The organism is Nocardia bhagyanarayanae, from assembly GCF_006716565.1.
In the GTDB taxonomy this organism is placed as follows: Bacteria; Actinomycetota; Actinomycetes; order Mycobacteriales; family Mycobacteriaceae; genus Nocardia; species Nocardia bhagyanarayanae.
In genome coordinates this window covers 1,265,265-1,322,935 of the sequence record NZ_VFPG01000001.1, presented here as the reverse complement: position 1 = coordinate 1,322,935, position 57,671 = coordinate 1,265,265, and the positions used below count along the sequence as shown (strand labels likewise).

The 57,671-nt window shown below is 68.4% G+C and carries 48 protein-coding genes, 1 tRNA gene and 2 pseudogenes (1 of these 51 only partly in view); 28 read left to right on the top strand and 23 right to left on the bottom strand.

Annotated elements, in window-relative coordinates; genetic code table 11:
• Positions 1-114: 114 nt before the first annotated feature.
• Positions 115-450, top strand: coding sequence for a BP74-related protein (locus FB390_RS05370; RefSeq protein WP_141807952.1), 336 nt, complete (start codon positions 115-117; stop codon positions 448-450).
• A 65-nt stretch (positions 451-515) separates the two neighbouring features.
• On the opposite strand, the gene FB390_RS05365 is transcribed toward FB390_RS05370, so the two are convergent.
• Positions 516-2,051, bottom strand: coding sequence for a Rieske 2Fe-2S domain-containing protein (locus FB390_RS05365; protein WP_141807951.1), 1,536 nt, complete (start codon positions 2,049-2,051; stop codon positions 516-518).
• 82 nt (positions 2,052-2,133) lie between these two features.
• On the bottom strand, positions 2,134-2,937 hold the full coding sequence (locus FB390_RS05360) for a hypothetical protein (RefSeq protein WP_246123868.1): 804 nt from the start codon (positions 2,935-2,937) through the stop codon (positions 2,134-2,136).
• Between the two features lie 247 nt (positions 2,938-3,184).
• On the opposite strand from FB390_RS05360, the gene FB390_RS05355 reads away from it, so the two are divergent.
• Complete coding sequence (locus FB390_RS05355) at positions 3,185-3,934, top strand: lysophospholipid acyltransferase family protein (protein ID WP_141807950.1); 750 nt, start codon at positions 3,185-3,187, stop codon at positions 3,932-3,934.
• A gap of 3 nt (positions 3,935-3,937) precedes the next feature.
• On the opposite strand, the gene FB390_RS05350 is transcribed toward FB390_RS05355, so the two are convergent.
• Entirely contained in the window at positions 3,938-4,756 is an 819-nt protein-coding gene (locus tag FB390_RS05350; protein ID WP_221639214.1) for an AraC family transcriptional regulator, read from the bottom strand.
• A gap of 85 nt (positions 4,757-4,841) precedes the next feature.
• Between FB390_RS05350 and FB390_RS05345 the strand changes: the two genes are divergently transcribed.
• The 5 genes from FB390_RS05345 to FB390_RS05325 all read left to right on the top strand — a co-directional run bounded on the left by FB390_RS05345 (position 4,842) and on the right by FB390_RS05325 (position 9,367).
• Positions 4,842-5,711, top strand: coding sequence for an NAD(P)H-binding protein (locus tag FB390_RS05345; protein WP_141807948.1), 870 nt, complete (start codon positions 4,842-4,844; stop codon positions 5,709-5,711).
• Between the two features lie 134 nt (positions 5,712-5,845).
• Positions 5,846-5,918 (top strand) — tRNA-Gly (locus FB390_RS05340).
• Positions 5,919-6,165: 247 nt separating this feature from the next.
• Complete coding sequence (locus tag FB390_RS05335; protein ID WP_141807947.1) at positions 6,166-7,326, top strand: PP2C family protein-serine/threonine phosphatase; 1,161 nt, start codon at positions 6,166-6,168, stop codon at positions 7,324-7,326.
• Positions 7,323-8,927 carry a sensor histidine kinase gene (locus FB390_RS05330; protein WP_141807946.1) on the top strand — a complete coding sequence of 535 codons (1,605 nt, stop codon included), beginning with the start codon at positions 7,323-7,325 and terminating at the stop codon, positions 8,925-8,927. Before FB390_RS05335 ends, FB390_RS05330 begins: the two co-directional genes overlap by 4 nt.
• On the top strand, positions 8,924-9,367 hold the full coding sequence (locus FB390_RS05325) for a response regulator (RefSeq protein WP_141807945.1): 444 nt from the start codon (positions 8,924-8,926) through the stop codon (positions 9,365-9,367). Before FB390_RS05330 ends, FB390_RS05325 begins: the two co-directional genes overlap by 4 nt.
• A 63-nt stretch (positions 9,368-9,430) precedes the next feature.
• Here FB390_RS05325 and FB390_RS05320 read toward each other — a convergent pair whose 3' ends face one another.
• Positions 9,431-9,793 (bottom strand): STAS domain-containing protein, encoded by a 363-nt coding sequence (locus FB390_RS05320; protein ID WP_141807944.1) that lies wholly within the window; start codon positions 9,791-9,793, stop codon positions 9,431-9,433.
• A gap of 258 nt (positions 9,794-10,051) precedes the next feature.
• On the opposite strand from FB390_RS05320, the gene FB390_RS05315 reads away from it, so the two are divergent.
• Positions 10,052-10,471 carry an ATP-binding protein gene (locus FB390_RS05315; protein WP_185756947.1) on the top strand — a complete coding sequence of 140 codons (420 nt, stop codon included), beginning with the start codon at positions 10,052-10,054 and terminating at the stop codon, positions 10,469-10,471.
• A 50-nt stretch (positions 10,472-10,521) separates the two neighbouring features.
• Positions 10,522-11,205: a PAS and ANTAR domain-containing protein gene (locus FB390_RS05310; RefSeq protein ID WP_141807942.1), complete on the top strand. Its 684-nt coding sequence runs from the start codon at positions 10,522-10,524 to the stop codon at positions 11,203-11,205.
• A gap of 1 nt (position 11,206) precedes the next feature.
• Here the strand turns inward: FB390_RS05310 and FB390_RS05305 are convergent, their stop codons facing one another.
• The gene (locus FB390_RS05305; protein ID WP_141807941.1) at positions 11,207-12,640 is read right to left on the bottom strand and encodes a lipase maturation factor family protein; all 1,434 of its coding nucleotides are present in this window, start codon (positions 12,638-12,640) and stop codon (positions 11,207-11,209) included.
• A 221-nt stretch (positions 12,641-12,861) separates the two neighbouring features.
• Here FB390_RS05305 and FB390_RS05300 point away from each other — a divergent pair, with 221 nt between their 5' ends.
• On the top strand, positions 12,862-13,422 hold the full coding sequence (locus FB390_RS05300; protein ID WP_141807940.1) for a dihydrofolate reductase family protein: 561 nt from the start codon (positions 12,862-12,864) through the stop codon (positions 13,420-13,422).
• 240 nt (positions 13,423-13,662) lie between these two features.
• On the opposite strand, the gene FB390_RS05295 is transcribed toward FB390_RS05300, so the two are convergent.
• The 14 genes and pseudogenes from FB390_RS05295 to FB390_RS05230 form a co-directional block, all read right to left on the bottom strand.
• Positions 13,663-15,987, bottom strand: a complete 2,325-nt coding sequence (locus tag FB390_RS05295; protein WP_141807939.1) for a heavy metal translocating P-type ATPase — start codon at positions 15,985-15,987, stop codon at positions 13,663-13,665.
• 30 nt (positions 15,988-16,017) lie between these two features.
• Positions 16,018-16,947, bottom strand: coding sequence for a hypothetical protein (locus tag FB390_RS05290; protein WP_141807938.1), 930 nt, complete (start codon positions 16,945-16,947; stop codon positions 16,018-16,020).
• 32 nt (positions 16,948-16,979) lie between these two features.
• A complete protein-coding gene (locus tag FB390_RS05285) occupies positions 16,980-17,201 on the bottom strand; it encodes a heavy-metal-associated domain-containing protein (RefSeq protein ID WP_141807937.1) in 222 nt (73 codons plus the stop codon).
• A 58-nt stretch (positions 17,202-17,259) separates the two neighbouring features.
• On the bottom strand, positions 17,260-18,678 hold the full coding sequence (locus FB390_RS05280; RefSeq protein WP_141807936.1) for an MFS transporter: 1,419 nt from the start codon (positions 18,676-18,678) through the stop codon (positions 17,260-17,262).
• Between the two features lie 660 nt (positions 18,679-19,338).
• Positions 19,339-20,001: a sterol desaturase family protein gene (locus FB390_RS05275; protein WP_141807935.1), complete on the bottom strand. Its 663-nt coding sequence runs from the start codon at positions 19,999-20,001 to the stop codon at positions 19,339-19,341.
• Between the two features lie 24 nt (positions 20,002-20,025).
• Positions 20,026-20,346 (bottom strand): annotated as a pseudogene (locus FB390_RS05270) (FCD domain-containing protein); the annotation flags it as partial.
• Between the two features lie 447 nt (positions 20,347-20,793).
• A pseudogene (locus FB390_RS05265) lies at positions 20,794-21,165 on the bottom strand (FadR/GntR family transcriptional regulator); the annotation flags it as partial.
• 190 nt (positions 21,166-21,355) lie between these two features.
• Positions 21,356-22,012 (bottom strand): hypothetical protein, encoded by a 657-nt coding sequence (locus FB390_RS05260; RefSeq protein ID WP_246123867.1) that lies wholly within the window; start codon positions 22,010-22,012, stop codon positions 21,356-21,358.
• Complete coding sequence (locus tag FB390_RS05255) at positions 22,009-23,679, bottom strand: ABC transporter family substrate-binding protein (RefSeq protein ID WP_141807934.1); 1,671 nt, start codon at positions 23,677-23,679, stop codon at positions 22,009-22,011. The genes FB390_RS05260 and FB390_RS05255 overlap by 4 nt, the downstream gene beginning before the upstream one ends.
• Before the next feature lie 35 nt (positions 23,680-23,714).
• On the bottom strand, positions 23,715-25,394 hold the full coding sequence (locus FB390_RS05250) for an ABC transporter family substrate-binding protein (protein ID WP_141807933.1): 1,680 nt from the start codon (positions 25,392-25,394) through the stop codon (positions 23,715-23,717).
• Positions 25,391-27,067: an ABC transporter family substrate-binding protein gene (locus FB390_RS05245; protein WP_141807932.1), complete on the bottom strand. Its 1,677-nt coding sequence runs from the start codon at positions 27,065-27,067 to the stop codon at positions 25,391-25,393. Before FB390_RS05245 ends, FB390_RS05250 begins: the two co-directional genes overlap by 4 nt.
• A 13-nt stretch (positions 27,068-27,080) precedes the next feature.
• Entirely contained in the window at positions 27,081-28,970 is a 1,890-nt protein-coding gene (locus FB390_RS05240) for an ABC transporter ATP-binding protein (RefSeq protein ID WP_141807931.1), read from the bottom strand.
• A complete protein-coding gene (locus FB390_RS05235) occupies positions 28,967-29,893 on the bottom strand; it encodes an ABC transporter permease (protein ID WP_141807930.1) in 927 nt (308 codons plus the stop codon). Before FB390_RS05235 ends, FB390_RS05240 begins: the two co-directional genes overlap by 4 nt.
• A gap of 40 nt (positions 29,894-29,933) precedes the next feature.
• On the bottom strand, positions 29,934-30,911 hold the full coding sequence (locus tag FB390_RS05230; protein WP_141807929.1) for an ABC transporter permease: 978 nt from the start codon (positions 30,909-30,911) through the stop codon (positions 29,934-29,936).
• Positions 30,912-31,063: 152 nt separating this feature from the next.
• On the opposite strand from FB390_RS05230, the gene FB390_RS05225 reads away from it, so the two are divergent.
• Positions 31,064-31,903 carry an HAD family hydrolase gene (locus FB390_RS05225; protein ID WP_141807928.1) on the top strand — a complete coding sequence of 280 codons (840 nt, stop codon included), beginning with the start codon at positions 31,064-31,066 and terminating at the stop codon, positions 31,901-31,903.
• A gap of 222 nt (positions 31,904-32,125) precedes the next feature.
• Here FB390_RS05225 and FB390_RS05220 read toward each other — a convergent pair whose 3' ends face one another.
• Complete coding sequence (locus FB390_RS05220) at positions 32,126-34,612, bottom strand: N-acetylmuramoyl-L-alanine amidase (RefSeq protein WP_246123866.1); 2,487 nt, start codon at positions 34,610-34,612, stop codon at positions 32,126-32,128.
• A gap of 417 nt (positions 34,613-35,029) precedes the next feature.
• Here FB390_RS05220 and FB390_RS05215 point away from each other — a divergent pair, with 417 nt between their 5' ends.
• The gene (locus tag FB390_RS05215; protein WP_246123865.1) at positions 35,030-36,313 is read left to right on the top strand and encodes a SpoIID/LytB domain-containing protein; all 1,284 of its coding nucleotides are present in this window, start codon (positions 35,030-35,032) and stop codon (positions 36,311-36,313) included.
• Between the two features lie 137 nt (positions 36,314-36,450).
• Here the strand turns inward: FB390_RS05215 and FB390_RS05210 are convergent, their stop codons facing one another.
• Entirely contained in the window at positions 36,451-36,951 is a 501-nt protein-coding gene (locus FB390_RS05210; RefSeq protein ID WP_141807925.1) for a MarR family winged helix-turn-helix transcriptional regulator, read from the bottom strand.
• 107 nt (positions 36,952-37,058) lie between these two features.
• Between FB390_RS05210 and FB390_RS05205 the strand changes: the two genes are divergently transcribed.
• From FB390_RS05205 to FB390_RS05185, 5 genes are all read left to right on the top strand, one after another.
• On the top strand, positions 37,059-38,141 hold the full coding sequence (locus FB390_RS05205; protein WP_141807924.1) for a DMT family transporter: 1,083 nt from the start codon (positions 37,059-37,061) through the stop codon (positions 38,139-38,141).
• A 77-nt stretch (positions 38,142-38,218) separates the two neighbouring features.
• Positions 38,219-38,992: a MerR family transcriptional regulator gene (locus tag FB390_RS05200; RefSeq protein WP_141807923.1), complete on the top strand. Its 774-nt coding sequence runs from the start codon at positions 38,219-38,221 to the stop codon at positions 38,990-38,992.
• 282 nt (positions 38,993-39,274) lie between these two features.
• A complete protein-coding gene (locus FB390_RS05195) occupies positions 39,275-39,940 on the top strand; it encodes a hypothetical protein (RefSeq protein ID WP_141807922.1) in 666 nt (221 codons plus the stop codon).
• A 33-nt stretch (positions 39,941-39,973) separates the two neighbouring features.
• Positions 39,974-40,561, top strand: coding sequence for a hypothetical protein (locus FB390_RS05190; protein WP_141807921.1), 588 nt, complete (start codon positions 39,974-39,976; stop codon positions 40,559-40,561).
• Between the two features lie 77 nt (positions 40,562-40,638).
• Positions 40,639-41,130: a hypothetical protein gene (locus FB390_RS05185; protein ID WP_141807920.1), complete on the top strand. Its 492-nt coding sequence runs from the start codon at positions 40,639-40,641 to the stop codon at positions 41,128-41,130.
• 69 nt (positions 41,131-41,199) lie between these two features.
• On the opposite strand, the gene FB390_RS05180 is transcribed toward FB390_RS05185, so the two are convergent.
• Positions 41,200-41,826 (bottom strand): TetR/AcrR family transcriptional regulator, encoded by a 627-nt coding sequence (locus FB390_RS05180; RefSeq protein WP_141807919.1) that lies wholly within the window; start codon positions 41,824-41,826, stop codon positions 41,200-41,202.
• Positions 41,827-41,932: 106 nt separating this feature from the next.
• On the opposite strand from FB390_RS05180, the gene FB390_RS05175 reads away from it, so the two are divergent.
• Entirely contained in the window at positions 41,933-42,655 is a 723-nt protein-coding gene (locus FB390_RS05175; RefSeq protein ID WP_185756946.1) for an SDR family NAD(P)-dependent oxidoreductase, read from the top strand.
• Positions 42,656-42,719: 64 nt separating this feature from the next.
• Here FB390_RS05175 and FB390_RS05170 read toward each other — a convergent pair whose 3' ends face one another.
• On the bottom strand, positions 42,720-43,472 hold the full coding sequence (locus tag FB390_RS05170; protein WP_141807917.1) for a hypothetical protein: 753 nt from the start codon (positions 43,470-43,472) through the stop codon (positions 42,720-42,722).
• A gap of 186 nt (positions 43,473-43,658) precedes the next feature.
• On the opposite strand from FB390_RS05170, the gene glf reads away from it, so the two are divergent.
• From glf to FB390_RS05120, 10 genes are all read left to right on the top strand, one after another.
• Complete coding sequence (gene glf, locus FB390_RS05165) at positions 43,659-44,885, top strand: UDP-galactopyranose mutase (protein WP_141807916.1); 1,227 nt, start codon at positions 43,659-43,661, stop codon at positions 44,883-44,885.
• Between the two features lie 77 nt (positions 44,886-44,962).
• Positions 44,963-46,894 carry a glycosyltransferase gene (locus FB390_RS05160; RefSeq protein ID WP_141807915.1) on the top strand — a complete coding sequence of 644 codons (1,932 nt, stop codon included), beginning with the start codon at positions 44,963-44,965 and terminating at the stop codon, positions 46,892-46,894.
• A 57-nt stretch (positions 46,895-46,951) separates the two neighbouring features.
• The gene (locus FB390_RS05155) at positions 46,952-47,464 is read left to right on the top strand and encodes a phosphatase PAP2 family protein (protein ID WP_425465895.1); all 513 of its coding nucleotides are present in this window, start codon (positions 46,952-46,954) and stop codon (positions 47,462-47,464) included.
• A 1-nt stretch (position 47,465) separates the two neighbouring features.
• Complete coding sequence (locus tag FB390_RS05150; RefSeq protein WP_141807913.1) at positions 47,466-48,392, top strand: decaprenyl-phosphate phosphoribosyltransferase; 927 nt, start codon at positions 47,466-47,468, stop codon at positions 48,390-48,392.
• A gap of 4 nt (positions 48,393-48,396) precedes the next feature.
• Entirely contained in the window at positions 48,397-50,325 is a 1,929-nt protein-coding gene (locus FB390_RS05145; protein WP_246123864.1) for an arabinofuranosyltransferase AftB family protein, read from the top strand.
• A 326-nt stretch (positions 50,326-50,651) separates the two neighbouring features.
• The gene (locus tag FB390_RS05140) at positions 50,652-51,647 is read left to right on the top strand and encodes an alpha/beta hydrolase (RefSeq protein ID WP_246123863.1); all 996 of its coding nucleotides are present in this window, start codon (positions 50,652-50,654) and stop codon (positions 51,645-51,647) included.
• 457 nt (positions 51,648-52,104) lie between these two features.
• Positions 52,105-53,109: an alpha/beta hydrolase gene (locus tag FB390_RS05135; protein ID WP_141807911.1), complete on the top strand. Its 1,005-nt coding sequence runs from the start codon at positions 52,105-52,107 to the stop codon at positions 53,107-53,109.
• Positions 53,110-53,534: 425 nt separating this feature from the next.
• Positions 53,535-54,533 (top strand): alpha/beta hydrolase, encoded by a 999-nt coding sequence (locus FB390_RS05130; RefSeq protein WP_141807910.1) that lies wholly within the window; start codon positions 53,535-53,537, stop codon positions 54,531-54,533.
• 298 nt (positions 54,534-54,831) lie between these two features.
• The gene (locus tag FB390_RS05125) at positions 54,832-55,869 is read left to right on the top strand and encodes an alpha/beta hydrolase (protein ID WP_246123862.1); all 1,038 of its coding nucleotides are present in this window, start codon (positions 54,832-54,834) and stop codon (positions 55,867-55,869) included.
• A 132-nt stretch (positions 55,870-56,001) separates the two neighbouring features.
• A protein-coding gene (locus tag FB390_RS05120) for an alpha/beta hydrolase-fold protein (RefSeq protein ID WP_141807909.1) crosses the window boundary here: on the top strand, positions 56,002-57,671 show its 5' portion. Its footprint extends 208 nt past the window's final position; the window shows 1,670 of its 1,878 coding nt (coding positions 1-1,670); the start codon lies at positions 56,002-56,004; its stop codon lies beyond the right edge, outside the window.

Here is a 57,671-nt window from a genome sequence, read left to right as displayed (position 1 = left end):
TGTCCCGCAGCAAATTTCGCGAACAACTGCCCTTTCCCACGGATAGGATCGGAGAGCATCGATGCAGAACCGCGCGCGACCCCCATCCATCCATTCGATCGGCAGGGAGATGTCATGGCGGACTTCGCATTCACCGATTACTCCGGCAAGGAATTCATCATCCGGCTGACCAACGAGCAGCGCATCGAGGAAGCACGCCGGATCCTCTCCGGCGAGGAACAGATGTCGGTCCACGTCATGGGTCGCATCAGGAAGCAGACGGTCGACTACAACCCGGGCTGGAGCTTCTACCTGGACCCCGACACGATCACCTTCTTCACCATGGCGATCGAGGTCTGCGACGCGGCTATCAACTACGTCGAAGACCACTTGGACGAGGCGTGCGGCGCCTTTCTACCGGGGTGCTTCTGGTGTCCGTGGTCGTCCAAGCTGACCCGAGAGATCCGCTGATCAGCGCAGCTGTTCGCAGCGGGCCCCGGTCGACGACCACCGGCCGGGGCCCCTGAAAACCCGGCTCAGAGCTTGCGCGACCGCAGCTCGTGCCCCTTGGACGTCTTGCACCGGCCCGACTCCAGATCCCACTGCCAGCCGTGCAGGTTGCAGGTGAGGGTGTTCCCCTCGACCACACCGAACTTGGACAGATCGGCCTTCAGGTGCGGGCAGCGCCGCTGCACTTCCCAGCCCGCGAGCTCGGTCGAGGCCGAATCGTCGTGCGCCTCGGCGAACCAGCCGTCGGCGTAGGCGATGCGCTCGTCGGTGAGGCACTTGAAGAAGGTGTAGAGGAATTCGTTGTAGCCGCCGATGCGCCACGCCTGGAACCGGGTGGACAGGAAGATGGTGTTCACCCAGTCGGGCTCGTTGTCGCGCAGCACCGTGCGCACCAGCTCCGGCGCGATGCGGAAACCGTAGCGGTACTTGCCTTCACCCTCGATGGGCGCGCGCACCGCCCGCTTCGGGAAGTCGAGCACCACGGTCTCGTCGCCGATCACCAGGCCGACGGGGTAGCCGATGCCGTCGCAGATCAGGTCGCTCTGCGCCATGATCGGCTCGAACAGCTTCTGCAGCGGCTCCAGCAGCGAACCGTCGCCGGTCGCCCACGATGCCTTCTCGGCCGCCAGCACCGGAGCCATACGCTCGGCCATCCGCTCGATGTAGCCCGCCTTGTCGGCGTAGATCTCGGCGGGGTCGAACGGGTGGGTCAGCGACAGTTCCTTGCCGCGCACGTCGGCGACCGAGCCGGGGATCATCAGGATCCCGCCCTCGTTCCCGTGGATCTCCATCTGCTCCAGGAACACCATCTGGTCCGGGAAGATGTTGCCCTCGTCGCCTCGGTCGTCGTTGAGGTAGCGCAGTTCCGGGTCGAGGAACACCGGCGGACCGGCCGACGGCACCACCCAGGTCGCCCCGACCTGTTCGATGTAGCTGCGCGCCCGGTCCATGCCGCGCTGGCGCTTCTGCTTGCCGAAGTTGGACTTGGTGCGGGACGGGATGTCGTAGACCATCGGGTACCAGATGGCGCCCGAGTACTGGAGCAGGTGGATGTCGACGTGGCCGAACGCGTCGTGCAGCACGTCCATGTCCACCGGGCGGGCGTCGTTCATGTTGAAGCAGACCGTCTCACCGTCGGAGACGACCAGGCCCGAGTCGCCGATCGGTCCGTCGGCGGGCGCGCGCAGCGCGATGATCATGATGTCCAGCTCGCCGCCGGGCCCGGTCACGGTGTGCTTGACCGAGTCCTCGGTCTCGACGAACTTGTGGAAGCCCAGCTTCTCCAGCTCGCGGCGCAGATCCGGCACGGGGTAGTCCGGCAGCAGGACGGTCGCGTCCTTGTTCACGTGGTCGGCCAGGTGCTTCGCGTCGAAGTGGTCGCGGTGCAGATGCGAGACGTAGAGGAAATCGCAATTGCCCAGCTCGTCCCAGTCCAGCTGGGTGTTGTCGGGAAACGGGACCCACGAAGCGAAGTACGCGGGGTTGACCCAGGGATCGCAAAGGATCGATCCCGCCGCGGTTCGAATGTGGAATCCGGCGTGTCCGACGCTGGTGATCTGCACTAGCTGTTCCTCCTACGCCTGAGGGGCGTTGCCAGCCACCCAGGTTAATAGCTGCATTCCCATGACGACGCTCACGGTCCCGCTACGGCGAGACGTCGCCGATGCAGTAGCCCTCGTCGCCCTCGGCCAGCGTGAACGTGCGGATCTTGGTGACGCCGGAGGAGTTGGTGACCGGCACCTCCACGGTGAGGTAGCCGGAGCCGAGCCGATCCGAGAAGATCTGCTGACCGGCGAAGTCGGTCGCGCCGGTCAGCTTGCCCGGGTTGTTCGCCAGTGGCGGCTGGGTCGGGCTTCCGGTGCCGTTCGGGTCCCATTCGGCGGGGGTGGCCTTGCAGACCAGCGGGTAGTCGCCTTCCTTGTCGGCAGGGTCGAGCGGTTCGCCGACGAAGCGGGCCAGGTAGCGGCGCACCATGTGGCGGGCGTCGGCGTCGTTGGGGCCGATCTCGGCGCCCGCCGGGAACACCCGCGGACAGGCGTAGCCGGTGGCGATCGCGCCGCGCTCCACGGTGACGGTGGCCGCCCTGCCCTTCCAGGTGATGGTCTTCGCCGTGGCGGTGCCGGGCTGGGCGATGGTGGCGAGGATCGTCTGCTTGTCCTCGTACATGTCGGCCACGTTGCCCGGCGCCATGGTCCAGCACTTCTCCTGGAGTTCGGTGATGGTGTCGGACTCCAGGTCGGCGGCCCAGCGCCGCAGCGCGGTCGCCGCCTCCGGCACGCCGGGCACCGCGCCGACCTCGGGGGCGTCGGCGGGCGGCGGGGGGAGGATGCTCGTTTGCGCGGTGGTGGGTGCCGCGGCCGCGGCGGTGGCGGCGGGCGGGGTGGTCAGTGCTTTCGCGGGTGCGGGGTCGTCACCGGGAATGCCGGAGACGGAATCGCACGCGCTCAACAGGAGCGCGCCGCCGACCGCCAGTGCGCCGACGAGCGTCCGCGTTCGGTGGGGGTGTCTCGGGTCGGATGGTGTCGCGGAACTCTCGCTCGATGCTGCGTTCCTGATGGTCCGGTCGCCGCACGGCAGCGGTCGGGCGCGTTCCACTTCGACGATCCTCTTTCTAGGCGCGAATCGGTGCGGATCCCGGATCCGGCGGGCGTCGCAGCTGCCGGATGGGAAAGTCTGCGACTACGCTAGCGGAATTGTGGAACCCGTCTACCGGACGATCATCGGGCTGGCCCGGACCGTCTTCTTCGTGCAAGGCCTGAAGTTCACCGTCAAGGGCGCTGAACACATTCCGCCGACCGGTGGTGCCGTCATCGCGGTCAACCACACCGGCTACATGGACTTCACCTACGCCGGTCTGCCGGTGCGCAAACCCAAGCGCTACGTCCGGTTCATGGCGAAGAAGGAAGTCTTCGACAACAAAATCTCCGGCCCGATCATGCGTGCGCTCAAGCACATTCCGGTCGACCGGGCGGCGGGCGCCGACTCCTACAAGGCCGCGGTGGACTATTTGCGGCGCGGGGAGCTTGTCGGCGTCTACCCCGAGGCCACCATCAGCCGCAGCTTCGAGATCAAGGAGTTCAAGTCGGGCGCGGCTCGGATGGCCATCGAGGCGGGCGTGCCGATCATCCCGATCGTCATCTGGGGCGCGCAGCGCGTCTGGACCAAGGGGTTCCCGAAGCGGTTGGGCCGCACCAACACTCCCATCTCCATCATGGTCGGCGAGCCCATCCAGCCCTACGAACCCGCCGCCGACCTCACCGCCGAGCTCCGCACCACCATGCAGCGGATGCTGCTCGAGGTGCAGAACGGCTACGACCACGAGCCCGGCGCCTACTGGGTGCCCGCGCGCCTCGGCGGCAGCGCACCGACCTTGGAGCAGGCCGACGCCATGGACGCCGCCGAAGCGGCGGAGAAGGCGGCCCGCCGCGCGGCCAGCACCGACTGACGTCTACGCAGGCGCCTGGCACGGCGTCGGGGCGGGCAGGTGCCCGCGAAAGAACTTGGCGGGCGGCACGCCCATGAGGGTCCGGAAGTCGGCCGTCAGGTGGGACTGGTCGTAGTAACCGTTGTCGGCCGCGATTCGTGACCACGGGGTATCGCCCGCGTACGCGAGAATCTGGCGAACCCGGCCGATGCGCGCGAAGTGTTTGGGCGACAGGCCGATTCCGGCGCTGAACAGGTTGCGCAGTTGGCGTTCGCTGACGGCGAGGTCGGCGGCCACGGCCGGGATCGACCGCCCGCTCGGCTCGGCGAGCGCGGCCGCGGCTTCGGTGAGCAGGCCGCGGTGCGCGCGTTGCGTGGGGTTCTCGGAAAGGCGCTGCGGTAGTTCGTCTTCCAGAAAGGCGAGGATCTCCTCGTGTGGTAGTTCGCCGAGCGCGTCGGCGAGTTCGCCCGCCGGGCCCGGCAGGTCGGCGAGCCGCACGACCCGATCGGTGAGTTCACTCGCGGCGACGCCCAGCATCGGGTTGGCGGCGCCGGGAGCCAACCGCAGCCGCACGCAACTCGCGGGCGCTTTCGCCACGGAGTACGTCGCCCTGGTCCGCGGTCCGAGCACCAGCGCCTCCCGCCGTCCACCCGCCTCCGCGCGCAGCACGATCGTGGTCGCGGTGTGCGGGATGTGCGCGAACGGCTCAGATAGCTCACGTACCAAGGGAATTCGCCCGAGTTCGGTCAGCCACGGGCGCAGCGATGCCGGCGTGCGTTCGGTGGATTCGGCGAGTTCGACGGTTCGAACGGCGGCTCGTGCTGGGGCGGGCGCGGTCTGCACGACATCGACTCTAGGCATCGTCGCGCCGGACGGTTGTGCCGAAAGTTCCTATGAATCGGGGTTCGGGCGCGGCACCGTCGTATCCATGATTCTGGTTACCGGTGCCACGGGCACCATCGGCAGTGAGATCGTCCGTCAGCTGGTCGCGCGTGCGGTGCCGGTCCGCGCCGTGACGCGCGATCCGGCACGGGCGCGGACGCCCGAGGGCGTCGAGGTGGTGCGCGGCGACTACAACGACGCCGCTTCGATGGCGGCGGCGATGACGGGCGTCGATGCGGCGTTCCTGGTCGGCGTTCTCGGTCCGGAGGACGCCGACACCGACCGCGCGCTCATCGCCACGGCCCGCGCGGCGGGCGTGCGGCGCATCGTGAAGCTCTCGGCGATCGGCACCGGCGAGCCGGAACTCGGCCGCGTCGGCACCTGGCATCTGCCCGGCGAGCAGGCGGCCAGGGAAAGCGGACTCGAATGGACCGTCCTGCGGCCGAGCACCTTCGCCTCCAACACCCTCAGCTGGTCCGAGCCCATCCGTGCCGGGCAGCCGGTGCCCAACCTCACGGGAGCGGGAGCGCAAGGCGTCATCGACCCGCGCGACGTCGCCGCGGTCGCCGTCGAAGCCCTCCTCTCCGCCGCGTACGCGGGCAACACCTACACCCTCACCGGCCCCGAGCTGCTCACCGCCGCCGACCAAGCGGCCGCGCTCGCCGCGATCCTGGGACACCCGATCGAGGTCGTCGACGTCCCCGAAGAACAGGCACGTCAGCACATGCTGGCCGCGGGCATGTCGGCCGAGTACATCGACGGCGCACTCGCCGGCCAGGCCTACGTCCGCGCGGGCCGCAACGCCGTCCGCACCGACGACGTGCGAACCGTCCTCGGCCGCCGACCCCGCACCTACGCCGACTGGGCCGCCGCCAACATCACCGCGTTCCGCCGCGCGCCGGAACCGGTCGGCTGAGGCAGGGCGACCTCGATCACCCTCACGCTCGCGGCCCAACCCGTGTGAGAACGGCCGATTTTGAATCATCCGCACCCGCCGACTAAAGTTGCCCCTCGCACGGCAACGCGCCCTCGGGGCGCCACGCGGTGCGTGCGGATGTAGCGCAGCTGGTAGCGCATCACCTTGCCAAGGTGAGGGTCGCGGGTTCGAATCCCGTCATCCGCTCTTCCCTCTCTTTCCAGTCGTGCGTGTACGACATCAATCCATCGCCGGGCGTCCGGTGTGTGCCGCGGCACGTACACGAGATCGGCTACGATCACTCCTGCCTCTCGGTCCAGCAAACGGCCGCTGAGTATGTCGGCGTCGCCCGTGGGGTAGCGCCAGTTCGTCGTGATCGGAGGCCGTGGTGTCGTTGCGCACCCACGATCCTGTTATCGCTGTCGATTCCGCCCGGTTGGACCGGGAACCGACGATGCTGCTGGTCGAGGACGACCCCGGCGATGCCCTGTTGGTCGAGGAACTCGTCGCCGATGTCGCGCAAGGTCTGCGCCTGGAGTGGGTGCGGACGCTGGCCGAGGCGGGTGAGCGGCTGCGCGTCTCGGTCCCCGATTGCGTGCTGCTCGATCTGCACCTCCCGGACGCCCAGGGCTTGGAGGCGCTGGCCAGGATCCGCGCGTACAACGATCAGGTTGCCGTCGTGGTGATGACGGGCCTCGACCAGGAGCGCACCGGCTTGGACGCGGTCGCCTCCGGCGCGCAGGACTACCTGGTGAAGGGCCGGGTCGAACCCGAATTGTTCGTGCGCGCGGTGCGTTACGCGATCCAGCGCAAACACGCCGAACGCACCAGCGCCGCACTTCAGGCCAGCCAGATGCGGGCGCAGGAGAACGCCCGGTTGGAGCGCGGCCTGCTGCCGACGCCGCTGCTCGGGCCGGACCGGACCGTCGACGTGGTGTCGCGGTACCGTCCCGGCCGCGCGCATTCGCTGCTCGGCGGCGATTTCTACGACGTGGTCCAGGGCGAGGACGGCACGGTGCACGCCATCATCGGCGACGTCTCCGGGCACGGGCCCGACGCCGCGGCCGCCGGCGTCGCGTTGCGATTGGCTTGGCGCACACTGGTTCTCAGCGGCGTCACCGGCCTGCGGCAGTTGCGTCTGCTGGAGCAGGTGCTGCTCGCCGAGCGCACCGATCGGCAGACCTTCGCGACCGCGACCAGCCTGGTCCTCGATCCGCGGACCCGCCGAGTACACGTCTGGCGCGCCGGGCACCCCGGCATGCTGCGCCAGCGCGGCGACGAGCTGCACTGGCTCGAGGTGCCGGGCGGACCCGCGCTCGGCTTCCTGCCCGGGCGCGCCCAATGGTCGAGTCACGAGGTCGATCTGCCGGACGACGCGGGCTTGATGCTGTTCACCGACGGCCTCTTCGAGGGCCGCGTCGGCGCGGGTGCGGAGCGACTCGGCGAGCAGGGCCTGCTGGAACTAGCGGGCACGGTGTCCGCGGAACGGACCGAACCGTTCGTCGACGAGTTGATCCGCCGGGTCGAGGAATTGGCGGGCCCCGCGGGCGGTTTGGACGACGACGTGGCGATCTTGTATCTGCGCTGGGCGAGGGACGGGAGGCGCGACCGATGACGAGAACGACTGTCGGCAGGCTGACCGCGCAGGGCTGGTTCCAGCTCGTGCTCGCCGTGATGGTCCTGGTGGTGATCGTCGGCGCGATCGCGGGCTGGCGGGTCATCGCGCACGCCAACCAGGTCAGCGACCGTCTGCTGAACCAGACCATGCCTGCGGCGGCCGAGGCGTACCGCCTGGAGAGCGCGCTGGTGAACCAGGAAACCGGTCTGCGCGGTTACGCCATCGCCGCCGACCCGCGCTTCCTCGAGCCGTACGACGAAGGCAAACGGGAACAGGAGCGCGCCGCGGCTCGGCTGCGCGAGCTGCTCGCCGACCGGCCTGCCCGGATCGCCGATCTCGAAACGGTGGAGCGGGCGGCCACGCATTGGCGCGACGAGTACGCCGACCCGCTGGCCGCGACCGTGACCTCCGGCACCACCCGTCCGGTCGAGACCACCGCGGTCCTGCGTGGCAAGACCATCTTCGACGAGGTGCGCGCCGCCTCCGCCGCGCAGCAGGACAACATCGCGGCCGAGGTCGCGAAGGGCAACGAGGAACTCGCGCACGCCCGCACGGTGCGCAACGCGGTGCTCTTCGGCATGATCGCGGCCTTCCTGCTGACCGGAGTCGTCTTGACCGAGCTGCTGCGGCGGCTGGTCGCGCGCCCGCTCGGCCACCTCACCGAGTCGTCGAAACGGGTCGCCGACGGTGAATTCGACCATCGCATCGACGCGCACGGTCCTGCCGACCTCGCGCTGGTGGCCGAGGCCGTCGAGGACATGCGCCGCCGGATCGTCGCCGAGCTGGGCGCCTCCCGCGCGCAGCAGGCCCTGTTGGAGGAGCAGACGGCGGAACTCGACCTCCAGGCCGAGGAGCTGCGCCGCTCGAACGCCGAGCTGGAGCAGTTCGCCTACGTCGCCTCGCACGACCTGCAGGAGCCGCTGCGCAAGGTCGCCTCGTTCTGCCAGCTGCTGGAGAAGCGGTACGGCTCGGAGCTGGACGAGCGCGGTAAGCAGTACATCGACTTCGCGGTGGACGGCGCCAAGCGCATGCAGGTGCTCATCAACGACCTGCTGACCTTCTCCCGCGTCGGACGGATCAGCGAGGGCATCGAGCCCATCCGGCTCGACCAGCCGTTGCAGAAGGCGCTCACCAACTTGTCGTCGGCGATCGAGGACTCCGGCGCGACCATCGAACTGCCGGACGAGCTACCCGAAATCCTCGGTGAGCCGACCCCGCTGACGATGCTGTGGCAGAACCTCGTCGGCAACGCCATCAAATTCCGCAAGCCCGACGTTCCGCCGGTCGTGCGCATCCACTGCGAGCGCGCCGCGGAGGAGACCGACGGCTGGCAGTTCTCGGTGACAGACAACGGTATCGGCATCGCACCGGAATTCGCCGAGAAGGTGTTCATCATCTTCCAGCGCCTGCACGGCCGTGACGAATACAGCGGAACCGGAATCGGTTTGGCCGTCTGCAAGAAGATCATCGAATATCACGGCGGCAGAATCTGGATCGATACCGACTATCGCGACGGCACCCGCCTCTGCTTCACCCTCCAGGCCGTCGAACCCGCGAGCACGGAGTCCAGCCCCATCACCGAAGGAGCCAGCGCATGACCACTCCCGGCCAGCCGATCGACATCCTGCTCGTCGAGGACGATCCCGGTGACGAGTTGATGACGCGGGAGGCGTTCGAGGACAACAAGATCGGCAACACGCTGCACGTCGCGCACGACGGGCAGGAGGCGCTGGACTTCCTGTACCGGCAGGGCGAGTTCGCGGACGCGCCGCGCCCCGATCTGATCCTGCTCGATCTGAATCTGCCGAAGTACGACGGCAGGCAGGTACTGGAGAAGATCAAGGCCGATCCGGAGCTGACGCACATCCCGGTTGTCGTGCTGACCACTTCGGCCGCCGAGGAAGACATACTGCGCAGCTACAAACTGCACGCCAACGCGTACGTGACCAAGCCGGTGGATCTCGACCAGTTCGTGGCCGCGATCAAGCAGATCGACGAGTTCTTCGTGCAGGTCGTCCGGTTGCCACGGCAGCACTGAGGGCGTATCTGCGACTTCGCTCAGCCTGTGCGCCGGCAGCGGTGACCAGGCGGACGCCTGCGTTCAGCTCGGGGTGTTGCTCTCGTCCGCGGCCAGCGCGGCGTTCAGCGAGGGGAACACCGAGAGCAGCTCGTCGAGGGCGGTGAGTTCGATCGGGCGGCGCACCGCGTCGGAGGCGACGACGCGCAGTCGGGCCGGCTGCGCTTCGGAGGCGACGAGCAGCACGCTCAGTCCCGCCGAGCCGAGGAAGCCGACGTCCAACATGTCGACCACCAGCGACTTCCCGCCGCTCTGAGCCTCTTCCAAGGCGGCTTGCAGCTGCGGCGCGGAAGCCATGTCGACCTCGCCGTGCACGGTGACGACGGCCACGTCGCCGAATTCGCGCACCTGCACGTCGAGAACTTTGGACGCGCCCTCGCCGCTCACCGCCGACCTCCCAGCTCGCAATTCGCCACTTTCCCACCTCTGCAGCATCGAGCCTCGCCACGCCGGGCGTGACAAGGCTGTGAGCGTCTTCCAAGTCAACTTACCCGATCTCGACTGTCGTAATCGCCGCGCCGAAATACGGAGACGGACGCCACTATCGGCCACCTCATACGGTGTGATCGGGCTTGCCGGGCGCGCGAATGGGTATTGCTCTGGGCGAGAAGGCAATCGACATGGACGTTGCAGGGAGGCAGCGAGGTGACCACGTCCCGCTCACTTCGGCTTCGAACGCCGCCGAGACCGTTGGAGCTGGACTTTCCGGCAACCGCCGATCGTTTGGCCCAGGTCCGGCACACTTTTCAGGACTGGCTGGAGCGTTGTGGCATCGGCGCCGAGCGCGCTTACGACGTGCTGCTCGCGGTCGGTGAGGCCTGCACCAACGCGGTCGAGCACGGACATCGCGGCGACGGCGGCACCGTGTGCGTACGGGCCGCGTGCACCGGCGCCGAGTTGAATGTCACAGTCGCCGACCACGGGCGCTGGAAGCCGCCCGATCCGCAGGCGAGGTCCGTGCGCGGTCGCGGGCTCGCGATCATCCGCGCGGTGATTCCCGACGTCGCTGTGACCACCGGGGAAGGTGGGACCACTGTGGCGATGCGGCTGCCGCTGACCGCCTGATTCCCGGGCATAGGCCCGCGCTTCCCGGTTACCACCTGGATACTGGTCAGGTGATAGAGGGCAGCGAACTGAGCCCGCGTGCGATCGGCGCGCTCGGCAGTGTGATCGGCACCGAGTCGTGCGCGAACGCGGGAGAGTTCCGTTTCTCCTTCGCCGACCAGCGCTGGGAGTGGTCGGACGAGGTCGCCCGCATGCACGGCTACGAGCCGGGCGCCGTGGAACCGACGACGGAGTTGCTGCTCTCGCACAAACATCCCGACGACCGCGAGCTGGTCGAATCGGTGATCGCCAAGGTGGTGGACACCGGCGAACCGTTCTGTAGCAGGCATCGCATCATCGATGCCGAAGGCCGGGAGCATCCGGTCATCGTCATCGGCGACTATCAGACCGACGAGAACGGCGTCGTCATCGGCACGGCCGGGTATTACATCGATCTCACCGATGCGCTCGAGGGCGAGCGCAGGGACGTCGTCGAGGACCTGCTGCCCGAGCTGATCGAGTCGAGGGCGGCGATCGAACAGGCCAAAGGCGTGCTCTCCCTGGTCTACGCCGTATCCGCCGACCAGGCCTTCTCGATCCTGCGCTGGCGCTCGCAGCACACCAACACCAAGCTTCGCGATCTCGCGCAGCGGTTGGTGCTCGACGCGCAAACCATCGACGCCGACCGGTCGGGTCTGCGCACCAGATTCGATCATGTGCTGCTGACCGCGCACGAGCGGGTCGTGCCCGAATGAATCAGGCGAAGCCGCGGGCCTGGTGCAGGGTCAGCGGCGGGAGGTATTCGTCGACGAGTTCGCGGCGCCAGCAGGTGTGGTCGCGTCGGAGTTCGCGCAGGCTGGTGTAGCGGTATTCGTAGAGTCGGGCGCGGATGTAGCGGGGCGGTGCGTCGGGGAAGGGGCAGTGGCGCAGCAGGCGCAATGTCGCGGGGTCGTTCTGGAGCAGCCGCACGACGAAGGGGAGCAGCCAGGATGCCGCGTAGCGCGGTGAGATGGCGGCGAACCACATCAGCCAGTCCAGTCGCAGGTGGTAGGGCGCGTACTGGCGTGGCCAGCGGCGCGGGTCGCCGGGTTTGCCCTTGAATTCGTATTCGCGCCAGACCGTTTCATCGGAGATCGAGGCGTCGGCGGTGCCTTCGATCACCACCTCGTTGCGCACCCGGTCGATGCTTCCGAAGGCGCCGTAGGTGTTGACCAGGTGATACGGGTTGAACGAGGTGTTCATCCGCTGGTTCTTGGAGCACAAGTTGCGCACCGGCCAGTAGCTGAGGCCCACGGTGAGCACCGTCAGGGCTATCACCGCGCCCACGAACCAGAGCGGCGGCTCCGACAAAGCGGGCGCGCCGGGCAGCGGGCCGAAGGCGCGCGCGTCCAGTGCCGTGACGGCGAGCAGGATCGTCAACCAGTTCAGCCAGGCGAAGTTGCCGGAGAGCACCAGCCACAGCTGCGTCACGATGACGAGCCCCGCGGCGATGCTCGCGATCGGCTGCGGCGTGAACAGCCCGAATGGCACCACGAGCTGGGCGAAGTGATTGGCCGCCACCTCCACCCGGTGCAGCGGCCGAGGCAGATGGTGGAAGAACCAGCTCAGCGGGCCGGGCATCGGCTGGGTCTCGTGGTGGTAGTAGAGGCAGGTCAGATCGCGCCAGCACGGGTCGCCGCGCAGCTTGATCAGTCCCGCGCCGAACTCCACCCGGAACAGCAGCCAGCGGGCGAGCAGCAGAACCAGCAGCGGCGGCGCGACGGTGTCGTTGCCGAGGAAGATCGCCAGAAAACCGGTCTCCAGCAGCAGCGACTCCCAACCGAAGGAGTACCACGCCTGGCCGATGTTGACGATCGACAGATACAGCGCCCACAGCACCGTCCACATCGCCATGGCCGCCCACAGCGGCACCAGATCCCCGAGCCCCACGACCATCGCCGCCGACAGCGCCACCCCCGCCCACGCCACACCCGCGAAGAACCGGTCCGAATAGTGCAGGTGGAACAGACTCGGCGAGCGCCGCGGCGAAACCCGCCGAAGGAACCGCGGTGCCGGCAGCATCCCGCGCTCTCCGATCAGCGCACGGAACTGCAGCGCCGCCCCGAGGAAGGCGAGCAGATACACGACCGCCAGGCCACGCTGAAAGAACAGCCTGGCCTGCCAGTATTCGGGCGCCGTGAACCACTCCATGCCCGCAGCTCCTCGGACGGTGGAAGTCCATGGTGCTTCCGTACTACCCAACCGCCCAGCACGGAAACGCCCGCGCCCCACCCTCGCCGCCCCCGCACCCGCCGCGGGCGGTACGGCGAGCGATTTTCTCGTGCGATGAGTTTTGCGGGCGTGCGCCGTCTCTATGTGTGAGATGCTCCGGACGCACCGGGCGCACAGCAACGTACAAGTGAGGTCACACAATGGGCAAGGTCGTTGTCTCCGAATTCGTTTCGGCCGATGGCATCATCGAGAATCCGGCGTGGACGTTCCCGTTCTGGAACGACAGCATCGCGAACTTCAAGAGCGGCGAGGTGTTCGACGCCGACGCGCTGCTGCTCGGCCGCGCGACCTACGAGGGCTTCGCCGCGTCCTGGCCCGAGCACCCGGAGGAGGGCGACTACAAGGTCCGGATGAACAGCATGCCCAAGCACGTCGCGACCACCTCGCTCACCGAGCTGGAGTGGAACGCGACCCGCATCGAGGGCGATGTCGCCGAGGGCGTCGCCAAGCTGCGCGCCGAGCAGAATCTGCTGGTCTTCGGCAGCGGCGCGCTGATCAACACGCTGCGCGCCAACCACTTGGTCGACGAGTACCGGCTGGTGATCTACCCGGTGCTGCTCGGCAAGGGCCAGCGGCTGTTCGACGACGTCGACGCCGAGGAGACCATGGAGCTGAGCAGCTCGGAGGTCCTGGACAACGGCGTGATCCTGGCGACCTACAAGGTCACCGCCCACAGCGTCGTACGCCCCTCCTTCGACTGACCCCGGCGCCGCCGGTGGGCATCCGGCCAAAGGCCACCGTCAGTGGCCGGGCCGCGGTCGGGATCACCTTCAGTGGTCTGGCCCCGGCCATGTTCGGTGGGCAGACGGCCGACCGGAGGTCACCTTCAGTAGCCAGGGCGCGGTGTGGGTCGCCTTCAGTCCAGACCCGCTCGTGTACGCGAAAGGGCGGGACGGCCTTGTGGGGTGCCGTCCCGCCCTCTTCCTGCGCTCGTGTTCGCGCTACTGCGCGGTGGAGCGGAATCCGCGTAGCCGCAGGCTGTTGCTGACGACGAACACCGAGGAGAACGCCATCGCCGCACCGGCGAGCATCGGGTTCAGCAGCCCCGCCATGGCCAGCGGAATCGCGGCCACGTTGTAGGCGAAGGCCCAGAACAGGTTGCCCTTGATGGTGCCGAGTGTCCTGCGGGACAACCGGATCGCGTCCGCCGCGGCACGCAGATCGCCGCGCACCAGGGTCAGATCGCTGGCCTCGATGGCGACGTCGGTGCCGGTGCCCATGGCCAGGCCGAGATCGGCCTTGGCGAGCGCGGCGGCGTCGTTGACGCCGTCGCCGACCATCGCGACCACCTTGCCCTCGGACTGCAACCGCTCGACGGTGGCCACCTTGTCCTGCGGCAGCACCTCGGCGACGACCTCCTCGATGCCGACCTGATCGGCGATCGCCCGTGCCGCGGCCTTGTTGTCGCCGGTCAGCATGATCGGCGTCAAGCCGAGCGCCTTCAGCTGCGAGATCGCCTCGGCCGAGGTGGCTTTCACCGCGTCGGCGACCACGAGCACGCCGCGCGCCTTGCCGTCCCAGCCGACCGCGACGGGGGTCTTGCCCTCCGACTCGGCCGCGTGCATGGCCCGCTCGAGCTCGGCGTCCAGGTGCTGCGACCAGTCGGCGAGCAACCGGGCTCGCCCGACGATCACCGCGTGCCCGTCCACCACGCCCTGCACGCCGAGGCCCTCGATGTTGGCGAAACCTTCGACCGCCGCCAGCTCGCCGACCTTCTCGCGGGCGCCCTTGGCGATCGCCTGCGCGATCGGGTGCTCCGAGGAATCCTCCAGCGCGCCGGCCAGAGCCAGCACCTCGCTCACGTCCTCGCCGTCGGCGGCGATCACGTCGAGCAGGGTCATCTTGCCGGTGGTGACGGTGCCGGTCTTGTCCAGCACAACGGTGTCCACCCGGCGGGTCGATTCCAGCACCTCGGGACCCTTGATCAGGATGCCGAGCTGCGCGCCGCGTCCGGTGCCGACCATCAGCGCGGTCGGGGTGGCAAGGCCGAGGGCGCACGGGCAGGCGATGATCAGCACCGCGACCGCCGCGGTGAACGCCGCCGCCACGGAACCACCGGTGCCCAGCCAGAATCCGAGCGTCGCGACCGCGAGCGCGATCACCACCGGCACGAAGATCCCGGAGATCTTGTCGGCCAGCCGCTGCGCCTGCGCCTTGCCGTTCTGCGCGTCCTCGACCAGCTTCGCCATCTGGGCGAGCTGGGTGTCGGAGCCGATCCTGGTGGCGCGCACCACGATCCGGCCGCCGACGTTGACCGTCGCGCCGACGACGCCGTCGTCCTCGCCGACCTCGACCGGCACCGATTCACCGGTCAGCATCGAGGCGTCGACCGCCGAGGAACCCTCCACGATGACACCGTCGGTGGCGATCTTCTCGCCGGGCCGGACCACGAATTCGTCGCCGACACCGAGCTGTTCGATCGGAATCCGCCGCTCGACGAGGTCTCCATGGCGGCGCTCCCGGGGCCCTCCGTGGTTACGCTCGCTGCCTCCTCCGGGCCCGTCGCTCGCGCCGCGACGCAGCAGCGAGACTTCCTTGGCCCCGAGCTCGAGCAGTGCGCGCAGCGCCGCGCCCGCCCGTCGCTTGGACCTTGCCTCGAAGAAGCGCCCGGCCAGGATGAACGTGGTGACGCCCGCCGCGGCCTCCAGGTAGATGTTGCCGGTGCCGTCCATCCGGGAGATGGTGAACTCGAACGGGTGGGTCATACCCGGCGTGCCCGCGGTACCCCAGAACAGCGCGTAGAGCGACCAGCCCAGCGCGGCCAGGGTGCCCATCGAGACCAGGGTGTCCATGGTCGCGGTGCCGTGGCGCAGGTTGGTCCACGCCGCGCGGTGGAACGGCAGCGCGCCCCAGACCACCACCGGCGCGGCCAGCGTCAGCGAGAGCCACTGCCAGTTGGTGAACTGCAACGCGGGGACCATCGCCATGGCGATCACCGGAACGGTCAGCACCAGCGAGACCAGCAGCCGGGTCCGCAGGGCGGCCGTCGGATCCGCTTCGGCGGACTCGTCGGTCTGCTCCTCGGTCGGCGGCGCGGGCAGCGCGGCGGTGTAGCCCGCCTGCTCGACGGTGGCGATCAGGTCCTCGGGGGAGATGTCACCGGTGAAGTCGACCCGCGCCTTCTCGGTCGCGTAGTTGACGGTGGCGGTGACGCCGTCCAGCTTGTTCAGCTTCTTCTCGATGCGGTTGGCGCAAGACGCGCAGGTCATGCCGCCGATCACCAATTCGACCTGGCCGTTGGCCGGTGATTGCGTCGCGGTCGTCATCGGAATTCCTTTCTCTGCGGCACGTGGTGATCAGTGGCCGTGGCCCGGCTCGGCGGGTGCGCCGTGCCCGGTCTGCGCGTTGCCCGACGGTACCGAGAGCGTGAACTCGACCGTGCGGACCACCCCTTCGTGCTGGAAGTCGAGGAACAGGCGGTAGTCGCCCGCACTCGGCGCCGTCACGAAGAAGGTGATGCCCGGACCCGCCGCGGTGACGCCGTCACCGGGATGGCCTTCGGGGTGAACGTGCAGGTAGGCCAGGTCGGCGGCGCGCAGCGCGACCAGGTGGCCGTAGGCGCCGAGGTAGGGCTGGAGGTCGGTGACGGGCTTGCCGCCCTTGCTCACCGAGAGCGTGACCTTCGAGGCCTGGCCGGGAGTGACCGCACCATCCAGGGTAACTGTGTAGTCGCCCACCGCCGCGGTGCTCGCGGGTGCGGGCAGCGGCCGCGGGTCGTAGGCGCCCGCGACCCGGAGATCGGCGCCGAGTGTCAGGCTCGGGCCGCCCTCGGGGGTGAAGTCGGCGAACACGCGGTAATCGCCCGCGCGGGTGAGGTCGAGCGGGACGCTCCAGGTCCCGTTGCCGTCCAGCACCGGGTGCACGTGCTGGAAGGCGGACATGTCGCGGCGGACCACGATCAGGTGCAGGTCTTTGTCGTGGCTGCGGACGTACCGGGTGACCGGCGCGCCCTGCTGATCGAGGATGCGGAACCGCAGCGTCGAGTTCGGCGCCGCGGCGGTCTGCGCGGTGTCCAGGCTCAGGGTGTAGCCGTCGGCGGTGACCAGCAGGCCGCCGGGCAGCTCCTCGGCGCCGGACCCGCCGTCGGTGGCGGGCCCGGTCGCGTGAGCGTCGTGCGCGGCGGCCTCGGTGGGTTCCGGGCCGATCGCCGCTCCGGTCGCGAGAGCGATCCCGAAGACCGCCGCGAGTCCGAGGGTGAAGCCGGCGAACTTGGTCGTGGCGTTCATCGGGTGCTCCGTTCCGGGTTGTCGTTGTCGGGTCAGTCGGCGAGCTGGAAGCCCGCACGGTCGATCGCGTCGGCGATGGCGGCGCGATCCGCCTGGGCCGGTCCCGAGACGGTCACCGTCGCGCCGTCCAGGTCGACGCTCACCTCGGTGACGCCGGGCAGCGCGCCGACCTTGTCGCGGACCTTGTTCACGCAGCAGCCGCAGGTCATGCCGGTGACGGCGTAGGTGGCTGTGGCGGGTGCGGTGGGGCTCATGGTCTGTCTCCTCGTCTGCTGCGTTGTCGGTTCTACCATACCCCCCTAGGGTATTTTGTCAAACGGTTTCCGATACGGGTTCCGCGGCGGGGGTCCGCATGGTCACCGCCGCGATGCCGGCTCCCGCGAGCGCGATGACCGCCGCGCCCAGGAAAGCGGCCGAGAAACCGCTGGTCAGCTCGGAGACGTCGGCGATCTGGTCGGCACCGAACGCCGCGGCGACGGCCGTCATCGCGGCCAGGCCCACGGCCGAGCCCACCTGGTAGGAGACGTTGACGATGCCCGAGGCGAGGCCGCCCTCCTCCGGACGGGCCGCCGAGATGGCGGTACCGAGGGAGGGTATGAAGGCCAGCGACATGCCGCCCGCGGCCACCAGCGAGGCGGGCAGCACGTCGACCCAGAAGTTCCCGGTGGGCCGTACCAGCGACATGATGCCGAGTCCGAGCGCTAGTACGAGCAGGCCGGTGACGATCATCGGCTTGGCGCCGAAGCGCTGCATGGCGCGCGGGGCGAGCACGATCATGCCGAGCATGATCAGCGTGGTCATCGGGAGCAGCGCCGCGCCCGACGGGAACGCGCTGTAGCCGAGCACCTGCTGCAGATACAGATTCAGGAAGAACCACATCGGCACCCAAGCCGCGCCGAGCAGTAGTTGGGCGATGTTGGCGGCGGCCAGGTTCGGCGCGCGGAAGATGCCGAGGCGCATCAGCGGTTCCCGGCGGCGGGACTGGACGACCACGAAACCGGCGAGCAATGCGCCCGCGATCGCGAGCACGCCCCAGGTCTGCCCGGAGGCCCAGCCGACCTCGGGCGCGCGGACGATGCCGTAGACGGCGGCGGCGAGACCGGCGGTCACCGTTGCCGCGCCGAGCAGATCGACCGAACCCGAGCGGGCTGGTGCGCTCGGCATCAGCGCGGGCACCGCGACGAGAGCGAGCAAAGCGATCGGGACATTGATGTAGAAAACCCAAGGCCAGCTGATGTATTCGGTGATGACGCCGCCGAGGAACACGCCCGCCGTTCCGCCCGCTGGCGCGGCCGCGCCGTAGACGGCGAGCGCCTTGGTCAGCTCCTGCGGTGAGGAACCGAAGAGCATCATCAGCAGGGTCAGTGCCGAGGGCGCGATGAGGGCCGCGCCGCCGCCCTGGACCGCTCGGCCGATCAGCTCGGTCGCGACATTGCCCGCGGCGCCCGCGATCACGGAGCCGACGAGCAGCGTGAGCCAGCCCGCGGCGAACACCCGGCGCGCGCCGAGCAGGTCCGAAAGGCGGCCGCCGAGCAGCAGCAGGCCGCCGAAGGCGATCACGTACGCGTTGAACACCCATGTCAGATTCTCCTGGGAGAAGCCGAGTTCGGCCTGCATCTTCGGCAGTGCGATGCCGATGATCGAGGTGTCCATGATGACCATGAATTGCGCGGCGGCGATCACCGCCAGCGCCCACCATCTGCGGGTGGTGGGCGCGGTTTGCGTAGTCATGACATTTCCATCCTTTCCGTGCGGAAGATCCGTTGCAGGGCGGTACCATACCCCCCTAAGGTATACGGATGTCAAGGAGGAAGTGTCGTGGATCGGTTGGTGCTGGCCTACCTGAGGTCTTTGGGGGCTCGGGTAGTTGTGGGGGTTGCGTTGGGGTGACGGTTTCCGGTGTTGGGGGTGCCCAAGAGGGTGCGCCTACCAGTGCTTTCGCCCAATGTTGCGGGTGCTTGGAAGGGTTCGCCTACCGGTGTTTTCGCCCAGTGTTGCGGGTGTTCAGAAGGGTTCGCCTACCCAGGTTTTCCTCGGAGCGGTGCTGGGCGCGTCGTGTGCCGTACCCGGCTTCCCTCCCGCAGTCGGGTGCGCGGGGTTCGGCTTCCGGCTTGGTCATCTGGCTGTGGTTGCGTCTAGGGAGGGCAAGCGAAAAGAGCTCTCGGCCTGTCAACCTGAGAAGAGCTCTCGGCCTGTCAACCTGAGGAGGGCTGTTGGCCTGTCAAGGGCGCAACCACCATTTGACTACCGTCGATAGAGAAATGGATTCGACGGTAGTCATATGGTGGCTTTTCAAGATCGAATAGCAACCATTTGACTACCGTCGATTTTCGGCGCATCGCACCTGGTGCCGCGGGCTGCGGAATCCGGCCCAGAAGCGGCACGGCTAGCTCAACTCACCTGGGCTCCATGCAAGTTGCGAGCGGTGGGTGAGGTGTCCACCGCGCTGGGGTCCGGATACGTTCCGAAAACGCGGTCCGCGGTTCCGGAGCTCGTGACCGTGAACCAGAAGTGCTCGTTCTTGTAGTGGTGGTGCCGGTGGTTGCGCCAAACAGCGCGGTACAGAGCCCTTTTCGGCTTGTAGTCGGTGTGGATGAGGTAGTGCGTCCACTCGTAGCCGAGTCCGAGCACCGTGATGGTCAGCAGGAAGGTCAGGCCGAGGCCGAGTCGGGGGAACGCGAAGGCGGTGATCGCCAGCAATGCCACGATGACGAAGGCGAGCGAGCGGGTCGGGATGAAGATCAGCGGGATGTTGCGCGGATCGACGTGGTGCTGGCGGTGTTTGCGGGCCAGCTCGCTGTCCAAGGCGATCGGGCCGAGGCGCTTCGGCCGCCAGTGCAGCACCATGACGTGCACGACCCACTCGAACGCGGGGAACACCGCGAGCATCACCAGCGGCAGGAGGGTGTCGCCGAGTTGCCAGTCGCCGACCAGGATTCGGGCGATCAGGGCGAGCACCAGGGCGGTGCCGATCATCCACGGCGAGGGGTGGCGGAGGAACTCGCGGAAGGCGTCGCCGAGGGTGAGGCCTCGGCGCAGCTGGGTTTTGGACATGGTGTCACCTCGGGTGTTGCGTGATCAGCGGCCGCCGAGGGCCTCGATCAGGGCGGTGGTCGCCGGTTCGAGCAGGGCCCGAGCCTTGTCGGCGGCCTTCTTCGGCCGGCCCGCCACGATGGCGGCGGCCAGTTCGCGGTAGCCCTCGGCATTGCCCACTTCGGCGGACATGACGGGGGCCAGCGCCGCGAGCGCGGGTTCGTACGCGGCGCGCAGCATGTTGAACATCAGGCGGAACACGATCGAGTCGGCCGCGTCGACGACGTGATCCCAGAACTCCAGGGCGAGTCGTTGCAGCGCGACCGGATCGGTCTCGACCGTGAGCGCCGCGACGACGCGCTCGAGATCGTCTCGGACCTGTTCGAACTCGGTGATCGTCTCGGTGCCGGACTGCGCCTTGCCGGGCGCGCGATCGGTGCGGCCTGCCGCGCCCGCCCCTGCCGCTTTCGGTGCGATCTGCGCGCGGTCCGTGTCCCGATCGAGCCCGCCTGGCTGGCTGGTGGCTTGCGCGTGGTGCGAGTTTCGATCGGACGGATCCGGCTGGCGGGTGGTCGCGTTGTCCGAATCCCCGGGCGTATCCGAGTGGCGGGTGGTCGCGCAGCCCGAGTCCCGAGCGGACGTGCCCGATGGGCTGGTGGCTTGCGCGTGGTGCGAGTTTCGATTGGGCGCGCCCGACGGGCTGGTGGTCGCGCGATCCGAGTCACCATTGGGCGCATCTGGCTCGCGGGTGGTCGCGTCGCCCGAGTCTCCATCCGGTGCACCCGACTGGCTCGCGCCGCTGTGGTCCAACGACCCCATCCGCGCGGCCGCCAACTCGGCGACCTTCGGCCCGTTGTGCATGCGGACCTCCAGAATGCTGCGCGCGACAGCGGGTTCGAGCATGCCCTCCCGGATCAACAACCGGGGCAGGATCTCCAGCCCGGCGCCGCGGCGATAGTCGAGCACGGTGGTCGCGTCGCCCTGCCGCACGGCGACGAGTCCCGCCGCGGCAAGCCGTTGCAGCGCCTCGCGCACCGCGGGCCGCGAGACGCCGAGCGCCTCCGCCAACTGCCGTTCGCTCGGCAAGGTCGACCCCGGCGCCAGTTCGCCGCTGAGCACATTCGCGGCGATCTGCTCGAACACATCCGCCGACACCGACCGCTTGACCACAGGTTGCAACGCCATGCGTCTACTGTGCGCCTGGAGTGGTCAGCTGGTCAAGTGGTCAGACCAATACTGCGTCCAGAATGCCGGGTGACCTTCATTCAGCCGACCTGCGTGGCCGATGAACCGACCGAGGGTGACCTTCCTCGCGGTGGGCAGACTGACGGTGACCTTCGGTCGGATCGTGCGTCCAACCTTTCTGGACGGGGGACTAGCTCGGGTCGGACCCGCGAACGGCCGCGAGCCAAGTCGCGGTAGCAGCCGCGACGCAGAGCGCGCCGACAAAGGCGACGAGACCCCCACCATCGACGTAAATCCACAGCAACGCGGCAAAGGGCGCGGCGACGGCGGGCTGAACGTCGAACAGCAGCCGCCGCGTCACCCGGCTCGCGGCGAGCACGGGTGCGTCCGGATCGGGCCGGCTCGGATTGTCGACGAGCCGCCCCGGCGGTTCCGTATCCCGCGCGCGTCCCGAGGGATACAGCCGCAGATCCCCCGCCCGAACGACGCGCCCATCGAACTCGGCCGAACTCTCCGTGAAAGTCACCAGCGCCGGATCGAAGTACACCGGCAACCACCGTCGCGCACCGGCCGGACCGGTGACCTCCAACCACGATCGGCTCACCAACCGGTGCTGCTGCCGAACCCGCGCGACCCGGAGAACTCCCGCCTCGGGCAACCCGCAGGACAACAGCCCGAAGGCCATCAGAAGCCGAATCCCGGTGTAGCCCAGTATCCCCAGCGCCACCGTCGCCAACCCGGCCAACTGGTCCACCGTGGCGAACGGCGCCCACGCGGCACAGACCGCGAGGGCGCCGAGCGTCACACCGATCGGATAGGCCAGCGGATGGGCCGACCTCGAACTCACTTCAGGAAGCCGACTTTCGTGTAATCCGGCGTGGCCAACCCGAACGCGCCGTAGTTGGCGAGGTTGTCGCGCACCGCGTAGGTGCCCGAAGCCTGGTGCAGCGGAACCGAATAGCCCTCGGCGAAGATCATCTGATCGCACTGGTTGGCCAGCTCGATCGCCTTGTCCGGGTCCAGCTCCGCGATGGTCTTGTCGATGAGCGCGTTGAGCTCCGGCGAACCGATGCGCGCCTTGTTGCCCATCAGGTTGTTCGGGTCGTAGTAGTAGACCTGCTGCAACGCGCCGAGCGGCAGCGCGCTACCGCCCCAGCTGAACTGGGCGATGTCGAAGTTGCCCGGATCGATCACGTCCTTGAACAGGCCCGTGCCCGGAACGGTCTGGATGTTCAGCTTCACGCCGACCGCGGCCAGGTTCTGCTGCACGATCTGGGCGGTCTGCACCCAGGCGTCCTGCTGGTACATCACATCGCGGAGTTCGAGCCTGCGGCCGTCCTTCTCGCGCACGTCGCCGTTGAGTTTCCAGCCGAGCTCGTCGAGCATCCGGGCCGCCTCGGCCGGGTCGTAGGCGATCGGAGCGGCGTTGTCCTGGTAACCCTTCTGGCCCGCCATGAAGATGTGGTTGTTCAGCGGCTTCGGATTCTCGACCACGCCGTTCTGCGAAGCGGTCACGATGCCCTGCCGGTCGATGGCCTTGGAGATGGCGATCCGCAGCTGCGGATCCTCCAGCAGCGAGCCGGGCGCGCCGTTGAAGGTCAGGTGCGACCAGCTCGGCTCCGGCGCGCGCCGGATGACCACGTTCGCCGCGTAGCGCGCCGCCGTCACGTTCTCGATGCCGGACATGTAGGCGATGTCGAGCTCGTTGTTCTGGATGGCGGGCAGCCAGGCGGTGTGGTCGAGCACGCTGAAGGTGATGTTGTCCAGCTTCGGGGTGTCGCCCCACCATTGCGGGTTGCGGCTCAGCGTGATTCGCTGCTGCGCGCGATCGATGTTGCTGATCACGAACGGGCCAGAGCTGAGCGTCAGCCCGTCCCGGTTGGCGGTGTTGAACGCCTCGGGCGACCCGGTGACCGACTTCGGGTAGAGCGGGCTGAACTGGCCGCGCCATTCACCGTAGGGCTGGCTGAAGGTGACGATCGCCTGCCGGTCGTCGACGCCGCGCTCGACCTTCTCCACCCGGTCGAAGCCGCTCAGCGCCGAGACCAGGTACGCGTTGTCCTTGCCGCTCTGCGCGTTCGCCTGGGAGCGCAGGTCCTCCCAGGTGATCGGGCTGCCGTCGGACCACACGGCCTTCGGATTGATGGTGTAGGTGACCTGCTGCGGACTGGTGTTGGTGAGCTGCACGTCGGTGAAGAAGTTGTGATCCACCGAGAGCTCGCCCGCCGCGTTGCTGACGAACGGGGCGGGCATGGTCGGGCCCGCGACAAGCGCGCCGCTCTCGGTGCCGCCGTCCACTTGGAGCACGTTGAAGTTCTCCGGGAACGAGCTCAGCACCAACCGCAGGTTCCCGCCCTCGCGCAACTGGCTCGGGTCCACCGGGTTGATGTCGTTGGTGCTGCCGATCGTGCTGGTGCCGGGAGCGATGGCGCCGTTGTCGGAACAACCGGTGAGGATCAGGCCGAACGCGGCGAGTGGCACCGCCAATCTGGTGGTCAAGGAACGTATCCGCATCGAGCTGGTCCTTCCGCGTCGGCCTGATCGTCACATCACTGCGTGAACCCGACCTTAGTTGCGTCGGCGGAGGCCAGGCCGAACGCGCCGTAGTTGGCGAGGTTCGCGCGCACGGCGACGGTGCCGGGCGACTGCACGATCGGCACCGAGTGGCCCAGCTCGAAGATCATCTTGTCGGCCCGGTTGGCCAGCTCGATGGCCTTGTTCGGGTCGAGCTCGGAAATCGTCTCCTCGATCAGCGCGTTCAGTTCCGGGCTGCCGACGCGGCCCTTGTTGCTGAGCCGGTTGTTCGGATCGTAGGCGTAGATCTGCGGCAGCGCGCCGAGCGGCAGGATGCCGCCGGACCAGGTGAACTGGCAGATCTCGAAGTTGCCTGGATCGATCACGTCGGTGAAAAGACCGTTGCCGGGGAAGGTTTGGATGGTCATCTTCACGCCGACGGCGGCGAGGTTCTGCTGCGCGATCTGCGCCATCTGCACCCACGTGTCCTGCTGGTACATCACATTGCGCAGTTCCAGCCTGCGGCCGTCCTTTTCGCGCACGTCGCCGTTGAGCTTCCAGCCCAGTTCGTCGAGGATCCGCGCGGCGCCCTCGGGGTCGTAGGCCACCGACTGAGCGTTGTCCTGGTAGCCCTTCTGGCCGTTGAGGTAGATGTGGTTGTTCAGCGGCTTCGGGTCGTCGACGATGCCGTTCTGCGTCGCGGTGGCGATGCCCTGCCGGTCGATGGCCTTGGCGATCGCGACCCGCAACCGCGCGTCCTCGAGCAGCGAGCCCGGCGCGCCGTTGAAGGTGAAGTGCGAGAACCGTGGCGCGGCGGCCCGGCGCACCTGGATGCCCGGCGAGTTGGTCGCGGTCTTCACCTCGTCGATGCCGGACACGGTCGCGTAGTCGAGCTCGTTGTTCTGCAGCGCCGAGATGCGCGCGGAGTAGTCGAGCACGCTGAAGGTGACGGTGTCGAGCTTCGGGGTGTCACCCCACCACTTCGGGTTGCGCTTCAGCACGATGCGCTGCTGGGCGCGGTCGATCGAGTAGATGAGGAACGGCCCCGACGAGATCGGCAGGCTGTTGCGCGCCCAGTTCTCGAAGGACTCCGGCGATTCGGTGGACGCCTTCGGGTACAGCGGGTTGAACAGCCCCTGCCATTCGGCGTAGTGCTGGGCGAAGGTGACGATCGCCTGCCGGTCGTCGACGCCGCGCTCGACCTTCTCCACCCGGCTGTAGCCCTGCGTCGCGCGCACCTGGTAGGCCGTGTCGCGGCCGTTCAGCGCGTTGACCTGCGAGCGCAGATCCTCCCATGTGATCGGGGCGCCGTCGGACCAAACCGCTTTCGGGTTGATCGTGTAGGTGATCTGCTGCGGGGAGGTGTTGGTCAGCTTTATCTCGGTGAAGTAGTTCGAGTCGGTCGTCAGCTCGCCCGCCGCGTCCGAGTTCACCGTGCCGGGAAGCGTCCAGCCGACCACCTCGGAGACGTCGCCCGACGCGTCCACGTGCGAGGAGTTGAAGGTCTCCGGGAAGGCGGTCAGCGCCAAGCGCAGGTTGCCGCCCTCGCGCAACTCGCTGCGATCGCGGGGATCGATGTCGTTGCTCGTGCCGATCGAACTCGAGCCGGACTGCACATCGGCTCCCGCGCCGCAGCCCGCGAGCAGCAGTGCGATGGCCAGCGCGGGCGCGGCCACCCCTAGGCCGAGCCGACGACGAGAGTGTATTGCGGTCATTTCACGAATCCGATCTTGGTGTAGTCGTAGGACGCCAGGCCTGGGGAGCCGAAGTTGGCCACCTCGGCGCGGACGCCCCAGCTGCCGTCCGACTGGGTGAGCGGCAGCGAGTGCCCCTCTTCGAACACTTTGCGGTCCACCTCGTTGGCCAGCTCGATGGCCTTGGCGGGATCCAGCTCGCGCAGCGTGCGCTCGATGAGCGCGTTCAGTTCCGGCGATCCGATGCGACCGAAATTGCCCTGCAGATCGTTCGGGTCGTAGTAGTAGATCTGCTTGATGCTGCTGAGCGGGAAGGCGTCACCCTGGAACGTGAACTGGGCGGCGTCGAAATCGCCGGGCTGGATGACGTCGGTGAAGTAGCCCGCGCCCGGCTTGGGGTCGATGACGAGGCCGACGCCGATCTGGGCCAGGTTCTGCTGGATGATCTGCGCGACCTGCACCCACAGCGCGTCGTTGTACATCACGTCGCGGATGATCAGCTTGCGGCCGTCCTTCTCGCGGACGTCGCCGTTGAGTTTCCAGCCGAGCGCGTCGAGTTCGCGCGCCGCCGCGGCCGGATCGTGGGGCAGGCTGTTGTCCTGGTAACCGCGCTGGCCCTGCAGGAAGATGTGGTTGTTCAGCGGCTTCGGGTTCTCCACCAGGCCGTTCTGGATGGCGGTCGCGATGCCCTGGCGGTCGATCGCCTTCGAAATGGCCACTCGCACCGCCTGATCGGCGAGGATCGAGCCGGGCGCGCCGTTGAACGTGATGTGCCGCCAGCGATTGCCCGGCGCCCGGCGCACCACCAGGCCCTCGGTGCCGCGGACGTTCTTCACGTCGTCGATGGAACTGAGCAGCACCGCGTCGATCTCGTTGTTCTGCAACGCGGCGACCCAGGCGCTGCGATCGAGCACGGAGTAGGTGATGGTGTCGAGCTTGGGCTGTTCGCCCCACCACTTCGGGTTGCGGCCCAACACGATCCGGCCTTGGCCGCGATCGGTCGACTGCACCTGGAACGGGCCCGCGGTCGGACCCATCGCGTCGGCCAGGCTGTTGTTGAACGACTCCGGATCCTGCGTCACCGACTTGGGGAACAGCGAGGCGTTGCCCGCGAACTGGCCGCGCCATTCGGCGTAGGGATGGCTGAAGGTCAGGATCGCCTGGCGATCGTCGACGCCGCGCTCGACCTTCTCGACGAACTCGAATCCGTTGGTGATGGCGATCAGGAAGCGCTTGTCCTTGCCGCTGAGCGCGTTCGCCTGCGAACGGATGTCCTCCCAGGTGATCGGTGTTCCGTCGGACCAGACGGCCTTCGGGTTGATCGTGTAGGTGACCTGCTGCGGGTCGGTGCTGGTCAGCGCGACATCGGTGAAATAGTCGTGATTGATCGACAACTCGCCCGCCGCGTCGGTGTGGAACGCGCGCGGCATCATCGGCCGTTCGATGTCGGCGATCTCGCCCTCGTTGCCGTCGTTGGACAGCGTGTTCCAGTTCGCCGGGTACGAGGTGGTGGCCAGCCGCAGATTGCCGCCGTCGCGGATCTCCTCGCGCGGCTTGGGATTGATGTCGCTCGTGGTGCCCAGCGCGTCGGACAGACCAGCCGCCGAGTCGTCGGCCGTACCGCACCCGGCGGCGATCAACCCGGCCGCCACCGCTCCCGCGACCCAGCGCATTCCGCTCGAACGGATCCGCATGCTGCCCTCCTGACTATCGGCTGACGACCGGCACGGGCACCGCGTCGATCAGCCTGCGGGTGTACTCGTGGCTCGGATCGGCGAAAATCCGCTCGGCGGGCCCGGATTCGACGATCTTGCCGCGATACATCACCGCGATGTCGTGCGCCAGGTTGCGGACCACCGAGAGATCGTGCGAGACGAACAGATACGACAGGCCGCGCTCGGTCTGCAGGTCGCGCAGCAGATTGAGCACACCGGCCTGGATCGAGACGTCCAGCGAGGACACCGGCTCGTCGAGCACAAGCAGTTCCGGATCGAGCGCGAGGGCCCGAGCGATGCTGATGCGCTGCTTCTGGCCGCCGGAGAAATCGGCGGGATAGCGGTCGGCGTGCTCGGGACGCAGACCGACCTGCTCGAGCAGTTCCGGCACGCGGCGGGCGATCTCGGCGCGCGGCCGGCCGTCGATGCGCAGCGGTTCGGCCAGCGCGTCGAAGATCGGCAGGCGCGGGTCCAGCGAGGCGGTCGGATCCTGGAAGACGATCTGCATCGTGCGCCGGATCTCGCGCCGCTGGGCCTTGGTCAGGGTGGACACGTCACGGCCCATGATCTCGATGGTGCCCGCCTGCGGCCGCACCAGGTCCAGAATCTGGGTGAGCGTGGTGGATTTTCCGGACCCCGACTCGCCGACCAGCGCCAGCGTGCGCCCGGCGCGTACCTCGAAGCTGATCCCGTCGACCGCGCGCACCTCGCCTTTGCGGCGCTGGAACACCACGCCCGAGGTGATCGGGAAGGTCTTGACCAGGTCGGTGACCCGGAGCACCACGCGAGAGTCGGTCTCGATCTCGGCCTCCGGCTCCTCGATCTCGGAGCGGTACGCCTCGAACAGCCCCTGCGTGCCGACCTCCTCGGTGCGGATGCAGGCGGCGGCGTGGCCGGGATCGGTCATCTCCAGCGGTGGCTCGGCGGCGCGGCAGTCGTCGATCGAGATCGGGCAGCGCGGCGCGAACGAGCAGCCGGGCGGCAGCGCGTGCATGGCGGGCGGCGCGCCGACGATCGGGATGAGCGGTCGGCGCGGCGGCCCGTCCATACGCGGGATCGAGCCGAGCAGACCCACCGTGTACGGCATCCGCGGCGCGTTGAACAGCGCACTCGCCGTGGCGGTTTCGACGATGCGGCCCGCGTACATCACCGCCACGCGATCGGCGAGCGTCGCCGCGATGCCCATGTCGTGGGTGATCATGATGACCCCGGCGCCGGTGATGTCGCGGGCTTGGCGCAGCAGATTCAGGATCTGCTTCTGCACCGTGACGTCCAGTGCGGTGGTCGGCTCGTCGCAGATGATCAGCGCCGGATCGTTGGCGATGGCCATCGCGATCACCACGCGCTGGCGCATGCCGCCGGAGAACTCGTGCGGGAACGCCTTGGCGCGCACCTGCGCGTCGTCGATGCCGACCAGTTCCAGCAGCTCGACCGCCTTCTCGGCGGCCTCCTTCCTGCCCATCCCGCCGTGCGCGAGCAGCGCCTCGGCGATCTGATCGCCCACCCGGTACACCGGGGTCAGCGCGGAGAGCGGGTCCTGGAACACCATGCTGATCGAGCTGCCGCGCAACCGCGACAAGTCCCGGTCGCCGAGGCCGAGCAGTTCGCGACCGCGCAGCCGGATCGAGCCGTTGATTCGCGCCTGCTCGGGGAGCAGACCCATCACCGCCAGCGACGACACCGACTTGCCCGAACCCGATTCGCCCACGATCGCGAGCACCTCGCCGTCGGCGACGCTGTAGTTCACTCCGCGCACGGCATCGATGCGGCCCTCCTCGCTGGGGAAGGAAACCCGCAGATCGGAGACTTCGAGTAGCGGCGCTGTGGAGTTGGCGCTCGCTGCGGAGCCGGCGCTCGCGGTCGAGTTGGCGGACGCGGTCATGCCTCTGTCTTCTCCTTCTTGCGCGAGCGAGCCCGCTTTGCGCTCGGGTCGAACGCGTCGCGCAGGCCGTCACCGACCAGGTTCGCGCACAGCACGGTGATGATCAGCAGGCCACCGGAGAACATGAACAGCCACGGGTAGGTCAGCGCGGACTTGGTGCCCGCCGCGATGAGCGAGCCGAGCGAGACGTCCGGCGGCTGCACGCCGAAACCGAGGAAGCTCAGGCCCGTTTCGGCCATGATCGCCGAACCGACGGTCAGCGTGGTGTCGATGATCAGGATCGACGCGATGTTCGGCACGATGTGGCTGACGATGACGGTGCGCGTCGGCGCGCCCATATACCGTGCGGCCTTGACGAATTCGCGGTCCCGCAGGCTCAGTGTCAGGCCGCGCACGATGCGCGCGCTGATCATCCAGCCGAACACCGCGAGCAGAACGATCAGCAGCGCGATCGAACCGCTGCCCTTCGTGCGCGGCGCGAACAGCGCGATGATGATGAAGCTGGGCACCACGAGCAGCAGGTCGACGAACCACATGATGGCCCGGTCGGTCCAGCCGCCGAGCAGACCGGCCAGCGCGCCGGCGGTGGCCGCGATGGTGGTCGAGATGACCGCCACGCACACGCCGATGACCAGCGACTTCTGCAATCCGCGCAGGGTCTGCGCGAGCACGTCCTGGCCGATCTGGGTGGTGCCGAAGGGGTGTTCGGCGCTGGGCGGTTGCAGCAGCGCGGTGTAGTCCATCTGCTGGTAGTCCCAGGGCAGGAAGGGCGGCAGCGCGAAACTCGCGACGAACAGCAGCACCAGCACGACCGCGCCCGCGACCGCGGGCTTGTTGCGCAGGAAGCGCCGCAGCACCAGCTTGCGCCGCCCGGCCGCGGCGACCTCGGGCGCGCCTTGGACGATGATCTCGGCTTCGGTCATGCCGTTCTCCCCCTGATGAGAACCCCGTGGTCACGCAGGTTCATCCCACACGCACCCGTGGATCGAGAATCGCGTAGACGATGTCGGAGAGCAGGCCGGACACCAGCACCACCAGGCCGGCGAACGCCGTCACCGTCACCACCACGTACAGGTCCTGGGCGTTGATCGAATCGACGAGCCACTCGCCGACACCGTGCCAGCCGAAGATCTTCTCGGTGAACGTCGCGCCGGTGATCAGGCCGCCGAGGCTGTAGGCGAACAGGGTGGCCATCGGGATGAGCGCGGTGCGCAGGCCGTGCTTGTACAGCGCCTTGTTCCTGGTCAGACCCTTGGCGCGGGCGGTGCGGATGAAATCGCTCTGGAGCACGTCGAGCATCGCGTTGCGTTGATATCGGCTGTACCCGGCCATACCGCCGAGCGCGAGCGCCGCGGTGGGCAGCACCAGATGCTGGAGCCGGTCGACCAGCTGCGGCCAGAAGCCCTCGATCGCGCTGGCCGAGGTCTCGCCGGTGTAGAGGAATATCTGCGATCCGGTCGCCGAATTGATCTCCAGCGCGCCGTATTTCAGCAGCGTGGCCAGCAGGAATATCGGCGTGCTGAGAATCAGCAGCGAGACGACCGTCGTGAAGTAATCGCTGAATTTGTATTGCCGAATCGCGCCCGCCGCGCCGATCAGCACACCGAGCACCGTGCCGACCAGCGAACCGATGATCAGCAGCCGCAGGCTCACCGCGACCCGGCGCGGCAATTCCTCGCTCACCGGCTGACCGGCGAGCGTGGTGCCGAAATCGCCGCTGGGGATGCCCTTCAGCCAGGTGATATAGCGCTCCGGAATCGGATCGTTCAGATGCAATTCCTCGGCCTTGGCATCGATCACCGCCTGCGGCGGGCGGGGGTTGCGCTGTTCGAGACTGTCCAGCGGCCGAAATGTCAGCGACGCGAGGCTGAACGTCAGGAACGAAGCCAGCAGCAACAGCACGACATAATTGAGCGCGCGTCGTAGCAGGAAGCCGGTCATCAGTCCTCTGGTTCTCCAGCCGGCTCGGCCGGCATTCGAGTGTTAGCCCCTGATCATAAGGACGCCGCCGCCGACGCGCGTGCCACACATCTTTCGGCATGTCCGGCCAACCCACGTAGACCGCGACCGCGCCGAGACGGTTTTCCGGCAGGATGGAAGAGGTGACACGCCTGCACCTGCCCAAACCGAAGATGGTTGCCACCGATGTGGACGGCACACTGATCGATCACGACGAACGCGTGACCGCGCGCACCAAGGCCGCGGTCGCCGCGCTGATCGCCGACGGTGTGCCGTTCGTGCTGGCCACCGGCAGGCCGCCGCGCTGGATCGACCCGGTGGTCGAGGGTCTCGGCTTCGCGCCGCTGGCCGTCTGCGGCAACGGCGCGGTGATCTACGACAGCGCCGCGGACCGGGTCCTCGCGAGCCGCGCACTCGACGTCGAGACGCTGAGCTGGATCGCCGATCTGGCCGAACGAGCGCTGCCCGGCTGCGGACTCGCCGCGGAACGCATCGGCGCCAGCGCGCACGACGCGGCGACGCCCCAGTTCGTCAGTTCCCCGGAGTACGAGCACGCCTGGTTGAACCCGGACGACACCGCCGTCGCCCGCCACGAGGTGATCGACACACCCGCGATCAAGATGCTCATCCGGTTGAGCGGCGCGCTCAGCGGCGACATGCGCGCGGTGCTCGCTCCGCTCATCGGCGATCGTGCCGACATCACCTACTCCACCGACCACGGGCTGATCGAGCTGTCGGCGCCCGGCGTCACCAAGGCCTCCGGGCTGGCCACCGTCGCCCAGCGGCTCGGCGTGCAGCACTCGGCGATCATCGCCTTCGGCGACATGCCCAACGACGTCCCGATGCTCGCCATGGTCGGGCACGGCGTCGCCATGGCCAACGCGCACCCGGAGGCGTTGGCCGCGGCCGACGAGGTGACCGCGACCAACGCCGAGGACGGCGTGGCGCAAGTGCTCGAACGTTGGTGGGTCTGAGCGGGTTTCGGCTTGGTACAGCCGCAGCCTGAACTGCGCCGTAGCTCCCGCGACCGCCAGAGCCGGTGATGCCGCTGCCGATGGGGAAGCGGTGCCAGTTGCGGCTATTGGTTTCCGGAGCCGGTGCGAGCCGGTGCCGGAGCCGCTGCGGCCGTCTGAACGCGATGCGCGGCGTCGAACCCGCGGATGGCTACGGCCCTGTCGGTGCTGCGCTCGCCGGGGCTACTGCCCGGCTGATTCGGGAGCCATCGTGCCCGCGGGATCCTGCGTGGCGGGAGCGGGTGCGGGCAGCGCGGCTGGTGTCGGAGCAGGCGCCTCCGCCGGTGCCGGGGCGAGCGCTGGTGCGGGAGCGCTCGCCGGTGCGGGGGCCGGAGCAGCGGCGGGGGCCGGAGCGAGCACCTCCGCAGGGGCGGGGGCAGGAGCGGCGGCCGATGCGGGGACGGGCCCGGCGGCCGGTGCGGCAGGCAGCGGGGCGGCGACTTCGGCGCCCTCGTTGCGGCGCATCTCCTGCTGGTAGGTCTCGTTGTAGGTCTTCCACACCGTCGTGACGATGCCGGTGAGCTGGTTCAGGATCAGTGAGCCGTACTGGAAGTCCGAGCGCAGACCGTCCGGCACCGGGTAGGCGTCGGTGAGCGGCAGGCCGAGGATGCCCGAGTCGGCGCCGAGTTGCAGGAAGCGATCCAGGATCGCGCCCATCACCTCGACGACCCGGCCGTCCGGCGCGGTGTAGACGTAGCCGTTGGCGAAGCGGGCGTACTGCTGGCCCTGCGCGGCGGGCATCGGCTCGGACAGCGCCTGGCCGAGCGGGCCGTCGGGACCGCCCTTGGCCGAGTAGTGCTTGGCGATGATGTTCTCGTTCACCATGGTCAGCAGCTTGGCCGTCAGCGCGGCGAGCGTCGCGAGATCGGACTCGGTGCGCTGCGGCGCTTGCGGACTCGGCCGACCCTGCGGCGTGGGCGCGGCGCCCGCGACGCCCGCGGCGATGTCGCGGATCCGGTCCATCAACTCGTAGGCGGCGTCGCCGGGGCAGGTGGTGTTGCCGACGTCGCGATGCGCGAACACGATCGGCAGGCGCACGGCCTCGCCCTGCGCGTACGGGGTGTACTCGGTGCCCTCGGAGTACATCGTGGTCTGGCCCTTGGGGTCGAGGCCGGCGACCCGCGCCCGCCAGCCGACGAAGTTGCCGACGGCGTTCACCGCTTGTTCGGACGGAATCTCCGACTCGTGATTGCCCATGAACGCCACACCGGAGGTGTTCTCGTTGAACCCGCCCGCGTGCGCGCCCTGCACCGGGCGATCCAACCCGCCGTAGCGGCCTTCGAAGATCTGGCCGTACTTGTCGACGAGGGCGTTGTAGCCGATGTCGCACCAGCCCAGCGTCTGCGCGTGATAGGTGTAGATCGCGCGGACGATGCCCGCCGATTCGGCCTTGCTGTAGTCGTTGCGGCCAGCGGTGTGGTGCACGGTGACGCCGCCGAGTCCGTCGTCGTAGGTGGGTTCGTCGCAGCGGATGGATTCGTCCGCGCCCCACTGGGATCGGGTGATCACGTTCGGCCCGCCGCCCGGCAGCGGGGAGGCGACGTTGTTGAGCGCGCCGTCGATGGCGCCGCGACCGGGATCGATCAGGACCGCGGTGAGCGACGGCGGCGCGAACTGCGCAGGATCGTTGTCGCGCGGGGCTGCGGCCGGGACCGGTTGCAGGGGACCGGAACTCGGTGCCGCACCAGAAGTTTGCGGTGCCGTAGCAGCGGGTTTGCGGGTGACCAGGATCTGGACCGCGGTGGTGTTACCGACGTAGATCGGCTCGGTGCCCGCGGTGCCGTCGGCCGGTGCGCGGTCGTTGCGGCGGGTGTCGATGGGTTCGGACTCGTACCAAGGCCCCCATGTCCCGTTGGGCTGGCGCGCGCGGACCATCGCCCTGGTGTTCGCCAGATCGCGCGCGGTGAGCGCGACGACGCTGAACGGTGTGTCCCTGGACAACTCCTTCACCTGCGCGCCCACCTGGTCGAGCAGCTCGGGCGGAAGTGCGCCGGGCGCAAGTGCGGGTGTGTCGGGGGTGGTGCCTTCCGGCAGGTCGGCCGGGTCGGCGATGAACTTCACGCCGGGCTGCGGTACCGGGCTGGGCGTCGCGGGCGCGGGGACGGATTGGCCGGGGTTGGGCTGCGCGGGCGGTTGGACCGTTTGGCCCGGGACGGGCTGGGCGGGGATGGGCTGCGCCGGTGTCTCGACCGTCTGACCGGGGATCGGCTGCGCGGGCGGTTGGGCGGTTCGACCTGGCAGGGGCGCGGTGGGCTGGGCTTGTGCCGGGAGGGATTGCGTCTGCGCGGACTGACCGGGGACGACGGGATTGGTGGTCGGCGCGGTGAACGCGGGAGGCACGGGCTTCGGTACCTCGGGCGAGCCCTGATTCAGGCGGGGGAGCGGGATCTCCTTCGGCAGCTGCACGCCCGGCGGCACCGGGAGGCCCTCCGGTATCGGAATGGCGGACGGGATCGGCAGCATCCGTAAATCGGATAGTCGCAGGTCGGGGAGTTCGAGGCCGGTCAGTTCGCGCAGCGGGAGGGTGATGTCGGGCGCCTGGGTGAGCATCACTTCCGCCAATTGCGCGGGCACCGCGGCCAGCTCGGCGTCGTTGGCCGTGCGGTAGTCGGTCGAATCGCCCTGTGCGAGCGTCGCGAGCGGGGCCGCTACCGCAAGTGTGGTCACCATCGGGAGCACGTAGGAACGCTTCGGTTTGCGGTACGGCACGAGCATCTCCAATCAGGTCGAACCGGTGATCAGGTGCGGAAAACAAGGCTTGCTTCCTGATGCATCAACGATCACACTAGTTCACATCTGTCACATATCTAAACCTCTTGTTGAGGATTAGAACACGTGATTGCTCGAATGTAGCTCTCGAAATGCGACCGGATGGCACGACATGCCGACAGGTATCGAAACCGATCCGGTCCCGGAAAACGGTGGGAGAGACGAATGCGACGAAGAATTCGGCCCGCCCCGATCTCGCCGCGGTCGGTGCTCGTCACCGGGTGTGCCGCGGTTGTGGCGGGAACTGCCCTCGCGATGTGGAGCTGGCCCGGCGACACGCCCGTCAGACCACTCGCCGGTCCCGGCCACGGCCGGGGGATGAGCCAGGTCGGCGCCTTCGACAGCGCCAAGCAGGGCTGGCTCGCCGAACGAATACTCGAGCACTACTACCCGGGCGCGACACTCGGGACCATCCCGCCGACCAATCTGGCGGTGCGGCTCATGGAACAGGACGATTCCACCCTCGACGCCTACGCCGAGGCCGGATTCCGGGTGGCGGGCCGCGAAGTGGCGGCGGGCCAGGTCGCCCATCTCACCCCGCTGCCGGACGGCGGCGCGAACGTTGTGGTCACCGTCGGATGCGATGGCGAAGTCGTCTGGCAGACAGCCACTTCCGATCCGTGGATCTATCCCCTCGATCCCAAACCGAACCGGCCCGCGGCCGAACATCTCACGCTCTGCGGCGGCACGGCCTATCGCGGCTCGCTCGGCGTCGCCACCGAGAACGGGCAAGCGCGCACGATCAACCGCGTCGACGTGGAGGACTATCTGCTCGGCGTCGTCCCGGCCGAGGTCCAGGCGAACTGGGTCGACAAGGGCGCGGGCGAGGCACTGCGCGCGCAGGCCATCGCGGCCCGCTCCTACGCGCTCGCCGAGCACAGGTATCCGTACGCGCAAACCTGCGACACCACCGACTGTCAGGTGTATCCCGGCACGGCCAAAGAGGATCCGCGCACCGCCGCGGCCATCGCGTCCACCGCGGGCACCGTTCTGCTGCGCGACGGCCGCATCCTGCGCTCGGAGTATTCCGCCGCGCCGGACGGTGGCGAACCCGCCGACATCTACGCCTTCGAGGTGGGCCCGACGCCCGCGGAACTCGCCGTCGGCCGTCCGCCGACGGATCCGCGGACCGACCCGCGCACCAGGGCCGCCTCGACGCCGTCGGCGATCGAGCTCGAGTACCAGCGCGTCGGCGGTGAGACGGGTTCGCTCGGTGCGCCGCTCGGACCGGAGATGCTGCTGCCGCAGCGCGCGGGCACCTACCGGCTGTTCACCAACGGCGTCATCATCGCGACGCCGACGCTCGGTGCGCAGGTGGTGGACTTCACGACGCTCATGCAGTTGGTGCCCGATCCGGCGATTCACGAAGGGCTGCCAGCGGATTCGGCGGCGCTGCCCGGCGGGACGTTCGCGCCGACCACCGCGTCCACGCCGACGCCCCGGCCGGAGCCAGGGGTCGTGCCGTCGGGTGGCGGTGCGTTGCCCGAGTTGGCGTCGCCAGGTGCGGAGATGCCCGCCGGGTCGGGGACGCCGGAGTCGGGTCAGGCGCCGAGCGCGGGGCTTGTGGTGCCGTCCCTCGGGGAGGTGTTCGGCGACCGCTGATCGGGCGCGCGTCTGTGTCGCAGAGTCTTCCGGCCGCCGTGAGCTGCCGGACGCGGCGTCCACACGCGGGCTGGTCGCACTGGTTTCGGCTGTGACCCAGCGCCAGTAGTGCAACGGCTGCCGGGTGCGCGGCGCGATCAGTCCAGCGCGGTGTCGCCCAACGACTCGGCCAAGCGGCGCAGCAGGGCGGTCAGCTGGTCGCGAGCCTGAGCGTCCAAGGCGTCGAGCAGGCGTTGTTCGTTGGCGATGTGCAGCGGCAGCAGTTCGTCGACCAATTTCCTGCCCTCGGCGGTGAGGCGAACCCGGACGGAGCGCCGGTCCTCGGGGCACGGCATCCGTTCGACGAGGCCCTTGGCCGCCAGCCGGTCGATGCGGTTGGTGATCGCGCCCGAGGTGACCATCGCGGCACGGTTCAGCGCGCCGGCGGTGAGCCCCTCCGCGCCGCCGGAGCGGCGCAGCGTCGCGAGCACGTCGAACTCCCAGAATTCCAGGCCGTGACCGGCGAAGAAGCGCTTGAGGTCCTGCTCGAGGACCCGGGACAGGCGGGTGATTCGGCCAACGATGTGCATCGGCGAGACGTCCACGTCCGGACGCTCGCGGTGCCAGTGCGCGGTGATCAGGTCGACTGCGTCGCCCATCGCGACTCCTCTCTGTCCTAAGAATCTCAATGTTCATCTACTTGACGATGAGACGCCAAGCGGAGTAGATATTTCAACGTTGAGATTATCAATGAGGAGCGACCGACATGTCCATCACCACCGCGGCGCGGAACCCCTACGCGGGCACCCTCGCGCTCACCGCCCTCACCCCGATCGTCTGGGGCTCCACCTACGCCGTCACCACCGAGTTCCTGCCGCCGGACCGTCCGCTCTTCACCGCGCTGATGCGCGCGCTGCCCGCCGGGCTCGTGCTGCTAGCGCTCACCCGCACACTGCCGAGGGGAATGTGGGTGAGCCGCGCCGCCGCGCTCGGCGTGCTCAACATCGGCGCGTTCTTCCCGCTGCTGTTCCTCGCCGCCTATCGGCTGCCGGGCGGCGTCGCCGGTGTGCTGGGCGCGGTCGCGCCGATGTTCGCGCTGGTCTTCGCCACCGGGGTGCTGAACGAAAGGCCAACCGGCCGTAAGGTTCTCGCCGGTGTGATCGGCGTGTTCGGTGTCGCGCTCGTGGTGCTGCGCGCGACCGCTCAGCTCGACACCGTCGGAGTGATCGCCGGACTCGTCGGCGCGGCCTCGATGGCGCTCGGCACCGTGCTGACCAAGCGGTGGGGGCGGCCCGAGGGTGTCGGCCCGCTGGCCATGACGGGCTGGCAGCTCACCGCGGGCGGCCTGTTCATCCTCCCGCTCGCCGCGCTGATCGAGGGCGCGCCGCCCGCCATGGACGGCCGCGCCGTAGGCGGCTACCTCTACCTGGGCGTGATCGGCACCGCGGCCGCCTACTGGCTGTGGTTCCGCGGCATCGCGAAGGTGCCCGCCACGTCGGTCGCGTTCCTCGGACTGCTCAGCCCGGTATCGGCGGCGGTCATCGGGTGGGTCGCGCTCGGGCAGGCGCTCACCGGATTGCAGATCCTCGGCATGGTGATCGCGCTGGGCGGGACGTTGCTCGGGCAGACCACCGCGCGGGTTCGAATCGGCCGGACCGCTGAGTTGGGCGGTGCGGCGCAGGTCGGCAGGACCGATGTTGCCGCCGAGCTCGGCGCGGCTGCCGAGCCGGCCCCGGTGGGCGAGGCCGGCGGTGCTGAGACGGTCGGCTATGTCGTGACCGTCGAGGGCTCCGAAAAGGACGGGCGGACGACCGGCGAGTCGCGCATTCTGGTGGGAGCGAAGAGCTGAGAAAGGCGGGTTGACCTTGACGTAACGTCAACTTGCAGACTGGTCTCACCGACGAGAAAAGGAAGGAGTCCCAGGTCGTGACCGCGGGCACCCGGGCGGGCGAATGGTCCATTCAGGATCTGGCCAAGGCGGCCGGTACCACCAGCCGCACGCTGCGCCACTACGGGCAGCTCGGGCTGTTGCCGCCCAGCCGGATCGGCGCCAACGGGTACCGCTACTACGACCAGGACTCCCTCGTGCGGCTGCAACGCATCCTGCTGCTGCGGGAACTCGGCCTCGGCCTGCCGGTCATCGCCGAAGTGCTCGCGGGTGAACAGGACACCGCCGCCGCGCTGCGTACGCACCTGGATCTGCTTCGGCAGGAACAGGATCGGATCCGACGCCAGATCGAATCGGTGCACACCACGCTGCAGAAGACGGAAAGAGGTGAACAACTCGTGGCAGCAGAGGTTTTCGACGGGTTCGACCACACGCAGTACAAGGACGAGGTGATCGAACGCTGGGGCAAGGAGGCCTACGAGAGCAGTGACCGCTGGTGGAGTTCGCTGAGCGATCAGCAGAAGAACGACTTCCAGCAGACCCTCCTGGATATCGCCGCCGACTTCGGCCGCGCGCACGCCGCGGGCCTTCCGGTGGACGGCGACGAGGTCCAGGCCATCACCGCCCGGCACCACGCCTGGGTCGGCGACGGCTGGGGTGGCCGTCCGGTGACGGCCGACGCGTTCATCGGGCTCGGCGAGATGTACGTCGCCGACTCGCGATTCGCGGCCAACTACGACGTGCACGGCGAGGGCACCGCCGCCTTCGTGCGCGACGCGATGAGGGTCTACGCGGAGGCCAACCTGCGCTGAGGCGGACGCCGCCTTGCTCCCCCACGGCGCGGGGATCACGGCAGGGCGAGTGAAAACCGAGCGCCCGCACGCGGATTCGCGTGCGGGCGCTTTCTCGTGCATGATCATCGGTTCGCTCCAAGCGGCAGGGATGACGCGCCGGGATCGGGATGTCGGCCGCGCTCGGTGCCAGGGGGAGTGGATCGCGGCGGGTCGATCGCCGCGCTGAGCGATCACCGCGCGCGGGGTAGTTCGTGCGCATACTTTATGTGTTCGACCGGCGAATTCGGAGGGACGAGACAGATGCTCTACAGCCAGGAGAGTCCGGGCGTGCGGCGGGCCGAGCCCGTGGGAGCGCTCGCGACCGCGGTGGCGCTGTTCGCGGCCATCGGCGCGGCCGCGAACCTGGTCGGGCTGCTCGTGCTGGCTTTCGGCTTCTTTCCCGATCCCGGGCGATACGACGATTCGCTCGCGGTCTCGACCGCGCTCGGCACGCTGCTGCTGGTGTGCGCGCTCGGCTACGGTGCGGTGCTGACCGTCCGAGGTGACGAGGACGGGCGCTTCACGGTCCTCGTCGCGGCCGGTGTCTGGACGGTCGTCGGTGTCGCCGGACTGTTCGCCGCGCTGCTCGGCTATCGGTCCGAGTACGGCATCCACTGGTCCGAGGAAGGCGGTCTCGCGGTGGACATCGCCACGTCGACCGCGGGTCTGGTCGGCTCGGTGACGGCCATGGTGCACGGCGATTGGCTGGTGAACCTCACGGGTTCGGTGCTGCCCGCGGTCATCGTGATTCTTGCCGTGTCGGCGACTCCGTCGGCCGCGCCTTCGCCGAGCACACCGCCGCCGGGCGGCGGCACCCCGATCGACGAGGTGGTGGCGAGCCCCACGGCAGGTGGGCCGGTGCCGGACGCCGACTCGCGCCCGACGGCCAAGTGGCGACGGCTGATTCGCCGTCGAGCGGCGCGGTAGAGTTCACGGCGCGGCTACGAGGGGGGTTTCGACATGTATCCAGGACCGGGTTATCCGGCGTATCCGCCGTATGGGTACGCCCCGCCGCCGCCCAGCGGAGGTACCGCGATCATGGCGGGGGTGCTCGCCCTGCTCGCGGGCGCGTACAAAGGCTTCACCGCCCTCGGCGGTTTCCTCGCGCTGCAACGGCTCGCGGACGCGCGCCGTGCGATCGGCAGCTCGGCCACCGGCCCCACCGAATCCGAGCTCTACGCCATGGTCGCGACCTCGGCGGCCATCGCGGCCATGCTCCTGCTCGGCGGCATCCTGCTGCTGGCACGCAAGAGCGCGGGGCGCACCCTCATCGTGGTGGCCTGCACCCTCGCGGTGATCCAAGGCTTCGTCAGCGTCGGTGTCATCGCCGACGCGGGCATGATGAGCGAATCCGGGGCTGCCACAGTCGGTTTGGCGCTCGGCGTCAGCCTGCCGCTGCTCATCGGAATCCTCGCCGCCGTCGGCCCCACCGCCCGCTGGATCGCCGCGGGCCGCACCCCGACCGCCCCGCCGATGTACGGCCAGCCGCCGTACCCGTACGGCCACCCGCCGAATCCCTACGCCCCGCCGCAGTATCCGCACTACTGACCACGAGCGGATCGGGTCGTCCAGCGATCCTGTCGGCGGGACGCGGTACCGTTTCGATGCATCGAAGGGGGAGTTCCATGAGCTATCCGTACGGGCCGCCTGGCTATGGCTATCCACCGGCGCAGCCCGCGCCGAGCGGCGCGACGGCCATCACCGCCGCGGTGCTGTCGACACTCGTCGGCTTGCTCGGCTCCGTCGGCGTGTGCATCGGCCTCGTCGAAGCGCTCGACCCGGACAACGAAGTGGAGCCCGCCGCCTTCATCGGCATCGGGGTCGGCGCGCTGATCGCGATGCTCTGGCTGCTCGGCGCGCTGCTACTGTTCATGCGCCAGACGGCGGGACACGTCATCATCATCGGCCTGTCCTCGATCGCCCTGCTCGGCGCACTCGTCCTGGTCGCCATCGGCGGCCCCGCGGGCGGACTGCCACTCGTCCTCTCCGCCACCATCTTCGGCCTCACGGTCGCCGGCCCCACGGGCCGATGGATCGCCGCCCGCCGTCGATCCGCCTACCCGCCCCCGTATCCGCCCGTCCCGCCCTACGGCCACCCGCCGTACCCGTACTACTGAGCGCTACGACCGGCTGCCCGGAGTAGCAATCCGCGACTTGTGTTGCCGAGGTGTGGAGGGTGGCCGACGCTACTTCCGAAGGGCTTGCATCAGTTCGGCTTCGGTGAGCGGCGGGGCCGGGAGGGGGTGGGCCGCGGGGGCGCGGAGGCCGTCGAGGGTGAGGGCGAGGTTGCGGCGCCAGGCTTCGGGGGCGATGTGGGCGGTGGCTTCCAGGACGCGGGTGTGCGACCAGGTGATGAAGGCGATGTCCTCGAGTACCCAGTCGGTGCGCAGGACGCCCGCTCGCTGTGCGCGCGTGATGATTTCGCGCATCAGGCCGTGGCCGTACTCCTGGGCGCGGGCGACGGCGGGGCTCGGGGCGGCCCGCAGGGCGAGGTCGCTGAGCAGCCGGTCGGAAGCCTGGAGTTCGCAAACCTTTTCGACCAGATAGGCGAAAGAGTCCCAGGGGTCGTCTATTTCGCGCGCCTGTTCGGCGATGCGGCTGCCCGCTTCGAGCCGGTCCTCGACGGCGGCGGCGATGAGGTCGTCGCGGGTGGGGAAGCGGTTGTAGAGGGTGCCGATCGCGACCCCGGCCCGGGCGGCGACCTCCTTGAGCGGTGCGTCGAGTCCGCGCTCGGTGAACACTTGCCGCGCCGCCGTCACCAGCGCGTCCCGGTTGCGGCGCGCGTCGCTGCGTAGCGGCTTGTCCTCGGGCACCGGCCGATCCTACAAATCTCCGCTTCGGAATATCTCGAGCATAGGCTCGAGTTATTGTTCGTGTTCGGAACTTGAACCACTGCTCAACTTAGTCAGGATGGGTGAAATGACAAGGACCCTCGCGATATTCGGCTACGGACCCGGCCTCGGCGTCGGCACCGCACGGCGCTTCGGCAAGGAGGGCTTCCGGGTCGCCGTCGTCGGCCGCGACCGGGAACGCGCGAATCGCCACGCCGAGCGGCTCGTCGCGGAGGGCATCGAGGCCGCCGCCTTCGCCGCGGACATCACCGACGCGCGGCAACTACAAACCGCCGTCGACGACATCACCGCGACCCTCGGCCCGATCGATGTCGCGATGCACGGGGCGGCCGCCGATCCCTCCGCCCGCACCCCGTCCACCCTCGAAGTGGACGTGGCCGCCCTCTCCGTCCCGATCACGCTGAAGCTGCACTCGCCGATCCTGCTGACCCGCGCGCTGGCCCCCGCCATGATCGAGCGCGGCGACGGCGCGCTGCTGTTCTCCTCTGGCTACTCCGAACGACACCTGCTGCCCTACTTGGCCAACTTCGGCGTCGCCCTGGCCGCGCAACGCGCTTACATCCGCCAGCTGCACGCCGAACTACGCGGCACCGGCGTCTACGTCGGCCTGCTGAACATCGGCGCGCTCATCGGCGACAGCAAGGCCGAGCGCATGGTCGACGAACACCCGGAACTCGTACCGCCCGGCGTCGACCTCCCGCGCATCACCAACGCAGAACTGGGCGAACACTATTGGCGCATGTACACCGAGCGCACCCACGACGAACTCGACGTCGGCTTCCCGTCCTGAACCACCGCGGACCTTCCGTACGCCTCGCATCGGCCGCGAAGCGTACGGAAGCCCGCTGTGAGCCTCAGGCGGCGCACATCGACTGCATGACCCCTTCGAGGATCGGCGCGCCGTAGGTCGCGGGCGAGAAGGCGAGCGTCTGGATGACCGACAGCGGTGTCGTCACGCTCGAGCCGACGCCGGTGAAGCCGAGCGCCATATTGCCCGCGGTCAGCAGCAGGCTGGTGACGTCCAGGGTGAGCGTCGCCAGATCGAATGCGTGCTCGACGCGCACCTCCGCGAGCGGCACGGTGTTCAGCGCGCGGCCCTCGTTGAGGCTGAAGCCGAGGTTGGTCAGGAAGGTCAGCGTCCCGTAGTCGAGGGCGTGCACCAGCGGGCCGAGTTCCTCGGTGCGGCGCAGTAGTGCCAACTCGGCGACCCGGTTCCGGCCGAGGAACTGGAGTGCGTCGGCGGTGGCGTGCATCGCAGGCCGGTCCAGCGGCAGATCGGCGGCGTCGAGGTAGGCCCTGGTGCGTTCGACCAAGCTGGCGATGGTCAGCTCGGCCATCTGGGTGCAGGTGTCGTCGGCGCGCACCGGCGCGTTGGCCAAGTCGATCAGCGGCATGGTCTCGTGGACGCGGCCGCTGCGTATCGCGTCCAGCCCGTCGACCAGATAGGTGACGATCGGGCCGTCGAGGAACTCGGGCCGCTCGCCCACCGGGCCAGGGTGCTTGGGCAGACCGTCGCGGTGCACCCGCACGGCGGCGAGGGTGGCGCGGAAGTCGGCGACCTGCCGGTCGTAGCCCGCGACCTGCTCCGGCGGGAGCAGTGTGCGCACGGCGGTCACGACATCGTCGAAGGTGGGGCCGCCGGTGACGCACAGCGTCGCGGTGTCGGTGATCGGCGTCGAGGCGAGGGAATCCCGCTCGGCGTGGGCGGTGGCCGGAAGAGAAATTCCGGTTGCCGGGGTCCCCCGCCGCCTTCCCCCCGGACCGCACGCGGACTTCCGATACTCTGGGCTCCCGTGACCGTCGCATCGTCCCCCGGTAACTCCGCCACCCCTTCCGCCCAGTTCGATCTGATCGTCGTCGGCTCCGGCTTCTTCGGGCTGACCATTGCCGAACGCGCCGCCAACGTCCTCGGCAAACGGGTGCTAGTGCTCGATCGCCGCTATCACATCGGCGGCAACGCCTACTCGGAGCCGGAACCGGAAACCGGGATCGAGATCCACAAGTACGGTGCGCACCTGTTCCACACCTCGAACAAGAAGGTCTGGGACTACGTTACGCAGTTCACCGAGTTCACCGGTTACCAGCACCGCGTGTTCGCGATGCACAAGGGGCAGGCCTACCAGTTCCCGATGGGCCTCGGCCTGATCTCGCAGTTCTTCGGCCGCTACTTCACCCCCGACGAGGCGAAGGCGCTGATCGCCGAGCAGGCCGCCGAGGTGGAGACCAAGGACGCGCAGAACCTCGAGGAGAAGGCCATCTCGCTGATCGGCCGCCCGCTCTACGAGGCGTTCGTCCGCGACTACACCGCCAAGCAGTGGCAGACCGATCCGAAGGAACTGCCCGCGGGCAACATCACCCGTCTTCCGGTGCGCTACAACTTCGACAACCGCTACTTCAACGACACCTTCGAGGGCCTGCCCGCGCAGGGGTACACGAAGTGGCTGGAGAACATGGCCGCCTCCGACCTCATCGAGGTCCGGTTGAACACCGACTGGTTCGAGGTCCGCGACGAACTGCGCGCGCAGAACCCGGACGCCCCGGTGGTCTACACCGGCCCGCTGGACCGCTACTTCGACTACAGCGAGGGCGAACTCGGCTGGCGCACCATCGACTTCGAGACCGAAGTGCTCGAAACCGGTGACTACCAGGGCACCTCGGTGATGAACTACAACGACGCGGACGTGCCGTACACCCGCATCATCGAGCCGCGCCACTTCCACCCCGAGCGCGAATACCCCACCGACAAGACGGTGATCATGCGCGAGTACTCCCGCTTCGCGCAGACCGGCGACGAGCCGTACTACCCGATCAACACGCCGGAGGACCGCGCCAAGCTGCTCGCCTACCGCGAGCGCGCGAAGCAGGAGACCGCGTCGGCGAAGGTGCTTTTCGGCGGTCGCCTCGGCACCTATCAGTACCTCGACATGCACATGGCCATCGGCTCCGCGCTGAGCATGTTCGAGAATGTGCTGCGACCGCATCTGGAGTCGGGCGCGCCGCTCGTGGATCAGGAGGCGTAGATGAGCGAGACTCGCCAAGCCCTGATCGTCGACGCCGACCGGGTGCGGGTGCCCCGCACGGACACCGAGAGTGCAGAATGACCTCCTCACCGATGTTGGAAGAGATGACGACCGAGACCCGCGCGAAATCGCTGCTGCAGCGCATCATCCTGCCCAGGCCGGGTGAGCCCCTCGACGTGCGCACCCTCTACCTGGAGGAATCGGCGACCAACGCCAAGCGCGCGCACGCGACGACCCGTACCTCGCTGTCCATCGGCGCGGAGTCCGAGGTCTCGTTCTGCACCTACTTCAACGCGCTGCCCGCCAGCTACTGGCGCCGCTGGAGCGTGCTGACCTCGGTGGTGCTGCGGCTGGAGCTGGCCGGGCACGGCCGGGTCGACATGTACCGCTCCAAGGCCGACGGCTCGCGAATCCACGTGCAGGGCAGCGAGTTCGCCGTCGCTGCCGGCGCGGACTCGACGACGGTGGAGTTCGAGACCGATCTCGCCCCGTTCGAGGACGGCGGCTGGATCTGGTTCGACATCACCACCGACACCGCGGTCACGCTGCTCTCCGGCGGCTGGTTCGCGCCGATCGATGCGCCGGGCGACGGCAGCATCGCGGTCGGCATGCCCACCTTCAACCGGCCGACCGACGCGGTGAAGACGCTCGGCGCACTCGGCTCCGACCCGCTGGTGCTGGAGAAGATCAAGGCCGTCATCATCCCGGACCAGGGGACCAAGAAGGTCGTCGACGAGCCCGGTTTCGCGGAGGCCGCCGCCGTGCTCGGCGACCGGCTCGCCATCCACGACCAGCCCAACCTCGGCGGCTCCGGCGGCTACAGCCGGGTCATGTACGAGGCGCTGAAGACCACCGACGCGCAGTACATCGTCTACATGGACGACGACATCGAGATCGAGCCGGATTCGATCCTGCGCGCGCTGGCCTTCTCCCGGTTCAGCAAGTCGCCGATGCTGGTCGGCGGGCAGATGCTCAACCTCCAGGAGCGCTCGCACCTGCACACCATGGGCGAGGTGGTCGACCGGAGCATCTTCATGTGGACGGCGGCGCCCAACGTCGAATACGACCACGACTTCTCCAAGTACCCGCTGCGCGATCGCGACAATTCCAAGCTGCTGCACCGCCGCATCGACGTGGACTTCAACGGCTGGTGGACCTGCGTGATCCCGCGCCAGGTCGCCGAGGAAATCGGCCAGCCGCTGCCCCTGTTCCTGAAGTGGGACGACGTCGAATACGGCCTGCGCGCCCGCGCCGCCGGTTACCCGACCGTCACCCTGCCCGGCGCGGCGGTCTGGCACATGGCGTGGAGCGACAAGGACGACGCCATCGACTGGCAGGCGTACTTCCACCTGCGCAACCGCCTGGTGGTCGCCTCGCTGCACATGCCGGGTGACGGGCGCGGCATGATCGTCAACACCGTCAAGGCCACGCTCAAGCACCTGCTCTGCCTGGAGTACTCGACGGTGGCGATCCAGAACCTCGCCATCCGTGACTTCCTCGCGGGCCCGGAGCGGCTGTTCCAGCTGCTGCCGAGCGCGCTCGGCGCGGTGCACGAGCTGCGCAAGCAGTACCCGGACGCGGTCATCCTGCCCTCCTCCACGGAACTGCCGCTGGCCAGCCACATCGGCGTCGGCGCGGTGGGCGAGCCGCCGAACCCGATCGCGAAGGTCGTCCGGCTGGTCAAGGGCGTGGTGCACAACTTCCGCCCGGCGCACACCGAACACCACCAGATCCCGCAGCTGAACGTGCCGACGCTGGACGCGCGCTGGTTCCTGCTCTCGCAGGTCGACGGCGTCACCGTCACCACGGCCGACGGCCGCGGCGTCGTCTACCGCAAGCGCGATCCGCGCCAGGCCCTCGGCCTGTTCAAGGAGGCCATGCGGCTGCGCAAGGAGCTCGCCGCCCGCTTCCCGGAGATGCAGCAGCGCTACCGTGCCGCGCACCCGCGGCTCACCAGCACCGCGGCCTGGGAGAACGCCTTCGGCATCGATCAGAACGGAAGCAAATAAGTGAGTGCGGTCAACCCCAGCCTCCAGAATTCGGCCACCAGGCCACCGGAGGTCGCGATCATCAACGCCGTGCAGGCGAGTATCGGCGCGAATCCGTCGGTCGTCTCGGCCGCAAGGGGGATGTCGCACTTCGGCGAGCACGCGCTCGGCTGGATCGGCATCGCGGCGGCGGGCTGGTTGGTCGACAAGCCGCGGCGGCGGCAGTGGGCCGGGGTCGCGGTGGGCGCGGTCGGCGCGCACGCGGCCTCCATCGTGATCAAGCGCGTGGTCCGGCGCCCGCGCCCGAACGACCCGTCGGTGCAGGTCAACGTGGGGACGCCGAGCAAGCTCAGCTTCCCCTCCTCGCACGCCACCTCCACCACCGCGGCTGCGGTGTTGCTCGGCAGACTCACCGGGCTACCCTTGCCTGCGGTGCTCGTACCGCCGATGTTGCTCTCCCGAGTCGTACTCGGGGTGCACTATCCCTCCGACGTGCTCGCCGGATCAGCGCTGGGCGCCGCGTCCGCCGCTGCCCTGCTTGCCGCCGAAAAGAGACTCGACAGTGACCGCACAAGAAAAGGCCTTGGTTGACATGAGTGAAGAGCCGACCGGCGCCGATCTGGCAGAGGCCGTTGTCAAGGGTCCGCCCAAGACGCTGGCGGGTGGTTTGATCAAGGCCGTCCGGCCGCGTCAGTGGGTCAAGAACGTCCTCGTGCTCGCCGCCCCGCTCGCCGCGGGCTCGGTGACCGAGATCGACGTGCTCGCCCACGTCGGTGTCGCCTTCGTGGTGTTCTGCATGGCGGCCTCGGGCATCTACCTGGTCAACGACGCGCTGGACGTGGAGGCCGACCGGGCCCACCCGACCAAGCGGTTCCGGCCCATCGCCGCGGGCATCGTCCCGGTGAACCTGGCCTTCGGCCTTTCCGCGGTGCTGCTGGTCGGCTCGATCGTCGGCTCGTTCCTGGCGGCCTGGCAGCTCGCCGTGGTGATGGCGGTCTACATCGGCATCCAGCTGGCCTACTGCTTCGGGCTCAAGCACCAAGCGGTGCTGGACATCTGCATCGTGTCCAGCGGCTTCCTGCTGCGCGCCATCGCGGGCGGCGCGGCGGCGGCCATTCCGCTCTCGCAGTGGTTCCTGCTGGTCATGTCGTTCGGCTCGCTGTTCATGGCGGCGGGCAAGCGCTACGCCGAATTGCAGATCGCGCTGGGCACCGGCGCCAAGATCCGCAAGTCGCTGGAGTACTACACGCCGACCTACCTGCGCTTCATCTGGACGCTGGCGGCCACCGCGGTCGTGGTCTTCTACGGGCTGTGGGCCTTCGAGCAGGACCGTGACAACGACACCACCTGGTTCGCGATCTCGATGATCCCGTTTACCATCGCAATCCTGCGTTACGCGGTCGACGTCGACGGTGGCGAGGCCGGAGAACCCGAAGAGATCGCGCTGGGGGATCGCGTCCTCCAGTTCCTCGCAATCGCCTGGATCGGAGCGGTAGGTGTCGCTGTCTATCTCACCTGACGAGATGTTGGTAGAGGGAGCGGAGCGAACTGAAGACGAGGCGGAACGCACTGCCAACGCGCAGGCGCGGTCCGCTTCGTCTTTCCAGCGCCTATCCCGAGCCACGTTCGTCGGTGGGATCGCGCTCACCGCGGCGCTTTTCACGATCGGCGGATGGCAGCGTCGCTGGATCGCCGATGACGGTCTCATCGTGCTGCGCACCGTGCGTAACCTGCTCGCGGGCAACGGCCCGGTGTTCAACATGGACGAGCGGGTCGAGACCAACACCAGCACGGCGTGGACCTACATCGTGTGGTTCTTCAGCTGGCTGACCCAGGCGCGGCTCGAGTACGTGGTGCTCGGCATCGCGCTGACGCTGTCGGTGGCCGCGATGGTGTTCGCCATGCTCGGCACGGCCCGGCTGTGGGGCGGCGCCAAGTCGGCGCTGCTCTTGCCCGCCGGCGTGCTCGTCTACATCGCGGTGCCGCCCGCCCGCGACTACGCCACCTCCGGTCTGGAGAGCGGACTCGTCATCTGCTGGCTCGGCGCGCTGTGGTGGCTGATGCTGCGCTGGGCGCAGGCCGAGCGGGTGCGCCTCGCCGGGCTGTTCGGTCTGGTGTTCTTCGCCGGACTTGCGCCTTTGATCCGTCCGGAGATGACCCTCGTCGGCGCGCTCGCGCTGCTGATGATCTTCTTCGCGCCGCTGCCCGAGACCCGCTTCCGCCCGATCGTGCTGCGCGCGGTCATCGTCGGCGTGGCGGGCCTGGTGCCGCTGGGCTACCAGATCTGGCGGATGGGCTACTACGGTCTGCCCTACCCGAACACCGCCGTCGCGAAGGACGCGGGCGGCGCGAAGTGGAGCCAGGGCTTCACCTACCTGTGGGATCTAATCGGGCCGTACCTCCTGTGGATTCCGCTGCTCGTGCTGCTGGTCGCCGGCGTCGTCGCGGCCCGTGCCATGGGCGCGCCCGCCGCGAGCGGTAAGCCCGCCGCGACCGAGGGACGCCTGCGCCGGTTCAGCGCTTGGCTGCGCTCACCCGCCGCTGTGGTCACCCTGGTGCTGGTCAGCGGTTTCCTGCTGACGATCTACGCGTTGCGCGTCGGCGGCGACTTCATGCACGGCCGCATGCTGCTCCCGCAGCTGTTCCTGCTGCTGCTCCCGGTCGCGGTGCTTCCGATGCGGTTGCCCGAAGGCGGCCTGCGCGCGGCGAACTGGTCGTTCGCGGTGATCCTGATCGCCTGGCTCGGCACGCTCGGCTGGGCGCTGTTCGCCTCGGGCACCACGGCCATCGAGACCGGCACCAAGATCAGCTCGTCCGGCATCGTCGACGAGCGCGTCTACTACGTGCTCAACACCGGCCACGACCACCCGATCCGGGCCGAGGACTACCTCGACTACCCGCGCATCCGGGCCATGGTGAACAACATCCAGGAGACGCCCGACGGCGGCCTGCTGCTGAACTCGCCCTCGTTCATGTTCTGGTACATCGCGCCCCCGCCCCAGCCCATCCCCGATGGCGGCGCCGGCCACACGGTGTACTTCCTGAATCTGGGCATGACCAGCATGAACGTCCCGCTCGACGTGCGCGTCATCGACCAGATGGGCCTGGCCTATCCGCTCGCCGCGCACACCGAGCGGCTGGCCGACGGCCGCATCGGCCACGACAAGAACCTGTATCCGGACTGGGTCGTCGTGGACGCGGGCATGGTCGACAAGAAGCCGTGGATGCCTTGGTACCTGGACGAGAAGTGGGTTACCCAGGCCCGCACGGCCATGTCCTGCCCCGAGACGCAGGCGCTGCTGATCTCCTCGCGCGATCCGCTGACCTTCGAGCGTTTCCGGCACAACCTGCGCAACGCGCTGTCGTTCGCGAAGTACCGGATCGAGCGGGTGCCGAAGTACGAGATCCAGCGCTGCGGGCTGGTCGACCCCTTCCCGCAGCCGCCGAACTGAGCCTCTGGAGTCACACTGGGCCCATGGACCTCCGTGGGCCCAGTGGTTTCTGGTGAACTTCTCATAAACGTGTCGTACGCCGCTTTATCTCTTTTTGATAACGCCCTTGCATCGATGGCGGGTTAGGCTCTTCCGGTACGCCCGCCGGGGTGTCCACTCGACATGGACGGGGACCGGCGGTCTCCGTCGAGGCGCGGCCGTCTCCGGTCGCATGTAGCGAAAGGCCTAAAAAAATAATGCGAGGCGTGATCGGGCGCAGCGCGCAGGCTGGTCGCCTGCGTGCTCGAAGAGCCGGTGGATGGCTCAAGAAGTCGGTCTTGGTGTCGATGGCAGTCGTGCTACCGCTCGGGGCGTCGGTGGCAGGCCAGGGCGCCACCGCGTCCGCGGCGTTCAACCCGGAGGGCTTCGACTTCTGGGTCGACTCCAGCATGGGGCCGATCAAGTCGCGCATCTTCCGCGCGGCCGACGGCAACACCAATCGCGTGGTCTACGCCCTGGACGGAATGCGCGCCCGCGGCGACCTGAGCGGCTGGGAGATCGACACCGAGGTCGCCCGCGAGCTGACAAAGTGGAACATCAACGTGGTCATGCCGGTCGGCGGCCCGTCCAGCTTCTACGCGGACTGGAACGCGCCGAGCACCTTCCTCGGCATCCCGACCGGCTCGGGCCCCTCCGGCTCGTCCTCGGGCTCCTCGATGACCGGCTCGTCCGGCTGGAACGAGACCGTCGGCAAGGTCAGCACCTACAAGTGGGAGACCTTCCTGACCCAGAACCTGCGCTGGGCGCTGCGCGACCGGCTCGGTTTCAGCCCGAACCGCAACGGCGTGTTCGGCCTGTCGATGGGCGGCTCGGCCGCGCTGACGCTCTCGGCCTACCACCCGGATCAGTTCAGCTTCGCCGGTTCCTACTCCGGTTACCTGAACATCTCCGCGCCGGGCATGCGTGAGGCGCTGCGCGTCGCGATGCTGAGCGCCGGTGGGTACAACATCGACGCGATGGCGCCGCCGTGGGGCCCGCAGTGGCTGCGTATGGACCCGTTCGTGTTCGCGCCGCAGCTCAAGGCCAACAACACCCGCCTGTGGATCGCCGCGGGCAGCGGCCTGCCCGCCGCGGGTGACGTGCACTCGCCGATGGACGTCGTCCAGGGCGTGCCGCTGGAAGCGCTCGCGCTGGTCAACACCAGGGCTTTCCAGGTGCGGATGATGACGCTCGGCGCCAACAACGTCACCTACAGCTTCCCGTCCGTGGGTATCCACAACTGGCGCAACTGGGAGTCCGAGGTCTACCGGATGATTCCGGACCTCTCGGCCAACATCGGCTGATTCCAGGTTCGACCCGAAACCGCCCGGCGCAACCCGCGCCGGGCGGTTTTCTTCTGTGCCGAGCGGGCATCCGCAAGCGGGGTAGACAACGAATCGGTAGCGGGGAAACCATGAATCCTTGTGGGCTGGATCACTTTCCAGCAACATAGAAGCATTCGTTGCCGATTGATACACAGTGAGCATGGGCGGGTGAACTTTTCCATGTCGTGCTTCTCCGGAGGAGTGCCTGCCACGGGAAGAGGCGGTCTGCTCGTGTGCCTTCCAGGCACGTGGGCACCTGCCGCACATGCCGATGAAGTGGCCGGTGGAGTTGCTTGCTGTTTGCCCTCCTTTGGTCGTTGAGGAAAGGTCGAATCGAATGCGAACTGTCCGTTGGAAACACCGTTCCCGTAAGCGCGCCTTTGCTCCCGACGGGCCGCGGCCGGCGTCGCATCGGTCATCGGTGTCCGGATCGCGGATGCGCAAGTGGGCGCTCGCGGTCACGCTCGCGGTGGTGGCGCCACTGGGAGTTTCCGTGGCGGGCACCGGAGCGACGGCCTCTGCGGGATTCAACCCGGCGGCCTTCGACTTCTGGGTCGACTCGGGCATGGGCCCGATCAAGTCTCGCGTCCTGCGCGCCGCGGACGGCAACACCAATCGCGTCGTCTACGTCCTGGACGGCATGCGCGCTCCCGAGACCCTCAACGGCTGGGAGATCGAGACCAACATCCCGGAGCTCCTGGCCAGCTGGAACATCAACGTCGTGATGCCGGTCGGCGGCATGTCCAGCTTCTACGCGGACTGGAACGCGCCGAGCGAGATCCTCGGCATCCCCGCCGGTTCCGGCTCCAGCTCCGGCTCGGGTGCGATGAATATTCTCGCGGGCGGTCCGGGTAAGAGCTACCGGTACCAGTGGGAGACCTTCCTGACCGACAACCTGCGCTGGGCACTGCGCGACCGCCTCGGGTTCAATCCGAATCGGAACGGCATCTTCGGTCTTTCGATGGGCGGCAGCGCCGCGCTGACCCTGGCCGCCTACCACCCGGACCAATTCAGCTTCGCCGGTTCCTATTCCGGCTACCTGAACATCTCCGCGCCCGGCATGCGCGAGGCGATCCGCGTCGCCATGCTCGACGCGGGCGGCTACAACGTCGACTCGATGGCGCCGCCGTGGGGCCCGCAGTGGCTGCGGATGGACCCGTTCGTGTTCGCGCCCAACCTGATTCGCAACGGCACCCGCCTCTGGATCGCCGCGGCGAGCGGCCTGCCCGCGGCCACCGACCCGCCGAGCTTCAACACCCTCAACGGCATGGGGCTCGAGGCGCTCGCCCTGGCCAACACCAGGGCCTTCCAGGTGCGCATGGCGACGCTGGGCGGCGGCAACGCCGTCTACTCCTTCCCGGCCTACGGCATTCACGCCTGGAACAACTGGGCCGAAGAGGCGAGCCGCATGCTTCCGGACCTGTCCGCGAACATCGGCTGACGAACCACCGAGGGACCGCTCGGGGCCGCCACGGCTCCGAGCGGTCTTTCGCGTTGGCTGAACGATCGCTGGCGGACCAGCGAGGATCGACCCCCTATATAAGGAAGCGCCCCACCGGGAGTGGAACCGGCCCCCATCCGGTTTTGATCACGATCCGATATAGGAGCGCGTCTCGCGACGGTTTGCTTCGAATATGCACATATAGAAGAGCAGTACCGCTCAGGAACAGCAGTACCGCCGAAACCCGTGCTAGTCCGGTTCTCGGCGTCAGTGGCGATCCTCATGCACGACGGTTGCGGTCGACGGAGACCGCGCGGGCGAAAGGTCTGGTCGATGCGAGTTGACGGGTTGAGCGAACGCAGTGAGCGAATCATGGACCGGCGCGCACCGCGCACGCTGGTGCTGAGCGCGGACGAGGTGCGGGCATGAGCCGGGGGGTTGCCGGCGGGCGTTCCCCGCGGCGGTGGTTGCGGCGTTCGGTCGCCGGTCTCGCCCTCGCGCTCGCGGTGCCTTTCGGCGCCGCTACCGCCGGGCTGACCGCACCGGCCACGGCGGGTTTCAATCCGGCCGGCTTCGATTTCTGGGTCGATTCCAGCATGGGACCGATCAAGACGCGCATCTTCCGCGCCGCGGACGGCAACACCAACCGCGTCGTCTACGCACTGGACGGCCTGCGCGCACGAAACGATCTGAGCGGCTGGGAGATCGACACCGACATCTCCCGGATCCTGACGCAGTGGAACATCAACGTCGTGATGCCGGTCGGCGGTCAGTCCAGCTTCTATTCGGACTGGATCGCGCCGAGCAACATCAACGGCCAGACGGTCACCTACGCATGGGAAACGTTCCTGACCGAGAATCTGCGCTGGGCGCTGCGCGACCGGCTGGGTTTCAATCCGAACGGCAACGGCGTATTCGGCCTGTCCATGGGCGGCAGCGCCGCGCTCGCGCTGGCCGCCTATCACCCCGATCAATTCCGTTACGCGGGTTCGTATTCGGGATATCTGAACATTTCGGCGCCCGGCATGCGCGAGGCATTGCGGCTGGCGCTGCTCGACGCGGGCGGTTTCAACATCGACGCCATGTGGGGCCCGCCGTGGGACCCACGCTGGCTGCGCCACGACCCGTTCATGTTCGCGCAATTGTTGCGGCAGAACGGAACTCGGCTCTGGATCTCCGCGGGCAGCGGCCAGAACGGACCGCGTGACGTGATCAACGCGCCGATCGACGTCTATCACCTCGGCAACGCCATGGCATTGGAGACGCTCGCGCTCGCCAACACGCGCGCGTTCCAGGCCAGGCTGGACAGCCTCGGCGGCGGGAACGCGGTCTACAACTACCCGGCGGTCGGGGTCCACAACTGGCATTACTGGCAGGATCAGGTGCTCGCGATGCTGCCCGATATGAGCGCCCATCTTGGATGACGTAACAAATTGACCCTTCGGGGACGACATCACTGCTGGAACGCGGTAGGGTCACCGCACGATCACAGATTGTGCGCGGGCGGATTTCGGCCACCCGGTCGACCGCAGCCTTGCTAAGGATTCGGACGTCGAATATCCTCCTGCGAGCGTAAGTGTGACCATATCGTTGTAGCGCCGTCGATTGATGCCGGAATGTCGGGAACCGGTATCGGTGTGACGTGCGTCTCGTTGGCAGCACGGGTGTCGTCCCGCCGGTTCGGCGCGGCGGCACCGCAACAGCAGAAAGTGAGCAGGATTCATGCGTTTCGGCAGGGCCGCCGCGCCGAAGAGTGTCAAGTCGGGTCGGCGAGGCGCACCTCGTGGTTGGCGTAATCGAATTCTGGCTGTCGGTGCCGCTGCGCTAGCGCTACCGATCGCCGCCGGACTGGCTTCCCCGACCGTCGCCACAGCCGCTCCCGCGCACGCCCCGGTGCTGCGCGCGCCGGCCGGTGGTTACGAGGAGTTGATGGTCCCGTCGCAGATGGGTCCGATCAAGGTTCAGGTCCAGTGGGCATCGCGCGGCGGCAACGCGGCGCTGTACATGCTCGACGGCCTGCGCGCTCGCGACGACCGCAACGCGTGGTCGTTCGAGACCAACGCGATGGACCAGTTCAAGAACGACAACATCACCCTGGTGATGCCGGTCGGCGGTCAGTCGAGCTTCTACACCGACTGGTACGCGCCGAGCAACACCAACGGTCAGAAGACCACCTACAAGTGGGAAAGCTTCCTGACCAACGAGCTGCCGAACTTCCTCGCGGGCTACGGCGTCTCCAAGAACAACAACGCGGTCATCGGCCTGTCCATGGGCGGTAGTGCCGCGCTGGCGCTGGCCGCCTACCACCGCGACCAGTTCAAGTTCGCCGCCTCCTACTCCGGCTACCTGAACATCTCGGCGCCGGGCATGCGCGAGGCGATCCGCATCGCGATGCTCGACGCGGGCCGCTACAACGTGGACTCGATGGCCGCGCCGTGGAGCCCGCAGTGGCTGCGCATGGACCCGTTCGTGTTCGCGCCGCAGCTGAAGGGCCTGCCGATGTACATCTCGGCGGCGTCGGGTCTGCCCGGTCAGTTCGACCGGCCCGCCTCGCCGGTCGGCCTGTTCAACACCGGTAACGCGATGGCGCTCGAGGCTCTGTCGCTGGTCAACACCCGCGCGTTCCAGGTCCGCCTGAACTCGCTGGGCATCCCGGCCTTCTTCGACTTCCCGGCCGCGGGCACCCACTCCTGGAAGTACTGGGAGGGCCAGCTGTGGAACTCGCGCAAGGGCATCCTGGACGCCACCGGCGCCTGGTGATCACCGCGCACTGAACAACCGCACGACGCCGTCGCTTCCTCGCGAAGCGGCGGCGTCGTCGTTTTCCGACACGCGGGTGCGCTATGGGCGCGGCTACCGGAAACTGGGGGTTTGCCGGAGTAGAAAGCTCATGTGGCTGGAGTTGCGTGTGGTAGATGGGGGAAAGCCCGACGGCGCGGCGGACGCACGGCGCGCGGCCGTTTCGCCTTGCTCGCCACCGCCCTGGTGCTACCCCTCGCCGCGGGAATCACCACCCCGCTGACCGCGCCCGTCGCCGCCCAGCCCGCGGCCGCCCTCGCCGAGGCCACCGTGCAGAACGTGGTCTGGCTGAGTGACCGCCGGGTGGCGCTGTGGGTGAACTCGCCGTCGATGGGCACGCAGGTGCAGGTGCAGTTGCTGCTGGCCAGGGATTGGAACACCCGGCCCGACGCCAGGTTCCCCGTGCTGTTCATGCTCGACGGCCTGCGCGCCACCGAGGACGAGAGCGGCTGGACCAAGGACGCGGGGGCGGCGGGCTTCTACGCCGACAAGAACGTCACTGTGGTGTTGCCGGTGGGCGGCCAGTCCAGCTTCTACTCCGACTGGCTGCAGCCGAACAACGGCAAGAACTACAAGTGGGAGACCTTCCTGACCAAGGAGTTGCCGCCGCTGCTGGAGAACCAGTGGCGGGCCACGGAAGTGCGTGGCATGGCAGGCCTTTCGATGGGCGGCACCGCGGCCATGTTCCTCGCCGGACGCAATCCCGGTTTCGTCAGGTACGCCGCCTCGTACTCGGGCTTCCTCACCACGACCACGCTCGGCATGCCACAGGCCATCGAGTTCGCCATGCGCGAGGCGGGCGGGTTCGACGCGGCCGCGATGTGGGGTCCGCCGACCAGCCCGGAGTGGGAGAACCACGACCCCTACGTGCTCGCCGACCGGCTGAAGGGCACCAGCATCTACGTCTCCAGCGGCAGCGGCGCCACCGGGCCGTTCGATCAGGCCTCCGGTATTCCCGGCGTGAGCACCAACTACGCGGGCATGGGTCTGGAGATCCTGTCCCGGCTCACCTCGCAGAACTTCGTCACCAAGCTGGCCGAGTTGTCCATCCCCGCGCAGGTCAACTACCGGCCATCGGGCACCCACTCCTGGCCGTACTGGGACTTCGAGATGCGCCAGTCCTGGACCCAGGCGGCGGTCGCGCTCGGGGTCGAATCCGACAAGCCCGCGTGCGCGCCCGCCGAGACGGTCGGCGCCGCCGTGTCCGCCAACGGCTGGCTCGGCGAATGCGTCACCGGGGAGTACCAGGTGGCGGGCGGTGTCGCGCAGGACTTCCAGGGTGGCCGAGTCTTCTATGGGCCCGAGAGCGGCGCGCACGCGGTCGGCGGCATGATCGGCGGCGGCTACCAGGCCGCGCACGGACCCGCGGGCCCGCTCGGCCTGCCGACCGGAGGCGAACGCGCGTTGCCCGACGGTCGCGGCCGGTTCCAGCCGTTCCAGCACGGCTCGCTGTATTGGACGCCACAGACCGGCGCGCAAGTGGTGCGTGGCGCGATCCTCGACGAATGGGGCGCGCAGGGCTTCGAACGCGGGCCGGCGGGCTATCCGACCGCGCCGGAGATCAAGACGCCGAACAAGGACGGCGCGGTGCAGGCCTTCGAGGGCGGCCCGTTCTATTACAGCGCCAAGACCGGCGTGCACCGGGTGCACGGGCTGATCCTCGGCAAATACGCCCAGCTGGGATACGAGAACAGCTGGCTCGGTTTCCCTGCGGCGGAGGAACTTCCGCTGAAGGATCTCGGCCGCTACAGCCGATTCGAGGG

Excerpts from the sequence above, each read along its gene's own strand:
- FB390_RS05370 (WP_141807952.1), top strand. The coding sequence starts at position 115 with ATGGCGGACTTCGCATTCACCGATTACTCCGGCAAGGAATTCATCATC.
- FB390_RS05345 (WP_141807948.1), top strand. The coding sequence starts at position 4,842 with ATGATTCTGGTTACCGGTGCCACGGGCACCATCGGCAGTGAGATCGTC.
- FB390_RS05335 (WP_141807947.1), top strand. The coding sequence starts at position 6,166 with ATGCTGCTGGTCGAGGACGACCCCGGCGATGCCCTGTTGGTCGAGGAA.
- FB390_RS05330 (WP_141807946.1), top strand. The coding sequence starts at position 7,323 with ATGACGAGAACGACTGTCGGCAGGCTGACCGCGCAGGGCTGGTTCCAG.
- FB390_RS05325 (WP_141807945.1), top strand. The coding sequence starts at position 8,924 with ATGACCACTCCCGGCCAGCCGATCGACATCCTGCTCGTCGAGGACGAT.
- FB390_RS05305 (WP_141807941.1), bottom strand. The coding sequence starts at position 12,640 with ATGGAGTGGTTCACGGCGCCCGAATACTGGCAGGCCAGGCTGTTCTTT.
- FB390_RS05300 (WP_141807940.1), top strand. The coding sequence starts at position 12,862 with ATGGGCAAGGTCGTTGTCTCCGAATTCGTTTCGGCCGATGGCATCATC.
- FB390_RS05295 (WP_141807939.1), bottom strand. The coding sequence starts at position 15,987 with ATGACGACCGCGACGCAATCACCGGCCAACGGCCAGGTCGAATTGGTG.
- FB390_RS05290 (WP_141807938.1), bottom strand. The coding sequence starts at position 16,947 with ATGAACGCCACGACCAAGTTCGCCGGCTTCACCCTCGGACTCGCGGCG.
- FB390_RS05285 (WP_141807937.1), bottom strand. The coding sequence starts at position 17,201 with ATGAGCCCCACCGCACCCGCCACAGCCACCTACGCCGTCACCGGCATG.
- FB390_RS05280 (WP_141807936.1), bottom strand. The coding sequence starts at position 18,678 with ATGACTACGCAAACCGCGCCCACCACCCGCAGATGGTGGGCGCTGGCG.
- FB390_RS05275 (WP_141807935.1), bottom strand. The coding sequence starts at position 20,001 with ATGTCCAAAACCCAGCTGCGCCGAGGCCTCACCCTCGGCGACGCCTTC.
- FB390_RS05255 (WP_141807934.1), bottom strand. The coding sequence starts at position 23,679 with ATGCGGATACGTTCCTTGACCACCAGATTGGCGGTGCCACTCGCCGCG.
- FB390_RS05250 (WP_141807933.1), bottom strand. The coding sequence starts at position 25,394 with ATGACCGCAATACACTCTCGTCGTCGGCTCGGCCTAGGGGTGGCCGCG.
- FB390_RS05245 (WP_141807932.1), bottom strand. The coding sequence starts at position 27,067 with ATGCGGATCCGTTCGAGCGGAATGCGCTGGGTCGCGGGAGCGGTGGCG.
- FB390_RS05240 (WP_141807931.1), bottom strand. The coding sequence starts at position 28,970 with ATGACCGCGTCCGCCAACTCGACCGCGAGCGCCGGCTCCGCAGCGAGC.
- FB390_RS05235 (WP_141807930.1), bottom strand. The coding sequence starts at position 29,893 with ATGACCGAAGCCGAGATCATCGTCCAAGGCGCGCCCGAGGTCGCCGCG.
- FB390_RS05230 (WP_141807929.1), bottom strand. The coding sequence starts at position 30,911 with ATGACCGGCTTCCTGCTACGACGCGCGCTCAATTATGTCGTGCTGTTG.
- FB390_RS05225 (WP_141807928.1), top strand. The coding sequence starts at position 31,064 with ATGGAAGAGGTGACACGCCTGCACCTGCCCAAACCGAAGATGGTTGCC.
- FB390_RS05220 (WP_246123866.1), bottom strand. The coding sequence starts at position 34,612 with ATGGTGACCACACTTGCGGTAGCGGCCCCGCTCGCGACGCTCGCACAG.
- FB390_RS05215 (WP_246123865.1), top strand. The coding sequence starts at position 35,030 with ATGAGCCAGGTCGGCGCCTTCGACAGCGCCAAGCAGGGCTGGCTCGCC.
- FB390_RS05210 (WP_141807925.1), bottom strand. The coding sequence starts at position 36,951 with ATGGGCGACGCAGTCGACCTGATCACCGCGCACTGGCACCGCGAGCGT.
- FB390_RS05205 (WP_141807924.1), top strand. The coding sequence starts at position 37,059 with ATGTCCATCACCACCGCGGCGCGGAACCCCTACGCGGGCACCCTCGCG.
- FB390_RS05195 (WP_141807922.1), top strand. The coding sequence starts at position 39,275 with ATGCTCTACAGCCAGGAGAGTCCGGGCGTGCGGCGGGCCGAGCCCGTG.
- FB390_RS05190 (WP_141807921.1), top strand. The coding sequence starts at position 39,974 with ATGTATCCAGGACCGGGTTATCCGGCGTATCCGCCGTATGGGTACGCC.
- FB390_RS05185 (WP_141807920.1), top strand. The coding sequence starts at position 40,639 with ATGAGCTATCCGTACGGGCCGCCTGGCTATGGCTATCCACCGGCGCAG.
- FB390_RS05175 (WP_185756946.1), top strand. The coding sequence starts at position 41,933 with ATGACAAGGACCCTCGCGATATTCGGCTACGGACCCGGCCTCGGCGTC.
- FB390_RS05160 (WP_141807915.1), top strand. The coding sequence starts at position 44,963 with ATGACCTCCTCACCGATGTTGGAAGAGATGACGACCGAGACCCGCGCG.
- FB390_RS05150 (WP_141807913.1), top strand. The coding sequence starts at position 47,466 with ATGAGTGAAGAGCCGACCGGCGCCGATCTGGCAGAGGCCGTTGTCAAG.
- FB390_RS05145 (WP_246123864.1), top strand. The coding sequence starts at position 48,397 with ATGTTGGTAGAGGGAGCGGAGCGAACTGAAGACGAGGCGGAACGCACT.
- FB390_RS05140 (WP_246123863.1), top strand. The coding sequence starts at position 50,652 with ATGGCAGTCGTGCTACCGCTCGGGGCGTCGGTGGCAGGCCAGGGCGCC.
- FB390_RS05135 (WP_141807911.1), top strand. The coding sequence starts at position 52,105 with ATGCGCAAGTGGGCGCTCGCGGTCACGCTCGCGGTGGTGGCGCCACTG.
- FB390_RS05130 (WP_141807910.1), top strand. The coding sequence starts at position 53,535 with ATGAGCCGGGGGGTTGCCGGCGGGCGTTCCCCGCGGCGGTGGTTGCGG.
- FB390_RS05125 (WP_246123862.1), top strand. The coding sequence starts at position 54,832 with ATGCGTTTCGGCAGGGCCGCCGCGCCGAAGAGTGTCAAGTCGGGTCGG.